Below are 47777 nucleotides of genomic sequence, written 5' to 3' on the forward strand. Positions count from 1 at the left end.
CGCAGGGGAGAACCTTTTGTTCGCCCGCGCGCAAGAACCACCCCGCAGCAAGCTGCGAGGAATTCTCTTCGATTAAAAACCGGACCGAGGCCTGAGTTGTCCGGGGCTTTGCAAGTCACGCGCACTAGATCACGTATGATAATCCGCGTTGATTCTGATATAGTTGCAGGTCATGTCGCAGGTCCAGAACCTGCAGCACTCGCCTCCCATCCCGAGTTCGATTTCGATCAGCACTTCATCGCCGGCAAGCTTTGCGGCCAGGTCGGCGTCTGGCGTATCCGACGGCTCTCCGGCGCTGAACGCCGCCAGCCCGTCGAACCGGACCGTTAGCCGCTCGGGGTTAACCTCCACGCCGCTGTAGCCCACTGCGCTGACAATCCGCCCCCAGTTGGGGTCCTGCCCGTAGAGCGCGGTTTTGACCAGCGGGCTGTTGGCCACCGCACGGGCCACCCGGGCCGCGTCCTCGAAACTGGCCGCGCCGCTGACCGAGATTTCGACAAGCTTCGTGGCGCCTTCGCCATCGGCGGCGATTTTTTTTGCCAGCAGAACCGCGATTCTCTCAAACGCAGTGCAAAACAACTCGAATCCCGGGCTGTCTTCGTCCTCGATCTTCGCTGCGCCGGAGGCGCCGTTGGCCAGCACGAACACGCTGTCGTTGGGGCTGCGGTCTCCATCGACACTGATCATGTTGAACGAGCGCCCTGTGACCCGGCGCAAAGCCTCGGCCAGCGCCGGGGGGCTGATCGCCGCGTCGGTGGTGAAAAACGCGAGCATGGTCGCCATGTCCGGATGGATCATACCCGAACCCTTGGCCGCCCCCCCGATAGTGACCGGGAAATCCTCGAGCTGGAAAGCCAGCGACAGATGCTTTGCCACCGTGTCCGTGGTCATGATCGCAGCAGCGAACGATTCCTCCGCCCCGCTGTCGATTGTGCTCCCAAGCTCCTGCAAGCCGCTGGCGAGCTTGTCCATTGGAAGCTGCTCGCCGATAATCCCGGTGGACATCACGAGAGCCCTGGATGGCTCAATAGCGAACGTTTGCTCCGCGAGCTGCGCGGTCCGGCGCGCGTTGTCCATCCCCCGGCTGCCGGTGCAGGCGTTGGCGTTGCCGCTGTTGACAACCACGGCCCGGATATTTTCTGCTTCGGCTGCGAGCACTTCCCTGCAGTACAGTACGGGGGCGGCCTGCAAGCGGTTGGTGGTAAACACGCCGGCGGCGGCGCAGGGCCTGTCCGCCAGGATCACGCCGAGATCGGGAAGATTGCCGGCCTTGATTCCGCAGGCTGTCCCGGAAGCGCGGAAAGCGGGCACCGAATCGACCGAGCCGCTTTGATCGATTTCCAGATTCATGGCTTGCTCCCGTCCCTCTTTTCCGCGTTTTTCAGCACCCCGGCAAACACATCGATGAACGTATCGATCTGTTTGAGCGAGATCACCAGCGGCGGCACAGCCCTGATAACCCGTGCGCCCGCCGGGCAGACCAGCACGCCGCGCTCGCGGAAGTCCCCGATCAGGGGCGCGGCGTTTATGTTCAGCTCCAGCCCGGCCATCAGGCCCAGCCCGCGGGCGGCGACCACCAGCGAGGGGAACTGCTTTTTCAGCTTTTCCAGCCCGCGCAGCAGATGGTCGCCTTTTTGCTGAACGGCCTTGAGGAACGAGGGTTTTTTCAGTTTTTTGAGTACCTCGATCGCAGCGGCGCTGACCACCAGCCCGCCGCCGAACGTGGTTGCGTGGTCGCCCTTCTCGATTGCCGAGGCCGCTTTGCGGTTGACCAGCACCGCGCCCATCGGCAGACCGCCGGCCAGGGGCTTGGCCAGGGCCAGGATATCCGGCGCCACGCCCGAGTGCTCGTAGGCGAACAGCTTGCCGGTGCGCCCCAGTCCGCACTGGACCTCGTCGAAGATGAGCAGCACGTTGCGGCGGCGGCAGATTTTGGCCAGTTGACGGAGAAAGTTCGCCCCGGCTGGATTCACTCCGCCCTCGCCCTGGACCGGCTCCACGATCACCGCGCAGGTGTCGAGGCCGATCTTGGACTCGGCATCACCGGCATCGCCGAAGCGGGCGAAGCTGGCGCCCGGCACCAGCGGCTCGAACGGTAGGCGGTATTTTTTGCGGTCGGTCAGGGCCAGCGCGCCGAACGTGCGGCCGTGGAACGAGCCGGTGAACGCCACGAACCCGCTGCACCGGCCGCCGATATTTTTCTGGGCCCAGCGGCGGGCGATTTTCATCGCTCCCTCGACAGCTTCCGCCCCGCTGTTGCAGAAAAACACCTTATCGGCGAACGAGCCGGTCACGAGCATTTTGGCCAGCTTGACATGGGGTGCGGTGTAGTAGAGGTTCGAGCAGTGGATCAGTTTCCCGCTCTGCCCGGCGATAGCGCGGATAAGGTCCTTGTCTCCGTAGCCCAGTGCATTGACCGCGATTCCGCTGACCATGTCGAGGTAGCGTTTACCGTCGGTATCGTACAGATAACAGCCCTTGCCGTGGTCCAGTACAAACGGGGGGCGGGCATAGGTGCCGAGAATATATTTTTCCTCGTCGCTGATAACCTGCTGTGCCTTGTCCACCGGGTTGGTCTCCACGCGAGCTTCGGAAAACGGGACAGCCGGCGCCCTGTGGTGCCGGTCTGCGGGGGCGAAGCAACAAGATACAAAACACTCTGCCGGGATGCAAGCCGCAGCAGCGGCTGGACTGGCTCAAACGACAAGTCTAAAAGCGTTGAAATAGTACTTCGGTTGGTCAATCTTTTTTTAGCACTCGTTCAAGGCGAGAAACAACCCCCGCCCCCGATTCATCGGGGGCACCCCCTTTATTAAAGGGGAATTGAACGTGCCCGCCTTTGGACTGCCTGACGGTCCTGGCGATGGAGCTTTCAGTCCCCCTCAGCAAAAGGGGGAAACAGGGGGTTGTGCAGTTTCACCCTGATTCTAATTTCAGGTATAGTTCAACTCACTCCAAAGCGAACAGGTCCGTCCCTTCCGTGGCGTGCAGGCCGCGGAACTTCTTCAGCAACCTGGCGGTGACCGGTCCCGGTTTGCCGTCGCCGATAGTGCGAGAATCGAGACTGATCACCGGGATCAGCTCCGCGCCCGTGCCGGTGAGGAAACACTCGTCGGCGGTGTAGATATCGTGAAGCGTCAGCGTTCCCTCGACAGCCGGTATCCCCAGCTTGGCGGCCAGCTCCAGCACCACGCGCCGGGTCACGCCGTTCAGGATCGGGAAATGCGTGGCGGGGGTGAGCAGCCCGCCGTTTTTGACCACAAAAATATTGTCGGCCGTGCACTCGGCCACATTGCCGTCGGCATCGAGCATCAGGGCCTCGGCAACACCGGCGTCGGCGGCCTCCATCTTGGCCATGATACTGTTGAGGTAGTTCAGGCTTTTGGCGCGCTGGTTGAGCATGTCCGGCCTGATCCGCCGGGTGGAGGCCGTGACAAGCGGAATCCCCTGCTCGTAGAGCTGCTGGTTGTAGAGCTGGATTTTGTCGACGATTACGATCAGGGAACTTTTGTTGCACTTGCGGGGGTCGATCCCCAGATCACCGGTTCCCCGGGTGACCACCAGCCGGATATAGGCGTCGCGGAAACCGTTGGCGCGCACGGTATCCTCAACCACGCGGTCCATCTCTTCGCGTCCCACCGGCATCTCGAGCCTCAGCGCCCCGGCGCTCTCGAACAGGCGGTCGATATGCTCCCTGAAGCGGAAAATTCGTCCGGAGTAGACTCTGATCCCCTCGAAGATTCCGTCGCCGTAGAGCAGGCCATGGTCGAACACGCTGATCTTCGCCTGGCTTTTAGGGTAAAGCTCACCGTCGATATAAACCTTAGGTTCCATAATGCACTGGTCCGTTGCGTTAGCCGTGAAAATTTAAACTGCGGAAATGCACCCCACCGCCGGACCGGCAACCGGCGGGGGCGCGGAGTTAAAATCACCTTTCAGTTACGCTCAGCCCTTGGCGGGCCCCCGCGACTGGAGCAGCTTGTAGGTGACACTGTCGGTCAACGCCTGCCAGCTGGCCTCGACAATGTTATACGAGACCCCGACCGTGCCCCACTTATTCTGCCCGTCGCCCGACTCGATCAGCACGCGAACCATCGAACCGGTACCGCTGCCCATCGGCAGCACGCGCACCTTGTAGTCCAGCAGCTCGACCTCGGCAAGTTCGCCATAGAACTTCTCGAGGGCCTTACGCAGGGCGTGGTCGATTGCGTTGACCGGCCCGTTGCCGTGGGCGGCGGTGTGCTCGGTCTGGCCGTCGACCTTGACCACGATTGTCGCTTCCGAGCTCGGGACTTCGCTGACCGCGCGCTTCTCATCGATAACGCGGAAGCTCACCAGGTCGAAAAACCGGGGCAGCACTCCCTGGGCGCGCTTGATCAGCAACTCGAAACTGGCCTCGGCGCCCTCGTACTGGAACCCCTCGCTTTCCAGGGTCTTCAGTTTCTCCAGAATCTCGATAACTACCGGGTCCTTGCTGTCGATATCGATCCCCATTTCCTGGGCCTTGTAGAGGATGTTGCTGCGGCCGGAGAGGTCGCTGACCAGCACCCGGCGATGGTTGCCGACCAGCTCGGGGTCGATATGCTCGTAGGTCTCGGGGTTACGCATCACCGCGGAGACGTGCATGCCGCCCTTGTGGGCGAACGCGCTCTCGCCGACAAACGCCTGGCGCTTGTTGTTGGGCAGATTGGCCAGCTCGTTGACAAACCGCGACAGCTCGCGGAGCTTTTTCAGGTTTTTGTGCGGAACCGCGTCCAGCCCCATCTTGAGCATCAGGTCCGGGATAACCGAGACCAGGTTGGCGTTGCCGCAGCGCTCGCCATAGCCGTTGATCGTCCCCTGGACATGGGTCGCTCCGGCCTCGATCGCGGCCAGGGTGTTGGCTACGGCCAGTTCGCTGTCATTATGGGTGTGGATCCCCACCGGCACATCGACCGCCTGCACGACCTCGGCGACCACTTTAGTGATGAACGAGGGCAGACTGCCGCCGTTGGTATCGCAGAGCACCACCCGCTCCGCGCCGGCCTCGACCGCGGCCTTGACCGTCTTGAGCGTGTATTCCGGGTTGGCCCGGTAGCCGTCGAACATGTGCTCGGCGTCGTAGATCACAAACCGGTCGTGCTTTTTGAGGAACTCCAGGGACTCGGAGATCGCCCGCAGGTTCTCATCCAGGTCGGTGCGCAGGGCATCGCGCACGTGGAGGTCCCAGCTTTTGCCCACGACAGTCACCACCTCGGTTTCAGCGCTGAGCAGGCTGTTGATTATCGCATCGCCCTCCACCTGTCCGCCCACCCGGCGGGTCATCCCGAATGCGCAGGGTTTGGCATTCTTGAGCGGCTTCTTTTTCACTTCCTCGAAAAACAGGGCGTCCTTGGGATTGGATCCCGGATAGCCGCCCTCGATGTAGTGAAACCCCAGCTCATCGAGCAGATAGGCGATCCGCATTTTGTCCTCGAGGGTGAAGGCGATGTCCTCGGCCTGGGCGCCGTCCCTCAAAGTGGTATCGTAAACCTCGATTACTGACATCGGTTACACTCCTATTTGTTCATCCAGCTCATCATCTTGCGCAGCTTGGTGCCCACCTTTTCAACAAGGTGTTCGGCGTCCATGCGCTTGAGAGCGTTGTATACCGGGCGGTTTACCTGATTTTCCTGCAGCCACCGGCGGGCGAACACACCGCTCTGGATCTCCCACAGGACCTGTTTCATTTCCTTGCGCACGTCCTCGTTGATAATCCTGCGGCCGACTGTCAGGTCGCCGTACTCGGCGGTATCGGAGATCGAGTCGCGCATGTTGGCGATTCCGCCCTCGTAGATCAGGTCGACAATCAGCTTGACCTCGTGCAGGCACTCGAAATAGGCGATCTCGGGCTGGTAGCCGGCCTCCACCAGTGTATCGAAGCCGGCGCGGATCAGCTCGGTCAGGCCGCCGCAGAGCACCACCTGCTCGCCGAACAGGTCGGTTTCGGTCTCTTCGGCGAACGTGGTCTCCAGCACTCCGCTCCGTCCGGCGCCGATCCCGCTGGCGTAAGCCAGGGCAAGTTCCCTGGCCTTGCCGGAGGCATCCTGGGCGATCGCGATCAGCGCGGGCACGCCCCCGCCTTCCTTGAAGACACGGCGAACCAGGTGTCCCGGCCCCTTGGGCGCGACCATAAACACGTCGACGCCTTTGGGAGGCACGATCTGGCCGAAATGGATGTTGAAGCCGTGGCTGAAGACCAGCGCCTTGCCCTCGGTCATGTGGCCGGCGATCTCGGAGTTGTAGATCTGCGCCTGGATCTGATCGGGCAGCAGAATCTGGATCACATCGGCGGCCCTGGCGGCTTCGGCTGCCGTAACCGGATCGAACCCGTCGGCCTTGGCCATCTTGTAGTTCCGGGTGCCCTTCAGCTCGCTGACAATCACGTCGAAGCCGCTGTCACGCAGGTTCTGCGCCTGAGCGTGCCCCTGGCTGCCGTAACCGATAACCGCGATCTTGCGCTTTTTGAGAACCGCGGGCTTGGCGTCCTTATCGTAGTACATCTTCATCCATCACCTCCGGTAGTACTTTGAAGTTATCGAGAAAAACACTTTATGAATTTCAGCTTCAACCCGACGGCGGCCCGCCACGGAGCTGCGCGGGACCAATCCAATCCGTATAAAATAAACGCCGGCGGCCTGATTGTGAACAACCTGTCAGGAATTCAGGCCGTAATCCTGGATGACGACCAGTCCGGGCTCTTGCCGGTGTACTCACGCTTGATCGCGGTCGTGCCGGTGCGGGCCATTTCACTGATCCCGAACGGCTGCAGCATGTCGATACAGGCCTCCACCTTCTTGTGCCCGCCGGTGACCTCGATAGTGAGCGTCCGGGGCGAAATGTCAACGATCTTGGCCTGGAAAATTTCAACGATCTGGATAATGGAACTGCGAGTTGACGCGGTGCAGCTGAGTTTGATCAGCGCCAGTTCGCGGTTGACATACTCAGCGAACGTGAGGTCGGTGACCTTGATCACGTTGATCAGCCGGTTGAGCTGCTTGATGATCTGCTCGATCACCATGTCGTCGCCGGAGGTCATGATCGTCATCCGGCTCAGTTCGGGGTTTTCGGTTTTACCCACGCAGATGCTGTCCAGGTTGTAGCCTTTGCCGCTGAAAAGGTTGGAGATCCTGGCCAGCACGCCGAACTTGTTCTCCACCAGCAGCGAAATCGTATGTTGCATTTTTTCTTCTCCTGAGTGCCAGTTGGAATAGCCAACCAACCGAAAATTCATTCATCCCCGCCTCGCCCATCGGGCGGGCTCGCGGGTCCGCCCCTACCGGGGTCGGCTGAAAAGAGCTACTCGATGATATCGGTCGCCATCTTACCCGGCGGAATCATCGGGAACACGTTCTCGTGACGGTCGATGCGGAAATCGATAAAGACCGGCGTCTTCCTGACTTTGACCGCGGCCTGGAGCGCCGGCACGACTTCCTCCCGTTTGGTCACCCGCATCCCTTTGGCGCCGTAGGCTTCAACCAGCCTGACAAAGTCCGGGTTGGTGTACTCCAGGCAGGTATGGCTGTAGCGCTTGCCGAAAAACAGCTCCTGCCACTGGCGGACCATGCCGAGAAATCCGTTGTTCAGGATGCAGACTATCACCTCCAGCCGCTGGCTGACCGCCGTGGCCACTTCCTGGCTGGTCATCTGGAACCCGCCATCGCCCACCACCGAAACCACCCGGGTCCCGGGCCGGGCCAGCGCCGCGCCGATAGCGGCCGGAAAGCCGAAACCCATCGTGCCCAGGCCGCCGGAGGTGATATGCGTGCGCGGCTTGATAAACTTGTAGTGCAGGGCAGTCCACATCTGGTTCTGGCCGACATCGGAGGTGACCACCGTGTCGTCGCCGCACACCTCGTGGATTTTTTCGATCACGTACTGGGGCTTGACACCTTCGCTCTCCTTGTACTTGAGCGGGTGCGTTTCTTTCCAGTGCTCGATCAGCTTCATCCATTCGGCGGTATCCGAGGGTTTGACCATCGGCAGTATTTTCTGCATCACGTTCCTGCAGTCGCCGACAATCGGGTAATCGACCTTGATATTTTTACTGATCGAGGCCGGGTCCACGTCCACGTGGATATGTTCCGCCTTGGGAGCGAACGCATCCAGCTTACCAGTCACCCGGTCGTCGTAGCGGCTGCCGACAGCGATCACCAGATCAGCCTCGTTAACAGCCATGTTCGCATACCACGTGCCGTGCATGCCCAGCATGCCCAGGCTCAGCGGATCGTTTTCGGGGAACGAGCCAAGCCCGAGCAGGGTGGTGGTCACGGGGATTTTGGCCTTGCGGGCGATCTCGGTAAGCTCGGCAGCCGCGTTGCTGAGCAGCGTGCCGCCGCCCACGTAGAAAACCGGCCGCCTGGCCTGGGCCATCACCTCGGCGGCTTTCTTGATCTGCTGCACATGGCCGTGGCGGGTAGGCTTGTAGCCCGGGATATCGACTTGATCGGGATACTCGAACTTGCACTCCGAGAGCAGCACGTCCTTGGGCATGTCGATCAGCACCGGCCCCGGACGGCCCGTGGTGGCGATAAAAAACGCCTCCTTGATAGTGGGCGCCAGGTCCTCCACCCTGTTGATCAGGTAGCTGTGCTTGGTAATCGGGCGGGTGATTCCGATGATGTCCACTTCCTGGAATGCGTCGTTGCCGATAGCAGTGGTGGCCACCTGGCCGGTGAAATGCACCACGGGGATCGAGTCCATGAACGAGGTGGCGATTCCGGTGACCAGGTTGGTGGCCGCCGGTCCCGAGGTAACCAGGCACACGCCGGGCTTTCCGCTCGCCCGTGCGTACCCGTCGGCCATGTGCTGGGCTCCCTGCTCGTGGCGGCAGAGCACCAGCTTGGGATTGGCGACATTATAGATTTTGTCGAACACGGGGATCACCACTCCGCCGGGATACCCGAACACGAAATCGACACCCTCTTCGATCAGACTGCAGATCATGACCTCGGAGCCGGTCAGCACCTTTTTAGCAAGCAGTGGATTCAACTCGGCCTTCCGCTTCGGTTTCTGCTTCCTCTCCCTGACTCTCGGCATGAACACCCCCGTAAGTTTTACCTGGCTGACCGCCCGGACAAGTTCGTCCGGATCGATACCGGCTGTTCCAGTAATTTTCAAATCAGCGGCGGCCGCCCCACGCCGGGCGGAAACAGCCGTCAACGCAAAATGATCCGAACCCCTGCCGGCCCGGTTCCCTTTGGCACAATCGGAATCTTGATCTTTCGGTAATCTTCTTGGTGCAGGGGACCGGGCTTGGATTGTCAGTGGGCCAGAATCAGGCCCAACAAGCCTACCCCTACGATGGGAAGGATAATCAAGCTGCCCAGAAATACCAGAGAGTCAGCCACCATACCTGAACGCACAACTGCCACGGTCCTGGCGGATCCACGGCGGTAAGCGTTTCCGGCATAAGCGGCCATCTTCCGGTACTTCCTTCCTGGGCTGAGTATTCTTGCAGCGTTTTAGGTACGAATGCGTCAGTATAAAGGTCTCTGAGACCGTTGTCAAGCTCGTTGTTGCTTTTTATCGGCATCCGCGCCGGATTGCTGCAGGTTTTGTCCGGAAGGAACCTGTCCCGGATGCTCCGACCGGTTCCGCGCGCGTCAGCAGTTATCGAGGTAAACCATTGCCGTACAAGCAACAGGGGTTTTATTCCGGCTCACTGCGATCCTGAAAGATATTGACCTCCCGTGTGCGATCATTTATATTTTCCGCGGCATTTGAATCATTATAACGCCTGGTCAACCTGCGGGCGAAAAATTGTTTTTCCGTATTTCTCCTAATTTAGCTTTGCCAGAATCATGCCAAGACAAAAAAAGCAAAGCAAGAAAACGGTACTGGTTATCGAGGACGGCCGGACCTTCCAGGGTACGTCGTTCGGCGCCGAGGGCGAGGCTTTGGGTGAGGTGGTGTTCAACACCAGCATGACCGGTTACCAGGAAATCCTCTGCGATCCCTCCTATAACGGCCAGCTTGTCACCATGACCTATCCTCATATCGGCAACACGGGAATCAACCCCACCGATATCGAGAGCGGCAAGGTGCAGGTGGGCGGCTTCATCGTCCGTGAATGCACACGGCACCACAGCAACTGGCGCACCACCTCCAGTCTCGATGATTACCTCAGCGATGCCGGGGTAGTGGGGATCGACGGGATCGACACCCGGGCGCTGACCCTGCATATCAGGGAAAAGGGTGCGATGAAAGGGATTATCTCGACTGTTGATTTCAACTACGAGACCCTGATGAACAAGCTCTACAAATACCCCGGCCTGGTGGGTCAGGACCTGGTGAAAAACGTCACCACCGAAAAAAGCTACCTCTGGACCGCGGGCGCCGAGGTGGAAGACATTTTCGCCTACTACGAATACACAGTCGGACGGGCCGGGGAGATGCTGGAGCAGCATGAAAAATCAGTGGATGATGCTTTCTACGTGGTGGCGATCGACTGCGGTATCAAGTACAATATCCTGCGGATGCTCTCCTTTTTCGGCTGCAAGGTGATTGTGGTTCCGGCCAGCTATACCTCGTCCCAGATCATGAGCCTCAACCCGGACGGGCTGTTTATCTCCAACGGACCCGGCGATCCGGAGGGTGTGCCCTACTTGATCGAAACCATTCGCGAGCTGATGGACCGCCAACCGGACCTGCCTGTTTTCGGCATCTGCCTGGGCCAGCAGCTGCTGGCACTGGCTTATGGCGGTAAAACCTACAAGCTCAAGTTCGGACACCGGGGCGCCAACCATCCGGTCAAGGACCTCGCCAGCGGCAAAATCGAGATCACGACCCAGAACCACGGGTTCTGCGTCACCGGGAGCCAGGACGAGGATGGCCTCTGGAAACTCGACGACTGTCCTGAGCTCGAAGTGACGCATGTCAATCTCAACGATATGACTATCGAGGGCTTCCGCCACCGGACAAATCCGGTGTTCAGCGTTCAGTACCATCCGGAGGCCAGCGCCGGCCCGCACGACAGTTGGTACTTGTTCCAGCGTTTTATCGACAATATCGCAGCCCGAAAACGGCAGCTCGAGCAAGCCGAGGCAACTCCGGCGTAACTAATTTTCCCGACATTTTTCCTCTTGACAGGAGTCTGGTGGCCATGACCACAAACAAGAAGTGGCTGCTCGGAATTATTATCGCTTTTTTCGTGCTCGTCGGCGCAGTGGGCGTGATAACCGTCCTGATCGTAAGCCTGGGCGGCGAGGAAATGACGTTTACCGGCGGGTTCGGCGACCGGGTGGGTGTCATCGAGGTTAGCGGAGTTATCGAGAACAGCCGGGAAACGGTGAGCCAGATCAGGAAGATGGCCGAGGATAAGCGTGTCAAGGCGGTCGTGGTCCGGGTGGAGTCCCCCGGCGGCGCGGTGGCGCCCAGCCAGGAAATCTATCAGGCCCTGAACAAGCTTCGTACCCAGGACAGTATACCGGTTATCGTCTCGATGGGGACCGTGGCGGCCAGCGGAGGCTATTATATCGCCTGCGCCGCAGATTCCGTGCTGGCGATGCCCGGCACGCTGACCGGCTCGATCGGCGTGATTCTCCAGTTCCCCGACCTCCAGGAAGTGTTCCGCAAGGTGGGAATCGGCATGAAGACGATCAAGAGCGGAGAGCACAAGGATCTGGGATCCCCGTTCCGTGATATGAGCGACAGCGAAAGGGAAATCCTGCAGGAGATGGTGGACGATGTCTACGACCAGTTCGTCGAAGTGGTGGCCGAGGGACGGGGGCTGGACGAGGACAGTGTGCGCGCTGTGGCCGACGGCCGGATATTCAGCGGAAGGCAGGCGCTGGAGCTCGGTCTGGTCGACCGCACCGGCAGCTACCGCGACGCCCTGACTGTCGCCGGGCGGATGTGCGGGCTGGGCGATGATCCGAAAACGATCAAACTTAAAAAAGCGAAACCGTCGCTTTTCGACATCCTGACCGAAATCGCCGCCAAGCTCGGCGACCCGGCGGGACAGATCAATGCATTGAGCAGCCCCCGGCTGCTGTATCTGTTCCGGTAACCCGGCTGAAGCAGGATTAACCGGAACGGCCGTGCATTTGCGCGGATCGATCCGGATCAAACCGGCTTATTTCATTTGACCGAAGTGGAAGAGGAGAAGTTTCAATGTCGATGATCGCTGATTTACAGGCCAGGGAGATACTCGACTCCCGCGGCAACCCGACAATCGAGGTGGAAGTTATCCTGGACGATGATTCATTCGGTCGGGCTGCCGTTCCCAGCGGCGCCTCCACCGGTGAGTTCGAAGCCGTGGAACTGCGCGACGGTGACAAGGACCGCTACCTGGGCAAGGGCGTACGCCAGGCCGTGGAAAATGTCAACGAAACTATCGCTCCGAACGTGATCGGCATGGACGCCACCAACCAGGCCGTGCTGGATGCAGCGCTGATCGAGCTGGACGGAACCGAAAACAAGAGCAAGCTGGGCGCCAACGCCCTGCTGGGTGTCAGTATCGCAAGTGCCAAGGCGGCGGCCGCCTACTGCACTCTGCCGCTCTACCAGTATCTTGGCGGGGTCAACGGCCGGGTGCTGCCGGTGCCGATGATGAATATCCTCAACGGCGGCAGCCATGCGGCCAACAATGTGGACTTCCAGGAATTCATGGTCATGCCCACCGGAGCCGAGAGTTTTTCCGATGCGCTGCGGACCGGAGCAGAGATTTTCCACACGCTCAAGAATGTGCTCGGGGCCAGGGGCTACAACACCGGCGTGGGCGACGAGGGCGGGTTCGCTCCGGACCTCAAGAGCAACGACGAGGCGGTGGAACTTATCCTGGAAGCTATCGAAAAAGCAGGCTATAAAGCTCCCGATGACGTTCAGATCGCCCTGGACCCGGCAACCAGCGAGTTCTACGAGGACGGTAAGTACGTGTTCAGCAAGAGCGACGGGTCGAAGAAGAGCAGCGAGGAAATGGTCGCGTTCTGGGCCGACTGGGTAGCCAAGTACCCGATCGCCTCGCTCGAGGACGGGCTGGCCGAGGAGGATTGGGAAGGCTGGAAACTGCTGACCACAGAACTTGGCGGCAAGGTACAGCTGGTGGGCGACGACCTGTTCGTCACCGACACCAGGCGCCTGGCCCGCGGGATCAAGACCGGCTGCGCCAATTCGATCCTGATCAAGCTGAACCAGATCGGCACGCTGACCGAGACCCTGGATGCGATCCAGATGGCCAAGCAGGCAGGCTACACCAACGTGATCAGCCACCGCAGCGGCGAAACCGAGGACACCACTATCGCCGACCTGGCCGTGGCGGTCAACGCCGGGCAGATCAAAACAGGCTCGGTCAGCCGCACCGACAGGATCTGCAAGTACAACCAGCTGCTGCGGATCGAGGAAGAACTGGGCGATGCGGCCACTTTCTGGGGCAAGTCTGCGTTTTACAACATGGGCTAAGAGTTCAAAGCAGCCGGACCGACCGGCGGCGGACAGAAAAATTACCCGGCCGGCCTTTACTTTTTTCCCAGGGACTATCGTGTGGAGAAACCGTCCCAAGCTGTTGGTCCTGTCACTGTCCTGCTGCCTGTTGCTGGCGGTGCTGATCGGCGGCGATTATAATATCGCTTCGATCTGGGGCCTCTACAGGCAGAAACAGGAACTGGCGCGTGAGGTCGACAGCCTGCGCGTGGAAAACCAGCTTCTCACCGACCAGATCAAACGCCTGGAGAATGATCCCCGGGCAATAGAGAAAGTGGCCCGCGAGGAGTTCGGCATGGCGCGCAAGGGGGAGTCGGTCTACAGGGTTCTGCCGGAAAGCGCTGACAGCTCGGCGGATACGTTAAAAACGGGCAAACCGTGAGTTGGCCTGAAATTATCCAAAAGCCTTGACATAACTTACTATTTTTGGTATTGTTCATTGCAGTTGCTCCTGTTAACGACATTGTCGCGGGGTGGAGCAGTCTGGTAGCTCGTTGGGCTCATAACCCAAAGGTCGAAGGTTCAAATCCTTCCCCCGCTACCATATTCAGGGGATTTACCGTTCCGGCGGTGAATCCCCCTTTTTTTCAGGCCGGGGGAGTGCGAAATCGGGCTTATTAAACAGCAAAATTGTGCAGTTTTGAGACAGTTGATTAAAGTTATTTTTAAAGTGGCCGTTATAACTACTTGTAGGGATTAAGTTCCGGGCTTTGGCACGATATTTGATATAAAACGCATATCGTGGCAGCCGCCGGCGGAAAGCCTGTCCGCCGCAGATTTGGAACCTAACTGAAACCAGCAGGGAAAATGGGTAAATCGATCTACAGAGCCAGAACCACATATTTTCTGGTCACTACCAACGGCAACCTGCGCAAGATCAGTCCCGCACTGGTCGGGATTGCAGTTGCGCTGTTATTGTCCGCGGTCGTATTGCTGGCCGGCAAATGCGTTACGTACAACCGGCAGTTGAACACGGAACGGAGCCTGATCCAGTCGGAATTGACCAGGATGGAATTCCGTCACGAGCAGATTGAGCAAAACCTTGCCGTCTGCGAAGAGAATAAGCAGAAAATAGCCAGTCTGTTGAATTTCAACACTGAGGCGGAGAGTTCGTCAGATGAAGAATAAGATGTATTTGATGATCTTCTATGCTAACGGCCGTTCGCGGAATATCGGGCTTGACCTGATACGAACCGCGAAAACCGGCGTGGGACTGATAGTCCTGTGCCTGGTCGTATTCGCCGGGGTGATAGCCTGTAATTTCTACCGGCTTAGCGATGTCAGGAGCCGTTATTCGGTGGCGATACAGGAAAAGTCGGCCGAAGAAACCGAGATCAAGAGCCAACTCGTGGCCCTGGAGAATTTCGAGGAAAAGATATCCTTTTTCCTCGGCGGCATGCTTGATGACGGACAGAATGGTAATGTCGGCGGCGCGATGGGCGGCGGCGAGGAAATGGACGTAGTCGTGGAGAACGACCTCGAATCGGCCAGCGAAAGCTCCACCCTGCGCTTCGAGAGCCGCAACTACGATTCCCAGACTCCCGACCAGCGTGTCGACCGGCTGAAAGTCCGCCTGGCCGAACTGGCCGCTCTGGCGCTGGTCGAAAAGAAACGCCTCGACTACACGCCCTCGATCATGCCTTCCCCCGGTTACATGACCAGCCGTTTCGGCTGGCGGCGCAGCCCCTTCACCGGCCAGCGGCATTTCCACCGCGGTATCGATGTGGTCAACAAGCTCGGTACTCCGATCAAGGCCACCGCCAGCGGCGAGGTGGTCTTTTCCGGCAAAAAAGAATTCTGGGGCAATGCGGTCTGGATTGCCCACCGCGACGGGATTATCTCCAAGTACGGACATATGAACGAGCTGGACGTGGTCAGAGGAGAGCAGGTCAGCCGCGGGCAGATGATCGGCAAGATCGGCAAGAGCGGCAGGACAACGGGGCCCCACCTGCACTACCAGATCGAGATCGGCCACAAGGCTGTCGACCCGATGCAGTTCGTGATTGAAGAGACTTACAACTGAACGCCTCAGCGTCATAATTTACTCAAAAAGCCTTCTCCTGTTGGAGAAGGCTTTTTTTCTTTACGATTTTCTGCTGGTCTGCTACAACCCGAACAGCCGGGCGATATCGTTGGCCGTCGCCAGGATCATCAATGCGAACACGAGCAGCATGCCCACCTGGATCATCCTCATCCTCTGCTTCACCGACAGCGGCTTGCCGAAACGGACGACCTCGATCATCAGAAACAGCAGGTGTCCCCCGTCAAGCACCGGGATCGGCAGCAGGTTCAGAATCGCCAGGTTGATACTGAGGATAGCCATGAACGCCCACAGCCGTCCGCTGCGGGCCCACTCGCCGGCCATCTGGCCGATCAGCACCGGACCTCCCAGGGTATCTTTCGCCGTGCTGAGCGAAATCTTCCGCGATACCAGGCCGGTGAGCAGGTTGGCTAAACTGCGGGTGATCATCACAGTGACCCGCACGGTATGCGCGGCCCCTTCCACCAGCGACTCACCCAGTGACATTTCAACCCGCTGCATCGGCCGCTCGATCCCGATCAGGCCAACCTCGCGCAGTTCCCCGCCGGCTACAGGGATCGTACCAGTCCCGGGAGTTATGTTGTAACTCAAACGCTTGCCCTCGCGCAGCACCTCGATTTCCAGTTCCCGTCCCGCGCTGACATGGATTATCCGGGTCAAGTCCAGCCAGCTTTCAATCGGCTGGCCCTCTATCGAAACGATCAGGTCGCCCGGCTCCAGCCCGGCCTCGCGGGCCGGCTTGCCCGGCACCAGTCCGCCGATTTCCGACGGTGTGAAAGGAACGAGCGCGCTGACAACCAGCCGCCTGGTCGAATCCGTGGGTGTGGAGAGCGCCACGCGGTATGTTTGGCGGCTTTCCTTGTGGCTGAGCTGCAGGACCGTGCTGTCGCCGGCCCCTGTCATCACGTTTTCGAGAATATCCTCCCAGTTCTCCACCTGTTTCCCGTTGACGGCCAACACCTCGGAACGGTTCTCGATCCGGCTGAGTCCCGGTATGGACTCATCGCTCCGGGCGATTTCGATAACTGTTCCGCCGATTGTGTCCGCGCCCTGAAAAAAGAAAATCCCCTGGTAGAGAACCACCGCCAGCAGGAAATTGGCCAGCGGACCGGCGAAAATCACCGCGAAACGCTGGAGCACGCTCTTATTTTCGAAATACCGTTGCGAGTCGGTGGTCACCGCATCCTCGTCAACCTCCCCCTCGATACCCTCGGCCGGGTCGTCGCCGGCCATTTTCACATAACCCCCGAACGGAATCCAGCACAGGGCGTACTCGGTTTCGCCCCATTTTCTGGCCCAGAACGGTTTGCCCAGCCCGATGGAGAACCTGAGCACCTGGACGTCAACCATCTTCGCCGCCAGGAAATGGCCGAGTTCGTGGACGAAAATCAGCACGCCCAATACAAATACCGCCACTACGATCGTATATACCATTGCCAGTGCCTGCCCCTGTTAAATTGCTCCCAGTCCGGCTTCATCATTCGCACTCACCCGCACGACGCCGCGCCCAGCGGTCCGCCTCGCAAATATCCTCCAGCGATGGGTCCGGGCTGGAGGGCGTATCGGCAAGTGTCCGCTCGATCACCCGCGGAATACCCATAAAGCCGATCCTGTCGCGGCTGAACAGGTCGACAGCGACTTCATTTGCCGCGTTGAACACCGCCGGCGCCACTCCGCCTGTCCGGCCGGCCTGATAGGCCAGTTCCAGGCAGGGGAAATTTTCGTTGTCGACCCTTTCGAACTCCAGGCTGGCCAGATCGGCGAAATCCGGAATATCGATTTCGTTGCTCAGGCGCTCCGGGTACGACAGCGCGTACTGGATCGGAATCCGCATGTCAGGCACGCCCAGGTGCGCCATCACCGCCCCGTCGCCGAACACGGCCATGCCATGCACGATCGACTGCGGGTGGACGATCACGTCAATCTGGTCATACCCCAGCGCAAACAGATAGTGCGCTTCGATAACTTCCAGCCCCTTGTTGGCCAGCGTGGCCGAATCCACCGTGATCTTGGGACCCATTGCCCAGGTGGGATGCTTGAGGCTGTCGAGGTAGCGCACGCTCTCCAGCCGCTCGCGACCCAGGCCGCGGAACGGGCCGCCGCTGGCTGTAATTACAACCCGCTCCAGTCCACCGCCCTCCTTGTGGCCCTCGATCAACTGGAAGAGCGCGCTGTGCTCGCTGTCGATCGGGATAATTTCCGCTCCCGGAGTTTCTTGGGCCAGTTTCATCAAATGTTCGCCAGCCATCACCAGCGATTCCTTGTTGGCCAGAGCGAGCCGTTTACCGGCGCGCAGGGCCGCTACCGAGGGGCCCAGGCCGGCCGAGCCGACCATCGCGTTGACCACGATATCGACCTCGGGATGGGTCGCCAGCTCCTCCAGCGCCGCAGTACCGGTTTTACAGGTAATCCCGTTGAGGGATGCTTTGTCCAGCCGGACCGCGTAATCCGGATCGCCCAGGCAGATCAACCCGGCTCCGCATTCGCGGGCGGCGTCGAGCAATTTCTCCGCACTGCGCCTGGCAGCCAGGCCCAGGACCTCGTAACGGTTGCCCTGCTCGGCTACAACCGACAGGCAGCTCCGCCCTATCGAACCGGTTGCGCCGAGAATTGAGATTGTTTTGGCCATATCAACTCACCCGAACAGGATTTGAAACAGCAGGGTCAACGGCAGAACCAGCAGGAAACTGTCGAATCTATCCAGTAATCCGCCGTGACCCGGCAGTATCGATGAGGAGTCCTTGACTCCGATATCGCGCTTGAACACGCTTTCCACAAGATCGCCCAGCGGAGCGATAATCGAGGCGGCGAGGCCGTAGGCCAGAGCGGTCGCGGTGCCGAACAAACCCATCACTTCCGAACCGACTCCCCAGCTCAGGGCCAGGGCAAACAAAGTCCCGCCCAGCGCTCCCTCCCAGGTTTTACCCGGACTCAGCCGCGGCCAGAGCTTGTGCCTGCCGACCAGACGGCCCACGACGTAACCGCCGGTATCCACGGTCCAGGTAACGAGGTAAGCCAGCAGCAGCCAGTCCACACCACCCGGTGCAGCCCGCAGTGGAACCTGCAGGGAAAACAAACCGCCGATATAAATAATCCCGAACCCCGTTATCGAGGTGCGGGCGATAAAACCGTCTGTCTCACTCCCGCTGAGCAGTCCCCCAACCGCAACAACCGCCGGCGCCGCCAGCACAGCCAGCGGGAAAACCCACAAAACGCCGCAGGATGCGCCGCCGAAAGCAGCCACGGGCAAAAGCAGCGCCATAGCCACTCCGATACGCGTAAACGCACGGGGGTATTTATGCGCGGCGAGCGAATAAAATTCCCCGCACGTCAGCGATGCCTGGGCCGCCACCAGCAGCAGCAGTGGCCATGATCCGAGCCTGATCAGCAGATAGATCGCCGGAATCCCGATCAGGCCGACCGCGATACGCTGCAGGAGGTTCAACTGATCGGCTCCCGCATATGTTCAACTGATTTCACAATCCACGTAACCGCTATTGTCATCATTTCACACGGTGCTCTTGACCATTCCGAACCTGCGCTCCCGTTTCTGGTAGTCGAGAACTGCCTGGTAAAGGTCGGGTTTGCGGAAATCAGGCCAGAGCACGGAGGTAATGTAAATTTCGGTATAGGCAATCTGCCAGAGCAGGAAATTACTTACCCTGAATTCACCGCTCGTGCGGATCAGCAGATCGGGGTCCGGGAGATCTCGGGTGTAAAGGCTGCGGGCCACTGTCTCCTCGTCGATTTCTCCCGGATCGAGAGACCCGGCGGCCACCCGGCGGCTGATCTCCCGCACCGCGTCGACAATCTCGCTGCGGCTGCTGTAGCTGATCGCCAGATTGAGCACCATCGAGCTGCAATCGGCCGTGTACTCCATCGCCTCGACCAGGGCTCCCCTGACCGCGGGCGCCACTTTTTCCATGCGCCCCAGGCACTGGAGACGGATATCGTTTTCCTTGAGATTTTCACGTTCCCGCTCGATATAATGTCTCAGCAGGCGCATCAGCACCTTGATCTCCGCTGCGGGCCGCTTCCAGTTTTCCTCGCTGAAGGCGTAGAGCGTCAGCGCCGCGCAGCCGATCTCGCGGCAGCCCTCGACCACGTCTCGTACGGCGTGCATCCCGTGCTGGTGACCGAAAACACGGGGCTTGCCTCTCTCCTGCGCCCAGCGACCATTACCGTCCATGATAATTGCCACGTGGTGCGGAATATTGCCGCCGGCGATCACCCGTTCTTTCAGACTTAGTTCGCTCATAAAACCCTTGATGCTGAATTTTCCGGGACAGTCAATATAAGTTATCACCAAATCTAAATTTTGGCAACAGAGCAAGGCCTGTTTCATCCCGGAGATAAAATAAAATCCCCGCCGTCATCTCCAGCGGGGATTGATCTATTTGTTTGCACCCAAAAGTGTTAGAGAAAGACATCTCCGTGCTCAGACTTCCATGATTTCCTCTTCCTTGTGCTTGAGCCCTTTGTCCAGCTTCCTGATATAACTGTCCGTGAGTTCCTGGACCTTATCCATATCGGTGTGCATCTGGTCCTCGCTCACCTCGCTGTCCTTCTGAGCCTGCTTGAGGCTGTCATTAGCTTCCTTGCGGGCGTGGCGGACGCTAACCCGTCCCTGCTCGGAGATCTTGTGGGCCATCTTGACCATTTCTTTGCGCCGCTCTTCGTTGAGAGCCGGGATCGGAATTCTGATCACCTGGCCGTCGTTCGACGGGGTCAGGCCGATATCCGAGGTCTGGATCGCTTTCATGATCGGACCCACCTGAGTCTTGTCCCAGGGCTGAACCAGCAACAGGCGGGGTTCCGGGGCGCTGACAGTGCCAAGCTGGTTGAGCGGCATTTTGGAGCCGTAGGCATCGACCTGCAGATGTTCGATCAGGGCCGGGGAGGCCTTGCCGGTGCGGATACCGGCGAACTCGTGACGGATACCCTCCAGGGCGCTCTTCATCTTCTCTTCAACTTCCTCGAGCAATTTTTCGTTCATTTTTCATCCTCCACGATTGTTCCGATGTGTTCGCCCGCCACTATCTTCGGCAGCGCCCCTTTCCTGCCCATGTTAAAGACCTGGATCGGGAGGTGATTGTCCATGCACAGCGAGATAGCCGTGGTGTCCATCACCCTGATTTCTTTCTGGAGAACCTCGAGATAGGTCAGGCGGGGAATGAATTCGGCGGTTTTGTCCTTAACCGGATCGGCGGTGTAGATACCGTCAACCTTGGTCCCTTTCAGGATCACCTGGCTCTCGGTTTCGATCGCCCGCAGCACGGCCGCGGTATCGGTCGAGAAATACGGGTTGCCCGTACCGCCGGCGAAAATCACGACCCGTTTCTTTTCCAGATGCCTGATCGCCCGGCGGCGGATGTAGGGTTCGGCGAGCTGCTCCATCCGGATCGCGGTCATCACCCTGGTGGCGACTCCGCGGGATTCCAGCAGATTCTGCACGGCCAGAGCGTTGATCACTGTGGCCAGCATCCCCATGTAGTCGGCGGATACCCGCTCGATCCCCTGCTCGGAGGCCATCGTGCCGCGGATGATATTGCCGCCGCCGATAACCAGGCCCAGTTCGACTCCGTTGGACTGCAACTGTTCAATATCTGTAATCAGGGTATCGAGACTGCCGGGGGCCAACTGCTGGCTGTCGGAGGAAAGGGATTCCCCGCTCAACTTCAGCAGCACTCTGCTGTACTTTAGTCCGGCCATCAGAGATCAGGGGGATGGGAGAAAGTTACCGGCGGGCGCCCGCAGAACCTGCTTACGCCCTCCATTAAGACGCGTGGTCAATCCGGTTACTCGCCAAGCTGGAAACGGGCGAACCGGCGCACCTGGACGTTCTCGCCAAGCTTGGCGGCTGCTTCCCGAATCAAGGTTCCGATCATCGTATCGGGATTCTTGACGAACGGCTGCTCCAGCAGGCAGACCTCCTGAAAATACTTGTTCATACGGCCTTCGACAATCTTTTCGACCACATTTTCAGGTTTGCCGCTGGCAAGCGCCTGTTCCTGATAAATCGTCTTTTCCTTCTCGATTAGATCGGGATCGATTTCCTCCCGGCTGATTGCGTCGGGATTGGAAGCCGCGATATGCATGGCAATGTTCTTGGCCAGGTCCTTGAAGTCATCGGTCAGGGCCACGAAATCCGTCTCGCAGTTTATCTCCACCAGCACGCCGATCTTACCGCCCATGTGGATATATGAATGGACCACGCCCTCCCGGGCTTCCCGGTCCTGGCGCTTGGCGGCCTTCATCGCACCTTTTTTGCGCAGAATCCCGGTAGCTTTTTCCTGGTCGCCGCCTGCCTCTTCCAGCGCGCGCTTGCAGTCCATCATGCCAGCGCCGGATGCTTTACGCAGAGCCTGTACGGCGGCCGCACTGATTGCCATACTAACACCTCATCCCCAATAGCATTGTCGAAACGATAAACGAATTGAGTCCGCCACCCCGTCTTCACCCCACACTGCGAAAGCGCTTAGTCGGCTTTCTTGTCCGCCGCCTTTTTCTTGGACGCGGAAGCGGACGAACTCTTGGCGGTACTCTTCTTTGCAGCGATCTTACCCTTACTCTCTGTCTTCTTTTGAGCCTGAGCTTTCTCAGCGCCGGATTTCCTGGCGGCGGCACTCTTCCTGGCTGCCGCAGTCTTCCCGGCCGGAGCGCTCTTCTGCTTCGTATCGGCGGCTTTTTTCTCCGCGGCCGGTTTATCCCTGGCGGCGGCTTCCTTAGGCTTGGGAGCTGCTTTAGCCTTACCGCTCTTTTCGGACGGCCTGGCCGAGGATTCCTTGCTGGCCGATGCGCTCCTGGCGGAGTCGGCCTTCTGCGGCCCGGCCGATACAGCTGCCGGCGCCGGCGCTCCGCCCTCGCCCACAGTCCTCTTCTTGCGGCTGCGGCGACGCGGACGGGACCTGCGGCCCTGCTCTCCCGCTGCGGCGCGGGCTTCGAACGGACCCCTCTGCTCCGCTTCCTGCTTCTCCGCTTCCCTGACCGCGGCTTTCTGATCGAACTCTGACTTACCGTCCATCACCGCATCGGCGATAGCCTCGGTGATAACCTTTACCGAACGGATCGCGTCATCGTTACCGGCCACGGGGAAGGCGATCTTCTCCGGGTCGGCGTTGGTATCGATCAGGGCGATCAACGGGATACCGAGCTTATTGGCCTCAGCCACCGCGATTTTCTCTTTCTGGGCATCCACAACGAACATCGCGCTGGGGATATCGGCCAGCAGCTTGATTCCTTCCAGGGTCTTTTTCAGCTTTTCCAGCTCGCGTTCCAGCGACAGGGCTTCTTTCTTGGCTCTCACCTCGAATTCGCCCTCGTCACGCATCCTCTCCAGTTCGCGCAGACGGCGGATATTCTTCTTGATCGTCTGGAAATTGGTCATCATGCCGCCGAGCCAGCGCTCGTTGACGTAATACATGCCACAGCGTTCAGCCTCGTCGCGGATGATGTCCTTGAGCTGCTTTTTGGTGCCCACGAACAGGATATTCCCGCCCTGCGAGGCGATATCGCGGACCTTTTCGGCGGCCTGTTTGAGATGGTTGAGCGTTTTTTTCAGGTCGATGATATGAATGCCGTTGCGCTCGGCGAAGATGAATTTTTTCATCTTCGGGTTCCAGCGCCTGGTCTGGTGACCGAAATGTACTCCTGATTCCAACAGATCCTGGATAGTCGGAAATGTCATCAACTCTCCTTCGGGGGATTGCCTCCCACGGTGTTTAACTGCAAATACATGCGTTGCAACCGCCCCCGGCGGTTAAGCAATATTGAATTACAAGATCTACCGATTCGCCGGTATTAACGCTTCGAGAACTGGAAGCGTTTGCGAGCCTTGGGCTGTCCGTACTTCTTGCGCTCGACCATCCTCGGGTCGCGGGTCAACAGGCCCTCTTTGCGCAGCGCGGACCTGTGAGCCTCGTCAAGCTCAACCAGGGCGCGGGCCAGGCCCAGACGGATAGCTCCCGCCTGCCCGCTGACTCCGCCGCCTGAAACGTTAACCCGGATTTTATACTGACCCACGGTTTCGGTAGCGGCCAGGGGCTGCTCGACCAACTGGACATGGGTCGGACGCACGAAATAATCGCTCAGACTGCGGCCGTTGATTACCCACTCTCCCTTGCCGGGGCTGACAAATACCCTGGCTACACTGCTCTTGCGCCTTCCGACCGTCTTGACCACATTGCTATCCTTGTCCAAACTGACTGACCTCCATTAATTAATCAACCGGTACCGGACCGCTCGCCCGCAAACCCGGGCAGCCGGAGCGGACGAGTTTGTTCAGATCTCCATCGCCTGCGGCTGCTGCGACTGATGGGGATGGTCTGAACCCGCATATACTTTCAACTTTTTGAGCTGGCTGCGGCCGAGACGGTTATGCGGGAGCATTCCTTTGACCGCTTTCATAATCACGCGCTCGGGGTGCGCCTGCAGCATCTTGTCCAGCCGGACTGTCTTTGCTCCGCCGGGGTAGCCGCTGTGCCGGAAGTAGTGCTTCTGCTCCATTTTTCTGCCGGTAAGGCGAATTTTTTCGGCGTTGACCACAATCACGAAATCGCCGGTATCCAGGTGGGGAGCGAAGTACGGTTTGTGCTTGCCCCTGAGCACCCGGGAGATTTCGGTGGCCAGCCTGCCGAGCACCTTGCCGCTGGCGTCGACCACATACCACTTTTTTTCGATATCTGTCGGTTTAACCGAGAATGTCTGCATTAATCCCACCCGGAGTACTGTTTGCCGCCGTTAACGTTAAAATTTATTACAGTTGAAAAAGGCGTGCGGCAGTACCTGAATTATGCCGCGCGCCACCCGACTTGCCGTAAAACAGATCAGATAAACTAACAGGCTGTAAATCTATTGTCAATAGATTTTTATTTGGTTTTCACTCGCCAACGCCCCGGCGGCGCGGGATCCTGGTCCATTTTTCGAAAAGTGACAGGGAAACGGACAACCTGAGTACATCCTCGACAGGATAGGCCGGATTATCCACTTCGCGGTTGATGAATTCCAGCGCCACATCGATCAGCCCGTTGTTGCGCCCGAAATAGCTGCCGCAGCCCACGCTTATCACCCGTTCGCTGACCGCGGCCCCATCGAGACGGTATCCCAGCGTGGTCTTGCTGTAGCCGGCCCGGAGAGGAAACGAGCGGTACCAGGGAGTATTCTCGCCGCGACCGGGCAGAAACTCAGCGCCCAGGCACCAGCGCCACTGATCGTCGGCGGTAACCGGGTCATTGAGCGGCAGGTCGGACTCGCTCCAGCCCTCGTACTCGAGATCGGCGCCGAGCACAATGCGCGCGCCAACCCGCTGGGAAATCCCCATCCGCCAGCTCATCGGAAAATCCAGCCCCGTCGACTGCGTAACGACAATTCCGCTGTTAAGGTTGCCGTCGCGGTAGATCAGCTCACGGTCCCTGTCGCCGCGGGTGGACGCGGTATACGAAAAGCCGAGGTTTGTCCAGCCGAAAGAGGTGAACAAGCCCACGGTTGGCCTCAGATAGGAGTACTTGTCGTTGAACGCGTCGCGGCTGTCGACATAGGCCTTGTCCTGGAAGAACAGGCTGCGCGTGCGCTCGGCCTTGCCGAACATCCAGTCGATACCCAGGCCCAGCGCCACGTGGTCGCCCAGGCTGCGGGCGATAGAAAACCGGCTGATATACAGGCCGCCCTCCGACTGCACGTGCCGCGCCATCCGGTTTTCGATAAACGGCACGGAAACCGTGTCGGTGTATTCCCAGTTCAGATCGCGCCACTGGTATATTCCCCAGCCTACCACGAACTTGAAGTAGGACGGGAAAATGGCGCGCAGCCCGAGAAAATTGTTCGTGCGCAGGTCGTACCGGCTGGTCCCGTCATCCAGGCTCGTGTAGTCCTGGGCCATGCCGCCGCTGAATCCCGAGCGCCAGAAATTGACCGTCCGGGCCGGGTTGGTGAACGAGAAATCCTCGCCCCTGATCGCGGTGCTCACTCCGCCCATTCCCCTGCTGCGGGCATCGGAGGAAGAGACCGGCAACCCCAGGTGTGGCGCGGCGAACCGCGATTCGGCCCGCAGGATCGGTGAACCAAGCAGAGTGAGCAGTAACAATGTCAGGAGACAGCGCATATCAGATTCCGGTCGATTTCAATTATGGTTTCGCGTCCGCCGGCGCGTCGGTGTAAATCAGCTCCAGCACCGGACGGTATCTCTCCTCGGGCCAGTCCGGCGGATAGAACTGCATGAATCCGCCCACGTTGACACCGGTATTGCTGCCCAGCACCAGATAGTAATCCGTGCCGGTACTGTCCAGCACCAGCACCCGCTGGACTCCGAGAGTCACATCCAGGGCCAGGCTGTCCGTGTCGAAACCGACACCCTGGCTGGCGGAAACGGCGGTCAGCTCCTGCTCCACGAATTCCTTTCCATCGGTGGCGAATACGATCACCTGGAACGTGTCGACATAGGCCGCCTCGTACACCGAAATATGCAGGTGCGCCTTGTTGATCGTGGCGTCGGCGGGCAGCTGGGACAGGTCGTACTTGAGGAATACCTGGCTGGACGGCTCCTCGCCGACTGTCAGCATGTCCGGATTCAGAGAACCGGTGAAGCTGGTGATCGTGGCATCCCCCTTGGCCCGCCGCTCTAAGGCTGCGTTGGTCGTGCTGCCGCTGATCCGGTAGACAATGTCGATCTGGCTGGCCACAGGTGAATCGGGGTTTAGCTCGCGACCGATCATGCTGAACCATGCGTCCTGATCGGCGGGCACCAGTGCCAGTGGGAGAACGGTCTGCCCGGACTGAACGAACTCGTCCAGGGCCAGCGAATCCAGCCTGATCACCATCGTATCCACCAAGGCCGAAACCAGTTCGGTACCAGCGAACCGGGAACTGCCCAGCAGTGCGCCGGGAGAGTAATCGCCGCCCGGAGTGGCCCACGGCTGGCCGTCGGCCGACTGGTTCCAGGTGACCTCGAGCTCCTCGAAATCCCGGTCGAGCTGGTAGACGTTAATATCGAGCGGAACGCCCGGGTTGTAGTTCTCATAGCTGACGATAAACAGACGGAGGGTGGCGGAGACCACCTGCGCGTTCGAGGGCAATGGCACCAGGAAACTGAGCAGGCAGTGGATGCGGAATTTGTCGCGGTTCCCCACATAGATGCGCCCCTGCGCTCCGCGGTTCAGCGGTTCGGACGCCAGCGCGGCCGCCTCGAGCGGCTGATTGAGAACCAGCTGCTGCGGCAGTGTCCCCAGCGACCCGTCGGGAACCAGCAGAGTACCGCCGCCGCTGACGGTCTCCTCGCTGCAAGAACCGACCAGCAGTGCGATAAAAACGGCAAGCACAAACGGTACGATTTTAGATCCGCTCAAAGTATCAGCTTCCCTCATCCCGAATGCCGGCGGGCCGGCGCAACTAAAAACTTCCTCCGCAAAGAACCGCGCTGGGAGGAAGGTGCACCCAACCGCAAAGTGCGAGAATTATGAAATATAATACAAGAGGCTCTTAGGGCCAAAGGATTTAATCCCGCGCAATCCGGGATCCTCATCTGGTGAGTAGTACTGCGTCAGCGGCAGGATAGTTCCATCGGGGCTCAGCGCTGCGGGCGGAGTTCTAGAAGCGTGTTTTTTCAACACGCTTCTATTCCACCGAAAAGCCCGCGAAACCAAGAAACGCAATCGACATCAACCCGGCGCAGATCAGGGCTATCGGGACGCCTTCGAGGACTTTCGGCACGCGGGCCAGCTCCAGGCGCTCGCGGACCCCGGCCATCAGCACCAGGGCCAGGGTAAAGCCGATACCGGCCGAGAAACCCTGCACCAGCGCCTCGACCAGCGACAGCTCGTCGTCGATATTGAGCACGGCCACGCCGAGAATCGCGCAGTTGGTGGTGATCAGCGGCAGGAATATACCCAGGGCCTGGTAGAGCGCCGGCGCGGTTTTCTCCATCGCCATCTCCACGAACTGAACGAGGCTGGCGATTACGAGGATAAACACGATCGTGCGCAGGTAAGTGATCCCGTGGGCGGAAAGCACCAGGTGGTACAACGGCCAGGTTACCAGGCTGGCGATCGTCATCACGAAAATCACGGCCATGCCCATGCCGAACGCGCTGCTGATATTGCGGCTGACGCCCATGAACGGGCAGAGGCCGAGGAACCGGGAGAGGACGAAATTGTTGATGAAAACCGTGGCGATAACGATTGTGAACAGGCTGTCAAACATCAGTCTGATCTCCTGTAACGTTCGATCATGTTGAACCCGGCCAGCAGCAGCCCGTAGGCGATAAATCCGCCCGGCGGCAGGATGAACAGCAGCACGGGACGGAAGCCCTCGGGAGTGACCGGTATGCCGCCAAGCGCCCCGCTGCCCAGAATCTCGCGCACGCCGCCGAGGACCATCAGCGCTATCGTGAACCCGATTCCCATCCCGAGAGCGTCGAGAATCGAGTGGCCGATTCCGTTCCTGCTGGCGAACGCCTCGCTGCGTCCCAGGATAATGCAGTTGACCACGATCAACGGGATAAAGATGCCCAGGGCCCTGTGAAGCTCGGGAGTGTAACCGTGCATCAGCAGGTCCACCACGGTGACGAAACTGGCGATTATGACGATAAAGGCCGGAATCCTGATCTTGCCGGGTATCGCCTTGCGGAAAATCGAGACCACCAGGTTGGAACCCAACAGGACAAACAAGGTCGCCAGCCCCATGCCCAGGCCGTTGACCAGCGAGGTGGTGACCGCCAGGGCGGGACACAGCCCGAGCAGCAGCCGGAACAGCGGCACTTCTTCCCAAAGTCCGCGGATGAATACTTTCCAGGCTGACAAAACCGTACCCTCCTGCGAAGATCTAGTTGATTACCTGATCCAGTTTACGGACAGTTTCGCGCACGCTCTGGCTGACCGCCCGCGAACTGATCGTGGCCCCGGTGATCGCCTCGATTCCGTCGGGACCGCCGCCGCGCACCAGTTGAAGGGCCGTTTCCTTTTTGCCGCGGAACTGGTCCTGGAACCAGGGCTCGTCCTCTCCCCGGCGCACTTCCTCGATCCGGGTGCCCAGACCGGGAGTCTCCAGCTGGCTGGCCACCTTGATTCCGGTGATCGTAAGCTCCCCGTCCACGCCCACCATCGTGCGGATCGTGCTGGAATACCCCTTGCCCAGCGCCAGGGCTACATAGCCCACCGGCTCGCCGCCGGTCGAATCTCCGGGGTAGCCGCGGTAGTAGATAAACCCGTCGGAGGTAGTATCCGGCTCGAAGACGGTCGCGGCCGGCAGGGCCGTCTTCATGGCGTTCAGCTCGCGCAGGCGCTCCACCTCTGCAATCCTGTCGCGAGTCATCAGGTAGACCCTGCTCAAAGCGCCAGCGGCCACAACAGTGATCAGCGTCAGCGAACCGGCCAGTTTAAGAATATCCCACACCTCAACTGCCTCCGTAAATCTTCGGTCTGGTGTACGAGTCAATCAGCGGCGTGGCGGTGTTCATCAGCAGGATAGCGTAGCTTACACCCTCCGGGTAACCGCCCTTGATTCTGATAAGCATTGTCAGCACGCCGCAGCCGAGTGCGAAGATCCACTTGCCCTTGCGGGTCACCGGCGTGGTGACCATGTCCGTGGCCATGAAAAACGCCCCCAGGATCAGCCCGCCGCTGAACACGTGAACGGCCGCGTTACCGGTAAAATAGCCCTCGGGGCCGGCGAAAACCCAGGCCAGCACGGCCACAGAACCGATATAGCCCAGCGGCACCCGCCAGTCGATATAACCCCTGATCAGCAGATAGATCGCACCGATCAGCAGCAGCGCCACGCTCGTCTCGCCGATAACGCCCCCTACCCTGCCCCAGAACAGACTGAGCACGTAATCCAGCCCCTGCATCTGCTCCAGGGCGCCGCGCACCGCTTCGAGCTGCGCCCGGGTGGCCTCTTCCGGCTTGTCGAGCAGCGGAGATATCACGTTCTTGATAAACTGCAACGGTGTCGACTGGCTGATCGAGTCCAGCTGAAGGCCACTGAGCGTACCGTCGCGGGGAGCGGGGAAATCGGTACTGGAAATCATGCTCGTCGGCCAGCTCGCCAGCAGGAACGCCCGGGCGGCCAGCGCGGGGTTCCAGATATTGTAACCCAGCCCGCCGAAGAGCTCCTTGACCACCACTATCGCGAACGCGCTGCCCACGATCGCCATCCACCACGGCACGTTGGCCGGCAGGTTGAACGCCAGCAGTACTCCGGTAACTGCGGCGGAAAAATCGTTGATCTTGACCGGTACGCCGCGAACTTTCTGGCACAGGGCCTCGACCCCAACCGCGCTGCCGGCCGCCAGGGCGATCAGCATCGCGGCGTGCAAACCGAAAAAGTAGACCGCACCGGCCGCGGCGGGCACCAGCGACAGCACCACCGCGACCATAATCCGGGGAATCGATTCAGCGGTATAGATATGCGGAGAACTGGATACTTTGAGATTGATTTCTGCCATCGCGGTTACTTTTTGTCCTTTTTCTGCTTGTCTTCGCTCATAACCGTGTACTTGCCGAACCTGATCAACTGGACCAGGTTACGGCCCGCCGGGCAGGTGTAGCTGCAGGAGCCGCATTCGATACAGTCCATGACGTGGTACTCGCGGCACTTGTCCCAGCGCTCGTTCTCGGCGAACAGAGCCAGTTCGCAAGGCACCAGCCGCACCGGACAGGTGTCCACGCAGCGGCCGCAGCGGATACAGGGTTCGTGCACCGGCACCGGCACCGGGTGCTCCATCAGGACCAGGCCGTTGGTGCCTTTCAGCACGGGGACATCCAGCCCCGGCAGCGCCAGACCCATCAGCGGGCCGCCCATGATCACCTTGCCGAGATTCTCCGGGATTTCCCCCTCTACCTGGGTCAGGACCTCCTCCACCGGAGTGCCGATCCGCACGAGGTAGTTGCCGGGATTGCCGGACGCGCCGGCGACTGTCACTACCTTGTCCAGCAGCGGGCGGCCCTTGGTGACCGCATCGAAAACCGACAGGATCGTGCTCACATTCTGGATCAAGCAGCCCACATCCATCGGCAGTCCGCCGCTGGGCACGTGACGGCCGGTGAGCGCCTCCACGAGCTGTTTCTCGCCGCCCTGGGGGTACTTGGTCCGCAGCGGGGCCACCGCTATGTCCTGTTCGCCGGCGAGCAGGGAGTCGAGCTTTTCGAGCGCCGCAGGCTTGTTATCCTCGACAGCCACCAGCGTGCGCTCGCAGCCCAGAATTTTGATCAGGATTTTTATACCCTCGATCAGCTCCCCGGCCCGCTCCATCATCTGACGGTAGTCCGCGTTGAGGAACGGCTCGCACTCGGCACCGTTGACCAGGAACGTGTCGATAGTCTTGTCCGCAGGAGGGGACAGCTTGACATGGGTCGGGAACGCCGCGCCGCCGAGACCGACGATCCCCGCCTCCCGGATCAGCTTTTTCAGCTCATCGGAGTCCAGGCCCCGCCAGTCGCGTTCGCACAGCACGCCATCGGCCCACGTGTCCTCGCCGTCGCTTTCGATTACGACCGCTTCCATCGCCAGGCCGGCCGGGTGCATGTAGCTGCCCACGTCCTTGACCGTGCCGCTGAGGGTGGCGTGCAGCGGCACGCTGACGAAGCCGGTGGCCCTGGCCACGATATCGCCGAGGCTGACCTCGTCGCCCTTGGCGACAACACACTCCAGCGGCGCGCCGATGTGCTGCTGCAGCGGCAGGATCACCCGCGAGGGCAGTTGCAGCGTTTCGATCTGTTTGTCTCTGGTGGCTTCCTTGGAATCCGGGGGATGGACTCCGCCCGGAAAAGTGGCTTGCTTGAGCATCAGGTACGATTTCTTCCCTTTATCGTTAATCAGCGTCATCGCCGGCGGGGTCCAGCTCTTTGATCCGTTTCTCGAATTCGCTGACCGCCTCGAACCTGTAGTAGACCGACGCGAACCGGACATACGCAACCGGGTCGAGCGCCTTGAGATTCCTGATCACAAATTCGCCCAGCCTGCTGCTGGGGACTTCGCTGGTGTTGAGCTTGTCGATCTGTTTCTCCACAGCCAGCACCAGACTGTCGATTTCATCCATCCGGACCGGGCGTTTCTTGCAGGCGGTGATCAGTCCCATCTTGAGTTTTTCCCGGTTATAAGGTTCCCGCCGCCCATCGTTCTTGATCACCATCAGCGGGATTTTTTCGATATACTCGTAAGTGGTGAAACGCCGCTTGCAGTCCTCGCACTCCCTCCGGCGGCGGATCAGCGATCCGTCCTTGACCGAGCGCGAATCCACCACCCGGCTGTCCGAATTATTGCAAAAGGGGCATTTCATATCAAGCTACTGGTTCAATCTGGCGCGGGCCAGTTCGGCGGCGTTAGATTCGGGAAACTTCTGGATCACGTGCTGAAAGTACGTTTCTCCCCGCGGGACGTCGCCGAGCTTGATCAGGCTGTCGCCGATCTTGAAGAGCGCGTCAGGGGTAAGCTGCGAGTCGGGATACCTGTCGACAATCGACTTATAGCTGGATATCGCTTCCTCAACTTTATTCAGGGCCTGATAGCAATTGCCCATGTACAGGTACGCCTGCGGAGCCAGCGGCATGTCGGGGTAGCGCTGGATGAAGTCCGAGAAACCCTCGATCGCCAACTGGTAGTTGGACGAAGTAAAATCCTTGTACGCAAGATCGTACAGCTCCCGCGGGCCGGGCCCCTGCTGCTTCTGAGTCTCCTGCTGCGCGGCTCCCGGGGTCTGTTCGGGGGTTATCATGGTCCTGCCTGATAAACGGCTGATTCGGCTTTCTGTATCATTCAATCTCTGTTCGGTCACCGAAAGCCGCTCGGAAAGCTGCCGGACATCGGCCTCGAAACCTGCGCTGAAACGGTCCAGACTTTCCACGCGCTGGCGGATCAGGCTGTCGAGCGCGGTAAGCTGATGCTGCAGCTGGCGCTGATCCTGCTTGATACTGAAAACCTCGGAGCGCAGCAGCTGGATCTGCTCCGCACCCGCGCCGCCGCACCCTCCCGCGGCCAGGGCCGCGACTAAGAGCGCTCCGGTCACAAGCGTACGGATTGCACGCGCACTGAGTGCGTAATAATAGTTCTCGAACATGATATTCTTTGATTGCATTGGTCTCCAGCCCCCTCTAACGCAATTTGGGCGCCGGCGAGCAGGCGCCCAAAGAGGCTGAATCGGGTTGACCGGCGGAGTGCGGGTGTTATTCTCCGCGGCCCGGTTGGGGATAAGCTTCGGCGGCCGCCTCCGAGGTGGGGACGGCCGCCTTGGCTCGAATATCGTCTTACTGAGGCTAAGCCTTAATTGGCCATGAACTCATCGCGCCTGTTCTTGGACCAGGCGGCTTCGTTATGGCCTTCCATCGCGGGCTTTTCCTCGCCCCAGCTCTTGGTATCAATCCTGCTGCCGCTGATCCCGGCGTCCATGATAAACTTCTTGGCCGCATTGGCCCTGCGCTCACCGAGGGCCAGGTTGTAAGCCGCAGTACCGCGCTCGTCGCAGTGCCCGCTGATCGTGATTCTGATCTCGGAGAACTCTTTCATCTTCTCGACGACGCCGTAGAGGACGGAGCGGTATTCGTCCCTGATAGCACTCTTGTCATAATCGAAATAGATCGTGCCCTGGTTGACTTCGCTCTTGGCGCGGGCCAGAGCCTCGGCGTGCATGCGAGCTTTGATAGCCGAGCTGTCCACCTTGACCTCGGGCTTCTTCTCGACAACCGGAGGCGGAGGCGGGGGCGGGGGCGGAGCTTCTTTTTTATGGCACCCGATCGCCATGGAAAGAAAAATGGCCGCCAATGGGAGAACGAGATACTTCTTATTCACAGAAACACCCCCGGATCTGAGGTTATCGCTGAAAGACTGAAGCGAAATTGTCAAGAATGAGTATTCGGAGTTTCAAATTCGCAGGCCAGAAACGCCAAAACAGCCGTTATTCGTACGTATGATTATACAATAATATCGGGCTATGTCAAGATAAAAAAGGATTTAATCCACGACCCGCGCGCTATCAGTGAAACCCCCGTTTTCCCCCTTGTTATCGGTTCGGCGCCGAAAGAAATCACCTGTCGAGATACGGTGACCAGCTGGCCTCCTTGCCCGGGGTCCACGAGGAGTGCAGCGGCCGCTGGGAGTTGCCGTCCCAGTCCATCGTGTAAATCTCGAACCGCCCTCTGCCGCCGCGGCGATTGCTGGTGAAAACGATATGCAGTCCGTCCGGGCTCCAGGTGGCGTCGCGGTTCTCGCCCTGGGTCGTGAGCTGGATGAAATTGTCGCCGTTGGTATCAATGATCGCTATCTGGAATATACCGTTGATCTCGCTGGTGACAAGGATTTTATCCCCATAGGGCAGCGGCCGCCAGCGTGGCGTAGTGTTGCGGCTCTCGAACGTCAGCCGGCGCACGTTGAGCCCGTCGGCGCCCATCAGGTAGATATGCGGGTTGCCGGCCCGGGTGCTGTTGAACGCCAGTTCCTCGCCGTTGGGGCTCCAGGTCGGGTCAAAATCATCGGCGTAGCTGAACGTCAGCCGGTTGGGCCTGGTTTCGCCGGGACGGAGGAAATAGATCTCCTGGTTGCCGCTGACCCCGCTCGAGAACGCCAGGAAGCCGTTGCGCTCGCACCAGTTGGCCACCATGTCCACCCCGATGGCCGCGTGCAGCAGATTAACCTCGCCCCCGGCAAGGTTAACAACGTAAAGGTCGGGATCGGTCACTATGTTTTTGAACGCGGTAAACGCCAGCCGCACCCCGTCGGGGCTCCACGACGGGAGCTTGACAATCGTGTTCTCGTTGGTGATTCGCGATGCGTTATAGCCGTCGTAGTCGGAGGTGTAGATTTCGGTGACATTATCCGGGTGGTCGCGGACGAAAGCGATCCGGGTGCTGGCCACTCCGCGCTCTCCGGTGACATTCAGCACCACGTCGTCGCTGATCCGGTGGGCCGCCAGCCGCCGGTTGGCGAAATCGACCGTGTAGTTCTTGAGAAACACCAGGTCCCCGAGTCCCAGGTCGTAGACCCTGATCTCGACCACCGGCCGACCGCCCAGCTCGAAAAAAGTACCCGCCACCAGGTACTCGGCCCCAGTGGCCCTCCAGCCGCGAAAATCCACCGCGCCCTTGGCGCTGGCCAGCGCGGCGATAGTCAGCTCATCGAAACTGTTGTTGACCAGCTCGAAACGCAGACTGAAATCCAGATCGGAGATGACGATCTCGCGGATACGGCGCACCGCCTCCTGGCTGTCGGCCAGAGCGGCGCTGGCGGCGGGCATGGCGGCCACAGCCACTTTGTAGCGGTGGATCCGGCTGGTGGTGATCCGCATGTAGATCTCGCCCTCGGGCAGGGAAGACGAGGACGGGGGAGCCTGTGCCAGCAGGGAAGCAGCCAGGGAAGCAAAAATCAAGAGCAGAAAAGAAAAAAAAATGTGCCTGTTTATCAAACCGATTCCACTCATTAGCTCTCGAATTCAATGTGAAGTGTCAGCCTTGATTCCTTGTAGTCGGGAGGCAATTGTGGAAAACTACTTGAATTAATCACAGCACGGAGTGCTGCACGGTCAAATGCCGGCTCACCGCTGGATTTCTCTACACGCGCATCAGTCACTTGTCCGTTGCGCTGGATACAAAAGTAAATTGTGCCTAACGCTTCACCAGAGTAAGGATTACGCCAATTCCGCTCTATCTTGTCCTTCACCAGCCGCAAGTACCACAAGAACTCGAACTGCTCGTCGCTGCGCATCCCGCTCAGGTTCTGGTCGGGCCGCTTCTGCTGGATAACTCTCCGTTCGGTCTGCTGAGCTTTGGGCTGGGCCTCTTTCTGCTTGGGCTTGAGCTTCTTTTTCTGCTCCGGCGGCGGCGGGATTGTCTCCACGTCCACTTCCGGGACAGTTTCCTCCACCGGCGCGGCCTGCACCTGGGGCATGCTGACCAACTGCACCCGGTAGACCTGCGGCACGGCGAAAGTAATCGCCCGTTCCCAGCCGTAATAATAGAGGAACAGCAGCAGACCCACGTGGGTGACTATCGAGATGGTAAACGCTTTACGCATCGGCCGCACCCGCGGCTAAGTATTCATTCAACCCGCTCCAACAGGGCTAATCAGCGAGGATGAAATCTCCCTCGGTCCCCCTTTTTCAAAGGGGGAAGCCCAACCACATCCCCCCGCGGGCGAACACGAGGTTCGCCCCGAGGGGAAATTTCCTAATCGGTTGCACTAATCCCCTCTGCCAAGAGGGGTGACCCGCTTTGCCGGGGGACGGGGTGTGTAACCCGGTCAAACACGAGGCCGCCCCTAGCGGCGTTCCCGCACCAGTCCGGTCACGCTGGGCTCGGCGACCATCCCGATCGACTCGAAACCGGCCGCACGGATCATGCCCAGCGCCATGATCACCTTGCGGTAGGCGATATCTTCGTCGGCGCGGATATAGACCGACTTGGACTTGAGATTGGTGTAGTACTCGGCCAGCTTGTCGGCCAGCTGCTCCTCGCTGACCGGCTCATCGTCGAGAAAAATCCCCTTGTCCTTGCTGATCGTGAGCACCAGGCCCGTGAACGTAAAACTCTGAGCGGTCTGGGTCTTGGGCAGCTCCACCTCGATTCCGCCCTGGAACAGGGGGGTGGAGATCATGAAGATGATCAGCAGGGTGAGAGTGACATCCACCAGGCTGGTGACATTGATCTCGCCCATCAGGTCGTCGTCGTATTCTTTCGCGAATCTGGGCATGGCTTCCTGAATGTCCGGCTTATACGTTTAACCGACTGCGAATTAATTTCTTACGCGCTCAACTTTATTAAACCTGCACCGGCTAAAGGTTCAGGCTGCTCTTGTAGATAATCCCGGCCAGCTCCAGGGAAAAATTATTGCACTTGTCCATGATCCGGTGGGCCTTGCTGGAGAGGACATTGTAGCCCACCACCGCCGGAATCGCCACGGCCAGGCCGACCACGGTGGTAATCAGCGCATCGGCGATACCGGGGGCGACCACGGTGATATCGGCGCTGCCCTTGGCCGCGATATCCAGGAACGCCTCCATGATCCCCCAGACCGTGCCCAGCAGGCCCAGGAACGGGCTGATCGAACTCACGATCGCCAGGAACACGAGGTAGCTGCGCAGGCTGGCGCCCTGCTCGGCCACCGTGCGCTCCATCGCCATCAGCAGCGAGTCGCGCATCATCACCGTGGGATCGAGCTTCGCGCGCTTATCCTCGTTCTTGGCCAGGATCCGGCGCAACTGGCGCACCTCCTGCACCGCGGTGCCAACCAGCGCGCCCACGGGGCTGTGGACCATGCCCTTGCCGGCCTCGTGGATCTGGTCCAGGTCGCGCGCGGCGCGGAAACGGCCCAGGAAACTGTCCACCTCTTTCTCGGCCCTGTACAGGTCGATAAACCTGCGGCCCATCACCATCCAGCTCAGCACCGAGAGCAGTCCCAGCACGATCAGGATAAACTGGGCTTCCGGGCTGGCATAGATCAGCGTGGAGATTAAATCACGACCCAATAGGTCCTCCCTCGTCTGGCGGTCAATCCATCAAAGTTTGACGATTTTCGTGTCTTTCAGCCCGCGCGCGCCGAACGCATTGCGGGTGTCGACCACTAATCCGGCGTTATCCAGGATCATCGGGTAGTCGAAATCGCTGTGGTCGGTGGTAAGCACCACGCAGTCGGCCTCGCTCACCAGCTCCGGGGTAAGCTCCTGGCTCTTGAGGGCGACTTCGTTTAGATGGAACTCCTGGACGAACGGGTCGTGGAAGCTCACAGCGGCGCCCTTGACCTGCAGCAGACGGGCCACATCCAGGGCCGGCGACTCGCGGATGTCATCGATATCCTTCTTGTAGGCCACGCCCAGCAGCAGGATTTTACTGCCTTTCACGCTGCGCTCCGCCTCGTTCAGCGCATCGGCCACCTTGCGCGCCACATAGGCGGGCATGCTTGAATTGATCTCGCCGGCCAGTTCGATAAAGCGGGCGTAATAGTTGAGGCTCTTCAGCTTCCAGCTCAGGTAGTGCGGATCGATCGGGATGCAGTGGCCGCCCAGGCCGGGGCCGGGACGGAACGGCATATAGCCGAACGGCTTGGTGGCGGCGGCCTCGATCACTTCCCAGACGTCGATCCCCAGTACGTCGCACATCAGCGCCACTTCGTTGACCAGCCCGATATTGACCGCGCGGAACGTGTTCTCCAGCAGCTTGACCATCTCCGCCGCATCCGTGCTCGATACGCCGACCACCTGCTCGACGATAGCGCTGTAATAGGCTTCGGCGTATTTGAGGCACTCCGGCGTACAGGCGCCGATAACTTTCGGCGTGTTCTTGATCGTATAGACCTTGTTGCCCGGATCGACCCGCTCGGGGCTGAAAGCGAGGAAAAAATCCTCGCCCACCTTCAACCCGGTCTCCTCCAGCATCGGCCGGATCAGCTCCTCGGTGCTGCCGGGATAGGTTGTGCTCTCTAGTACGATCAACTGGCCCTTGCGCAGGTGCTTGCGGATTTGCCCGGCGGCGGCCAGGATAAAGCTCACGTCCGGGTTCTTGGTCTTGTTCAGCGGCGTCGGCACGCAGATCGACATCAGGTCCGCGCTGGCGAGCACGTCAAACTCGGTTGTCGCTTTCAACAGCCCCTTCTTGACCAGCGGACTGACATCCGCCGGGTCGATATCGGGGATATGGCTGCCGCCGTGGTTGATAACGTTGACCTTGTTCCGGTTCAGGTCGATCCCGGTGACGCTGAACCCGGCGGAGGCGAATTCCATCGCCAGGGGGAAACCAACATACCCCATGCCGATAATCGAAATCTCGGCCTTGCGCGATTCTACTTTCTGTATTAAATCCAAGGTCCACCTCGACAGTGGTCTGATGTCTGAAATGACGCGTGGAAACAGCGGCTGACAGGTAATAATATTAGCTTGAAAATTTATACCCGGAAACTGGGCAAGTCAATTAAAAATTCGGCAGTTGCACCGAATGCAAGTCTCGGCGCACAAAACTGTTGCACCGGATTGAACTATTGTATATATTGACTTTTCCTTATTGGAAACATCATGGAGGAATAATGGCTAAAGTATGCGGTGTGTGCGGGAAAAAGCCGGTGTCCGGCAACAACGTGTCACACGCCAATAACAAGACCAAACGCCGTTTCCTGCCCAACCTGCAGAAAATCCGCGTCCATGTAGACGGGACCAACCAGCGGATGTACGTCTGCACGCGCTGCATCAAGAGCGGCAGGGTGGCCAAGGCCAAAGTGGCCTGAACGGGCAGGTCCGGCGGTGGGCCCGGCTGCGTCAGAAGACCGTGCCCGCGAGAGCGACTCACGACCGGTCAAGCAACGGCTCGCATTCAAGCACCTTCCACGGGTGGGCGGATACGGGCTTTTCTCTATGATGCAGATAATTCTCCCGAGCCAGCCCCTCTCCGGCCAGGCAGTCCAGCAGACGGACGTTATCGAGCGCGGAGCGTTCAAGGGCCGGGGCCAGTTCCCTGCCACCCAGCGACAACACCGCCTGGGCGGCAGTCTCGGCCGGCGACTGCCAGCTCAATTCAACGCCGGGCGCCAGTTCCCCAACCCTTCTTTTAAGTTCCCGGAATATCTTTTTCACTTCGGCCTGGCGCACCATCGAGCGGTCCTGCCACGCAGTCTGCGGCTTTGGCACGAACGGATTGACACTGGCTTTCAGCTTGAGACCGGAGCCTGCCGGGGCAGCGAGTTCGCCAAGCTGGGAGGCCAGCAGCTCCCTGTCGTTTGCGGTTTCGTCCGGCAGCCCGATCATGTAGTACAGCTTCATCCCGCTGAAGCCCGCTTCCGCCGACCAGCGCACCAGCTCCACCAGCCTGCCGGGGTCGTAAGCCTTGCCGATCGCTTTGAGCAAGCCGGGGCTGGCTGTCTCGGGAGCGAGCGTGATACTGCTCACCCCGCAGCGAACGAGCAGTTCCAGCATCTCACGGTCCAGCGATCCGATCCTGAGACTGCTCACGCTCGCGCGAAGTCCCCGCCGGGCAATGATTTCCAACAGTTCTCCCAGTCCGGGATGGTCGCACAAATTAGCGCCCACCAGACCCACGCTGCGCGCCGAGGACGGGATATCCTCGAGCAGGGAGACCACGCTGTCCACATCCGCGCAGCGGTACGGGTCGTTGATTCGGCAGACCATGCAGAACCTGCAACGCCAGCGGCATCCCCTGGCGATCTCCACCATGAACATCGAACGGAAATGCGCCAGGCCGCTCACCACCGTACTATGAACCGGTTCTCCGTTCAAAGGGGATATTACGCGGGGCACCTGCGCCGGGACGTCATCTGCCGAAGGAGAGGGAGGATCGCCCGGACGGCAGTCGTAGCGCGAGGGGACGTAAAACCCCGGCAGACGGGCCAGTTCGTCCAGGAACTCGTCGCGCGATCCGCCCGAGCCCAGCGTGCCGTGCCAGAGTTCAGTGAACCGCGGAATAAGGCTCTCGGCGTCGCCGATCCCGCAGACATCCACGAACGGGGCCACGGGCTCCGGGTTGGCCGTTATCACCGGGCCGCCGCAAAAAACCACGGGGTCGCCATCAGAGCGCTCCACTGTCCGCAGGGGCACACCCGCCGCGTTCAGAGCGCTCACCAGCCAGATCATCTCCTGTTCGTAGGATATCGACGAGGCGAGGACATGGAACGCGGACAAGGGCCGTCCGCCCTCCAGGGAGATCCAGTTGCCGGCCAGCTCGAACAACCGCTCGCAGCGGGCGCCTTCGGCAAGGTTGAATTTCCGGTAGGCGTTCTGAAACCCCAGGCTGCCGGTGATTATCTCGTAGGGCGAGAGTCCCAACAGACCCACTTCCAGGGCGCAGTGACCGGTCTTGACCAATGTGCCCTGCTCGCTGGCGAGAAGCTTGTCACGCAGTTTTTCAGTCTGCCTGGCCCAGGCCATTAACCATTCCGGCGCTGAATTAAGTACACAGGGGAAGACAGCCCTAGAGACAGCTGCCGGGGTTATAGATAACAGAAAAAGGCCTTCGCGGGAAGGCCTTCTGCTGAGAAGATATCGAGCTGTGTTCCGGCTGGTTTGAGGGGCCGGTCAATGGCGCGAAATACGGTCGCGCTCGGGAAGGCTGGGCTTGACTTTGGTTTTTCCGCCGAAAATCCTGCCGCCCAGCAGAAACGAGTCGACCAGGTTGAGGGCGAAAATGCCGAATGCGGCGTCGATCATGTAGCCGCCGACCTTGTAGCGGGTCTGCCCCAGGTCTACCCGGTCCTGAAAGACCTCGCGGCTAATCGCCATCGAGGCTTCATCGTAAGACGTCTGCCCCTTACCGCGCAACAGCCATCCGCCCACCAGCAGGCCCGCAGTGGCGCCGAGGATTGTATACCCGGTCCACTTCTGGCGGGTCTCACCGGTCTGGATCATTTTCCAGCCGGGTACGATCTTGCCGATAAACGCGCTTTCTTTTACTTCCTGCTCCTGACGGAAGCGCTCGATAGCCGCAGTTTCAATATCAGCCAGACGCTGAATTTCAAGCCGCTGTTCTTCCAGGTCGGCCTCGCTGAGCCTGACGAGGTTCTCCGCTTTCGCCAGTTCGGGATTCATCTGAAGCGCTTTCGCGGCGGCCACTCGCGCCTTTTCATACGCATGGTTGTCGTAATAGGACAGGCTGATCTGGTATTGGATGTCGACATTGTTCGGCTGGTTCTGCAGCACGATCTGATAGTTTTCGATGGCCTGATCGTATAATTTCATTTCGCGGTAAACATCGCCCAATCCCTGACGGGCCATGCTGTTGCCGTAATCCAGCCCAACGGCCGCCCAGAATTCCTGCTCCGCCTCGGTCCAGAGATTCATCGCCATGTATTGCTTGCCGCGGGCTACGTGCTCGGCAGCCAGGTAAAGGTTCTCAACCGTCTGGCCGCCATAGTCGAACTGGGCGCCGGCGCCCTGCGGAACCAGCAGGGACAGGCACAGCACGGCACAGGCTGTCAGCTTGGCGTACAATTAATCACCCTCCTTCCATGCTGAGCATGAGCAGGACATTAATCTTGCTCAGCAAGTCTGTCAGGTAGCTGTCGGAACCCGGATCCAGCATGGCTGCGGGATCCGCGATCACGGCAGCGGAATCGTATTCGCCGATATTGAAAAACGCCTCGGCCAGCACGGCGTTCAAATCGTCCGAGTTAATCGAGCTCCTGTGCTGGAACACGTAGAGCGAATCGATAGCAAGCGCGCTCTGGACATTGCTGCGGACCAGCGTAAAATTCGGCGGGCTGACCTCGCGGTAGCTCAAGCCCAGTCCGGCGAACACATCCGCGCTGTCCGCACCGCTGGACGGCGTCTTGCTCATGGCGGTGTTAAAATGGCTGATCGACCGATCGACCGAATCCTGCATGGCCAGGCTCCAGGCCAGTCCGATATAGGCCTCGGGCCACAGACGGCGGCTGTCCAGATCGAGCGCATTACGGAAATCGATAGTAGCCAGGCCGAAATTGCCCTCGGAAAACCTGTCCCACCCCCGGTTAATTTCGCTATCGTATGCCGGGCGGGGGTCGTATTCTGGCGCCGACGGTGTGCTGCAAGCTCCCGTGATCAGCACCACTGCGGCCAGCATAGTCAACAGGCTTTTCATACAGCCAGCTCTCCCGCGCGTTAGCGGTTTAACGTAACAGCACCATTTTTCTCATAATCACCGCGCCCGGGGCGCTCATGCGGTAGAAATAAACTCCGCTCGGCACGTCACGCCCGCCGTCTGTCTTGCCGGACCATTGCACCGAATGGCTGCCGGGCTGGACCGTTCCGCTCACCAGCGTGCTGACCACCTGGCCCCTCAGGTTGTACACCTTGAGGGAGAACCCCTCCACCGGCTCGTCACCGGGCACCGTGAATGAGATAAAGGTGCTTGGATTGAACGGGTTTGGGCTGTTCTGCGCCAGGCTGAAACTGGAGGCCCTGGGTAACCGGGAACTGCCGGGACCGAAGGCCAGCAGTGCGTAAGTACCATCACGGTCGACCGCCGCGCTGAACGTACCGGTTGCCGGATCGTAGATCGTAGGCAGCGGCTGCCATCCCCGCTCTTCCAGGCGGCAGACAGCCATCCGCCCCGGGTCCTCGACACCCTTGCCATCGATCACCACCCGTGCGCCCGTCCCGATCGCGCCCTCGAGCAGGGTGAACGTATAGCTGAGCACCTCGACCATGCTTCTCAAGTCCCCGCCGAGACTGCCGGCAAGCTCGCTCACCGCCTCTTTCAACCGGTCATCCCCGACAGGCTGATTGGTGCTGGCCAGCAGGCGGACGCCATCATCGGCGGCCGAAGCCGGCAGTTCGAGCCACGCCGAGCGGTCGGGTGTAAGAGCGCGCACCGCGAGCCGGGTAGAGGCCAGGCTGGACGAATAGGTTTTGCTGTACTCGCCCAGGGCGCCCGCCAGGTTGCGTCCCGAAATTGTGAGCAGGAACGAGGACCGGGTGGTATAATGAGCGCGGTAGATATTATTGGTCCCGACCTGGATAGCCGCCACCTGCTGGTTGTTGAAGGCGACAGTCGGGTTGGTCAACAACTGCTCGCTGGAGATGATATAGGCGGTAACGTGACCGGCGAACACCGGATTACGGTTGATCAGCACGAAAAACTCCGGCCCCGATCCCTGGTGTGTCGTCAGCAGCATGAAGTCATGGGTCTGATTGCTGCTTACCGGGTAACCCGACTTGCCGCGTACGAAGACTTTCCAGAAATAGCGCGTGTTGTCGTTAATCGGACTGACTGTCAGGGTGGTATCGGTCAGGTTATCCTGGGAAGCCACCAGGCTGCTCATGCTGAACTGGTCGTCCAGCGAGAGCAGGAAGTCATAGACCAGCGTATCGGTGCTGTCCTGCGAAGTGCTCGCGTTCCAGACGAATGAAACCGTGGTCGTGTTGACCGTATCACCGTCGCCCGGGGCCTGCAGGTCGAAGCCCGACGGCAGGTCCGCCCCGTTGGGATCGAAACTGCGGCTGAAGAGCATGGTGTTTTTGCGCTGCTCCTCTGCGATATACAGATCGACCCGGTTGTCGTTGTTGAAATCGGCGACGGAGGCGTGACGGGAATTGCTGCTCCAGGTGGGCATCAGTCCCACGTAGGCATCCTCGAAGTTTCCGAGTTGGTCGTTGACCAGCAGCCGGTTAGCCTGACCGAAGTTAAGATAGTAGAGGTCGAGAAAACCGTCGGCGTTAGCGTCGAAAAAACGCACGCCGTAGGTCTCGTCGCTCTCGGCCGGCAGGCGGCCGGTGTTGTCGCGGGTAAATTCACCGAAGCCGCTGTTGAGGTATAATTCGTTCATCGTAAAATCGCTTTGGGCCACCACCAGGTCCAGATCGCCGTCGCTGTCCACGTCGGCCAGATCTCCGCCGCGGGCGTTGGCCGAAGTGCCGCTGGAGAGGGCATGGTACCTAAGGATACCGTTGCCCTCGTTGCGCATGTAGTAATGCTCGCTCGCTCGGTTGATAACCACCACGTCGGGCCGGTTGTCGTTGTTAACATCCCCCACGATTGCCCAGATGCTCTGGAGCGCCGGTTCATTGGACAGCCTGGTGGCGGAAACGTCGGTGAACACGCCCCTGCCGTCGTTAAAGAGCAGCCGGTTCTGCTCGCCACCCTGACGGCTGTTGGCAACGTAGAGGTCCATGTCCCCGTCCCCGTCGAAATCAGCGGTGACGATACAGCTCGTGCCCCAGTCGTCCTCGGGCATGAACGTATTTCCGTCGGAATCGGCGAACTCGAAGGTCATGTCCTCGAACCGGCCGCGGGTATTGTTGATATACAGCCTGTTCTGGCCGTTGTCCGTGGCGAAAATCAGGTCCAGGTAGTCATCGGCGTTAACGTCGGCCACGGCCACATGCGTCGTGTTGTCGCGCGACTGGACCCCCAGTACGGACGCGGTCTGGTCGGCGAAACCGATCACCTTGTTATAGATATACGCGTTGTTGATTTCACCGTAGTTGGCCACCACCACGTCCAGGTACCCGTCCTCGTTGAAATCGGCCACGACGCTGGCGCGGCTGGGCAAGGCTGCCAGGCTGCCGAGCTGGTCGGTCGTATCGACGAACGTGACCTCGCCCAACGAGCCCGGGCTGACCACATCGTAGCTGAAAGAAGCGTTTAAATACGGGGCGCGCCGTCTGTCTCTTTCCACGTTACCCAGCGAGTCGGTAACCTGGACAAAATATTCGATCCTGCTGCCGGCCGAGCGCGGAGGAATTTCCGTCCAGTAGTGGGCGCCGTAGTTCTGCATCTTAAGGTCGAAAAACGTGTCGCTGTTGCTGATATTCCTGTATTTCACCACTACCGAGTTGATCTTGACATTACTGTGAATCCAGCTTTCTATTTTTACGGGCAATATCGTGTTGGTCGTGGTCAGGGCATCCGTGGTCAGGGTGATGCCCAGCTCAGGGACGATATTAATGTCGCTAAGCACATCGAACGTATACGGAGCCACAAACTGGCTGGAGTGAACGCTGTCCGGCCTGGAGGCCACGTGGCCCGCCGTATCGGTGGCGACTATGATATAGCCGACAGCCGTATTGAACGGCTGGCCCGGTATCCCGGCGGTATATTCATCGTTCGTGTTCGGAACGTTGACCATCCGCACGGTATCTTCATAGCTGCCCGCCTGGGTGGAGTAGAGCAGGTCGGTGCTGAACCAGAAGTTGTCGACCACTTTCGCGTTAATCTGATACGGACCGTTAACGTCCTGCGTATTGGGATACTCGGTTGTGAAATAGAAGAACGGCGCCACTGTGTCGCGGGCGATATCGGCGTTCAACTCCGGTATGAATTCAGCGCTGGCAAGCGAGTCGAGCGCCACGTGGTCCAGTGTATCCGGACTGGTGACATTGATCGCGCTGATAGTTTTGATTTCGGCGACATTAGAATACACCAGGCCCCAGACCTGGCCGTTGCGGTCGGTTGGAGTCTGCGGCTGGAAGTATGAAATACCGCGATCAGGCGTAGCTCTCAGCTCGATTTCGACGTTGGGGATCGGCACGTTGTCGGCATCGAGCACGGTCACGGTCACCACCGAAGCGCTGCGGCCGTTATTGAGCACCGGACCCGTGGCCCTGATATAACCGTTTCGCGCCTGGTTCCGCTGATCCGCGACCTCGTAGGGACCGAGTACCTGGAACTCGTTCACATCGTTGGCCTGGAAAGTCAGCAGAACGCTGTCTCTCACCTCTCCCTGGTCCTGGCTGAGAATCTCGAGAAACAGCATGGTCTGGCCGGCGAAGTAAGGAGCGTTAGACCCGTCGAAGCGCCGGTAGTTACCCATGTTCATGACAAATTTGCCGTCGGCGTTGGTCAGCACGGCGTATAACATCGTGCTGTCAATGAGCGTACCGGTCTCCAATACGCGGGTCCAGCGGTAGAACGAGCGGACAATCACGTTGCGCAGCGGCTCGCGGGTCTTGGCGTCCACGACAGTACCCTGGAGGTTACCGCCGAGGCTGGGAAAGGGCGGCAGCCTGGTCAGGACCGAATCGTAACCCAGGATGCTGCCGGCGCCCTCGGCTTCATCGGAGCGCACCTTGTAGTAATAGGTCGAGTCGATAGCCAGCTGAGTAACCTGGACGAAATGGATCTGGCTCGGAGGCTGAAGGGTATCTCTCCTGACCTGGGTCAGCGCCCCGGGTTCCAGACCGAGCAGCAATTCGTTATCGTTGGTCGGCTGGTTGGTGCGCCAGGTCACCACGAAGTTGTTGCCGCCGTAGTTGGACAGCCTGACGTCGTAAACCTGCAGTTCATCATCCTGCTGAGCCGCTGTCTGGCCCGGCAGGGCCAGTAACAGCCAGAGCAGGGCGGGCAGCAGAACTTTGATTTTATTCATGCAAGACTCCAGCATCATACGATTCCCCGGGGGGCGAAGATTACCGGCTTCTCAACTGCTTGAATTACTCGACGGGCTCAGTTTCCTGAGCAGGGCCAGCAGATCGAAAATATCGACTTTCCCGTTGCCGTCGACATCCGAGGCGGCGTTGCCCTCGACTTTGCCACCGATAACTTTCAGGAGATCGAGCACGTCGAAAATGTTCAGCGCACCGTTACCGTCCACGTCGCCGGGCACCGAGGCGTTGGGGTCGATCACCTGGATCGATATTGTTCCCAGATCGGTTTGCCCGAAACCTAGCTGGTTGGTACTGTCTGCAACATTGGTCCAGTAGTTGGGAACCAGTTCCAAGATAATCCGGTCGGCACCGTATTTTTTAAATAGGCCAGTACCGGAAGCATTGTACATTATCCCGGCATCACCGATCCAGACACCGTCATCGTCGCTCAATACTACCTTTGGAAGCGAAGTTCCATCAAACTCGTTTTGCAGCCAGTATCGAACCAGACATCTCTTAATCGGGTTACCCCAACTGTCTTGGAGTTCTCCCCAGACAGTTTTCGGTGCATCAGCCTGACTGTCATCGAGCGTCGTAAACTTGAAGTTTTCGCCGTCGCTGTCCCAAATATTATCGTTCGAAATCACACGAAAACCGTACTCGGTATCAATCTGCAAGCCGATAATCTGTACCAGGTGCGTATACGATTCTCCAATATAACCGGCACTCACGAAATAGGTGCTATCGGGAGCGATGACTTCGATTTTATTGTCCCGGGTTTTCTGATCGGTCGTCCAACTGACAAAAGCTGTCGCTACACTCAGATCGGTTACTCTCATATTGTTCATCTGCACCGGTTCCTGCTGGGCAAGCGAGAACGCAGGCATAGCGATCAGTGCCGCCACAAGGAGGAAAACGAACTTTCGCAGCATCACTCGCACCCCGTTTTTATGTTCAGAATTTCGTAAATGATTTACTGGTTTGTTGTATGCAATATATATACCATAAAATACCTGTGTTTGATCCATTTGCGACTGCTTAATTTATAATTTTGCGGACGTGCATCCCGCACCATGTTTTACCTAGCCTAACACCCGTATTGCCAGCCGTTCAGTTTGAATCAAACCCTGGAGCAGAGTTGCCAGGCGACGGCAAAATCTTCCCCCTCCCCGCACATAAAGAAAAGGGCTTCCCACCGAGTGGCGGGAAGCCCTTTTTACGCAATGCAAGACTTCAGGCTAATCCCCCATTATCCAGCCAGGATCATTTAAGAATGACCATCTTGCGCGTTGCGTTGAACTGCGGGGTAGTCAGCCTGTAGAAGTAGACTCCGCTCGAAACTCGCCGTCCGGTGCGGTCTGTGCCGTTCCACTGGACAGTATAATCGCCCGGCTCCAGGGAGCTGTTAACCAGCTCGGCCACTTCCCGGCCGCGGAGGTTGAACACCACCAGCCTGGCCTTGACCGCCTGCACGCCCTCGGGTACGCTGAACTTGATCGTGGTCGAGGGGTTGAACGGGTTAGGGTAGTTCTGCGCCAGGCA

The 47777-nt window shown here is 59.3% G+C and carries 45 protein-coding genes and 1 tRNA gene (1 of these 46 running past the window's edge); 8 read left to right on the plus strand and 38 right to left on the minus strand.

Features of this window, described 5'->3' with window-relative positions; all coding sequences use genetic code 11:
* Positions 1-129: 129 nt before the first annotated feature.
* The 7 genes from argJ to ilvB all read right to left on the minus strand — a co-directional run bounded on the left by argJ (position 130) and on the right by ilvB (position 9057).
* Entirely contained in the window at positions 130-1350 is a 1221-nt protein-coding gene (argJ, locus tag FVQ81_09210) for a bifunctional glutamate N-acetyltransferase/amino-acid acetyltransferase ArgJ (protein MBW7996725.1), read from the minus strand.
* On the minus strand, positions 1347-2567 hold the full coding sequence (locus FVQ81_09215) for an aspartate aminotransferase family protein (GenBank protein ID MBW7996726.1): 1221 nt from the start codon (positions 2565-2567) through the stop codon (positions 1347-1349). The genes argJ and FVQ81_09215 overlap by 4 nt, the downstream gene beginning before the upstream one ends.
* A gap of 382 nt (positions 2568-2949) precedes the next feature.
* On the minus strand, positions 2950-3834 hold the full coding sequence (ilvE, locus tag FVQ81_09220; protein MBW7996727.1) for a branched-chain-amino-acid transaminase: 885 nt from the start codon (positions 3832-3834) through the stop codon (positions 2950-2952).
* A 111-nt stretch (positions 3835-3945) separates the two neighbouring features.
* Entirely contained in the window at positions 3946-5526 is a 1581-nt protein-coding gene (locus FVQ81_09225; GenBank protein MBW7996728.1) for a citramalate synthase, read from the minus strand.
* Positions 5527-5537: 11 nt separating this feature from the next.
* A complete protein-coding gene (gene ilvC, locus FVQ81_09230) occupies positions 5538-6527 on the minus strand; it encodes a ketol-acid reductoisomerase (GenBank protein ID MBW7996729.1) in 990 nt (329 codons plus the stop codon).
* A 155-nt stretch (positions 6528-6682) separates the two neighbouring features.
* A complete protein-coding gene (ilvN, locus tag FVQ81_09235; GenBank protein ID MBW7996730.1) occupies positions 6683-7201 on the minus strand; it encodes an acetolactate synthase small subunit in 519 nt (172 codons plus the stop codon).
* A 116-nt stretch (positions 7202-7317) separates the two neighbouring features.
* Complete coding sequence (gene ilvB / locus FVQ81_09240) at positions 7318-9057, minus strand: biosynthetic-type acetolactate synthase large subunit (protein ID MBW7996731.1); 1740 nt, start codon at positions 9055-9057, stop codon at positions 7318-7320.
* A 764-nt stretch (positions 9058-9821) separates the two neighbouring features.
* Between ilvB and carA the strand changes: the two genes are divergently transcribed.
* From carA to FVQ81_09275, 7 genes are all read left to right on the plus strand, one after another.
* Positions 9822-11078 (plus strand): glutamine-hydrolyzing carbamoyl-phosphate synthase small subunit, encoded by a 1257-nt coding sequence (gene carA / locus FVQ81_09245; GenBank protein ID MBW7996732.1) that lies wholly within the window; start codon positions 9822-9824, stop codon positions 11076-11078.
* A gap of 44 nt (positions 11079-11122) precedes the next feature.
* Positions 11123-12028, plus strand: a complete 906-nt coding sequence (gene sppA / locus FVQ81_09250) for a signal peptide peptidase SppA (GenBank protein MBW7996733.1) — start codon at positions 11123-11125, stop codon at positions 12026-12028.
* A 104-nt stretch (positions 12029-12132) separates the two neighbouring features.
* A complete protein-coding gene (locus FVQ81_09255; protein MBW7996734.1) occupies positions 12133-13419 on the plus strand; it encodes a phosphopyruvate hydratase in 1287 nt (428 codons plus the stop codon).
* Positions 13373-13822 carry a septum formation initiator family protein gene (locus tag FVQ81_09260; GenBank protein ID MBW7996735.1) on the plus strand — a complete coding sequence of 150 codons (450 nt, stop codon included), beginning with the start codon at positions 13373-13375 and terminating at the stop codon, positions 13820-13822. Before FVQ81_09255 ends, FVQ81_09260 begins: the two co-directional genes overlap by 47 nt.
* 85 nt (positions 13823-13907) lie before the next feature.
* A tRNA-Met gene (locus FVQ81_09265) sits at positions 13908-13984 on the plus strand.
* Between the two features lie 263 nt (positions 13985-14247).
* On the plus strand, positions 14248-14568 hold the full coding sequence (locus FVQ81_09270) for a hypothetical protein (protein MBW7996736.1): 321 nt from the start codon (positions 14248-14250) through the stop codon (positions 14566-14568).
* The gene (locus tag FVQ81_09275; GenBank protein MBW7996737.1) at positions 14558-15463 is read left to right on the plus strand and encodes a M23 family metallopeptidase; all 906 of its coding nucleotides are present in this window, start codon (positions 14558-14560) and stop codon (positions 15461-15463) included. The genes FVQ81_09270 and FVQ81_09275 overlap by 11 nt, the downstream gene beginning before the upstream one ends.
* A gap of 81 nt (positions 15464-15544) precedes the next feature.
* On the opposite strand, the gene rseP is transcribed toward FVQ81_09275, so the two are convergent.
* From rseP to FVQ81_09400, 25 genes are all read right to left on the minus strand, one after another.
* Positions 15545-16915: an RIP metalloprotease RseP gene (rseP, locus tag FVQ81_09280; protein MBW7996738.1), complete on the minus strand. Its 1371-nt coding sequence runs from the start codon at positions 16913-16915 to the stop codon at positions 15545-15547.
* A 43-nt stretch (positions 16916-16958) separates the two neighbouring features.
* Positions 16959-18110 carry a 1-deoxy-D-xylulose-5-phosphate reductoisomerase gene (locus tag FVQ81_09285; protein MBW7996739.1) on the minus strand — a complete coding sequence of 384 codons (1152 nt, stop codon included), beginning with the start codon at positions 18108-18110 and terminating at the stop codon, positions 16959-16961.
* Positions 18111-18116: 6 nt separating this feature from the next.
* On the minus strand, positions 18117-18926 hold the full coding sequence (locus FVQ81_09290; protein ID MBW7996740.1) for a hypothetical protein: 810 nt from the start codon (positions 18924-18926) through the stop codon (positions 18117-18119).
* 63 nt (positions 18927-18989) lie between these two features.
* Positions 18990-19739, minus strand: a complete 750-nt coding sequence (locus FVQ81_09295) for an isoprenyl transferase (protein ID MBW7996741.1) — start codon at positions 19737-19739, stop codon at positions 18990-18992.
* Positions 19740-19919: 180 nt separating this feature from the next.
* Entirely contained in the window at positions 19920-20477 is a 558-nt protein-coding gene (locus FVQ81_09300) for a ribosome recycling factor (protein ID MBW7996742.1), read from the minus strand.
* Positions 20474-21193, minus strand: coding sequence for a UMP kinase (locus FVQ81_09305; protein MBW7996743.1), 720 nt, complete (start codon positions 21191-21193; stop codon positions 20474-20476). The genes FVQ81_09300 and FVQ81_09305 overlap by 4 nt, the downstream gene beginning before the upstream one ends.
* An 86-nt stretch (positions 21194-21279) precedes the next feature.
* Positions 21280-21873: a translation elongation factor Ts gene (gene tsf, locus FVQ81_09310; GenBank protein ID MBW7996744.1), complete on the minus strand. Its 594-nt coding sequence runs from the start codon at positions 21871-21873 to the stop codon at positions 21280-21282.
* A gap of 86 nt (positions 21874-21959) precedes the next feature.
* Positions 21960-23168: a 30S ribosomal protein S2 gene (rpsB, locus tag FVQ81_09315; GenBank protein MBW7996745.1), complete on the minus strand. Its 1209-nt coding sequence runs from the start codon at positions 23166-23168 to the stop codon at positions 21960-21962.
* A gap of 113 nt (positions 23169-23281) precedes the next feature.
* Entirely contained in the window at positions 23282-23680 is a 399-nt protein-coding gene (gene rpsI / locus FVQ81_09320; GenBank protein MBW7996746.1) for a 30S ribosomal protein S9, read from the minus strand.
* A gap of 81 nt (positions 23681-23761) precedes the next feature.
* Positions 23762-24190, minus strand: coding sequence for a 50S ribosomal protein L13 (gene rplM / locus FVQ81_09325; GenBank protein MBW7996747.1), 429 nt, complete (start codon positions 24188-24190; stop codon positions 23762-23764).
* 169 nt (positions 24191-24359) lie between these two features.
* Positions 24360-25580, minus strand: a complete 1221-nt coding sequence (locus FVQ81_09330) for a hypothetical protein (protein MBW7996748.1) — start codon at positions 25578-25580, stop codon at positions 24360-24362.
* 22 nt (positions 25581-25602) lie between these two features.
* The gene (locus FVQ81_09335) at positions 25603-26820 is read right to left on the minus strand and encodes a DNRLRE domain-containing protein (protein ID MBW7996749.1); all 1218 of its coding nucleotides are present in this window, start codon (positions 26818-26820) and stop codon (positions 25603-25605) included.
* A gap of 268 nt (positions 26821-27088) precedes the next feature.
* A complete protein-coding gene (gene rsxA / locus FVQ81_09340; protein MBW7996750.1) occupies positions 27089-27673 on the minus strand; it encodes an electron transport complex subunit RsxA in 585 nt (194 codons plus the stop codon).
* A complete protein-coding gene (locus FVQ81_09345) occupies positions 27673-28272 on the minus strand; it encodes an electron transport complex subunit E (GenBank protein MBW7996751.1) in 600 nt (199 codons plus the stop codon). Before FVQ81_09345 ends, rsxA begins: the two co-directional genes overlap by 1 nt.
* A gap of 22 nt (positions 28273-28294) precedes the next feature.
* On the minus strand, positions 28295-28864 hold the full coding sequence (locus FVQ81_09350; GenBank protein MBW7996752.1) for an FMN-binding protein: 570 nt from the start codon (positions 28862-28864) through the stop codon (positions 28295-28297).
* A 1-nt stretch (position 28865) separates the two neighbouring features.
* Positions 28866-29915 (minus strand): RnfABCDGE type electron transport complex subunit D, encoded by a 1050-nt coding sequence (locus tag FVQ81_09355; protein MBW7996753.1) that lies wholly within the window; start codon positions 29913-29915, stop codon positions 28866-28868.
* A 5-nt stretch (positions 29916-29920) separates the two neighbouring features.
* Positions 29921-31255 (minus strand): electron transport complex subunit RsxC, encoded by a 1335-nt coding sequence (rsxC, locus tag FVQ81_09360; GenBank protein ID MBW7996754.1) that lies wholly within the window; start codon positions 31253-31255, stop codon positions 29921-29923.
* 25 nt (positions 31256-31280) lie between these two features.
* Complete coding sequence (gene nrdR, locus FVQ81_09365; GenBank protein ID MBW7996755.1) at positions 31281-31748, minus strand: transcriptional repressor NrdR; 468 nt, start codon at positions 31746-31748, stop codon at positions 31281-31283.
* 6 nt (positions 31749-31754) lie between these two features.
* Positions 31755-32543 (minus strand): tol-pal system protein YbgF, encoded by a 789-nt coding sequence (ybgF, locus tag FVQ81_09370; protein MBW7996756.1) that lies wholly within the window; start codon positions 32541-32543, stop codon positions 31755-31757.
* A 185-nt stretch (positions 32544-32728) separates the two neighbouring features.
* The gene (locus FVQ81_09375) at positions 32729-33253 is read right to left on the minus strand and encodes an OmpA family protein (GenBank protein ID MBW7996757.1); all 525 of its coding nucleotides are present in this window, start codon (positions 33251-33253) and stop codon (positions 32729-32731) included.
* A gap of 235 nt (positions 33254-33488) precedes the next feature.
* The gene (locus FVQ81_09380) at positions 33489-34877 is read right to left on the minus strand and encodes a hypothetical protein (GenBank protein MBW7996758.1); all 1389 of its coding nucleotides are present in this window, start codon (positions 34875-34877) and stop codon (positions 33489-33491) included.
* On the minus strand, positions 34877-35470 hold the full coding sequence (locus FVQ81_09385; GenBank protein MBW7996759.1) for a TonB C-terminal domain-containing protein: 594 nt from the start codon (positions 35468-35470) through the stop codon (positions 34877-34879). Before FVQ81_09385 ends, FVQ81_09380 begins: the two co-directional genes overlap by 1 nt.
* Before the next feature lie 243 nt (positions 35471-35713).
* Positions 35714-36145 (minus strand): biopolymer transporter ExbD, encoded by a 432-nt coding sequence (locus FVQ81_09390; GenBank protein ID MBW7996760.1) that lies wholly within the window; start codon positions 36143-36145, stop codon positions 35714-35716.
* Between the two features lie 82 nt (positions 36146-36227).
* Positions 36228-36920, minus strand: a complete 693-nt coding sequence (locus FVQ81_09395; protein ID MBW7996761.1) for a hypothetical protein — start codon at positions 36918-36920, stop codon at positions 36228-36230.
* A gap of 30 nt (positions 36921-36950) precedes the next feature.
* Positions 36951-38198, minus strand: a complete 1248-nt coding sequence (locus tag FVQ81_09400) for a nucleotide sugar dehydrogenase (protein ID MBW7996762.1) — start codon at positions 38196-38198, stop codon at positions 36951-36953.
* 272 nt (positions 38199-38470) lie between these two features.
* Between FVQ81_09400 and rpmB the strand changes: the two genes are divergently transcribed.
* The gene (gene rpmB / locus FVQ81_09405; protein MBW7996763.1) at positions 38471-38668 is read left to right on the plus strand and encodes a 50S ribosomal protein L28; all 198 of its coding nucleotides are present in this window, start codon (positions 38471-38473) and stop codon (positions 38666-38668) included.
* A 58-nt stretch (positions 38669-38726) separates the two neighbouring features.
* On the opposite strand, the gene FVQ81_09410 is transcribed toward rpmB, so the two are convergent.
* The 6 genes from FVQ81_09410 to FVQ81_09435 all read right to left on the minus strand — a co-directional run.
* Positions 38727-40322, minus strand: coding sequence for a radical SAM protein (locus FVQ81_09410; GenBank protein MBW7996764.1), 1596 nt, complete (start codon positions 40320-40322; stop codon positions 38727-38729).
* 147 nt (positions 40323-40469) lie between these two features.
* The gene (locus FVQ81_09415; protein MBW7996765.1) at positions 40470-41381 is read right to left on the minus strand and encodes a tetratricopeptide repeat protein; all 912 of its coding nucleotides are present in this window, start codon (positions 41379-41381) and stop codon (positions 40470-40472) included.
* 4 nt (positions 41382-41385) lie between these two features.
* Positions 41386-42009, minus strand: coding sequence for a hypothetical protein (locus FVQ81_09420; protein MBW7996766.1), 624 nt, complete (start codon positions 42007-42009; stop codon positions 41386-41388).
* A 28-nt stretch (positions 42010-42037) separates the two neighbouring features.
* Positions 42038-46255, minus strand: a complete 4218-nt coding sequence (locus FVQ81_09425) for a T9SS type A sorting domain-containing protein (protein MBW7996767.1) — start codon at positions 46253-46255, stop codon at positions 42038-42040.
* Between the two features lie 33 nt (positions 46256-46288).
* Entirely contained in the window at positions 46289-47263 is a 975-nt protein-coding gene (locus tag FVQ81_09430) for a hypothetical protein (GenBank protein MBW7996768.1), read from the minus strand.
* Positions 47264-47498: 235 nt separating this feature from the next.
* A protein-coding gene (locus FVQ81_09435; protein ID MBW7996769.1) for a T9SS type A sorting domain-containing protein crosses the window boundary here: on the minus strand, positions 47499-47777 show its end. It continues 4245 nt past the right edge of the window; 279 of the gene's 4524 nt are visible here — the last part of the coding sequence; its start codon lies off the right edge, out of view — the gene reads right to left on this strand; the stop codon is at positions 47499-47501.

The sequence above is a fragment of the Candidatus Glassbacteria bacterium genome, assembly GCA_019456185.1.
Taxonomy (GTDB): domain Bacteria; phylum Gemmatimonadota; class Glassbacteria; order GWA2-58-10; family GWA2-58-10; genus JAJRTS01.

Bases quoted from the DNA above. Each gene is read 5' to 3' on its own strand.
- rsxA (MBW7996750.1), bottom strand. From the start codon at position 27,673: ATGTTTGACAGCCTGTTCACAATCGTTATCGCCACGGTTTTCATCAAC.
- argJ (MBW7996725.1), bottom strand. From the start codon at position 1,350: ATGAATCTGGAAATCGATCAAAGCGGCTCGGTCGATTCGGTGCCCGCT.
- rpsB (MBW7996745.1), bottom strand. From the start codon at position 23,168: ATGACATTTCCGACTATCCAGGATCTGTTGGAATCAGGAGTACATTTC.
- FVQ81_09225 (MBW7996728.1), bottom strand. From the start codon at position 5,526: ATGTCAGTAATCGAGGTTTACGATACCACTTTGAGGGACGGCGCCCAG.
- FVQ81_09285 (MBW7996739.1), bottom strand. From the start codon at position 18,110: ATGGCCAAAACAATCTCAATTCTCGGCGCAACCGGTTCGATAGGGCGG.
- FVQ81_09385 (MBW7996759.1), bottom strand. From the start codon at position 35,470: ATGCGTAAAGCGTTTACCATCTCGATAGTCACCCACGTGGGTCTGCTG.
- ilvC (MBW7996729.1), bottom strand. From the start codon at position 6,527: ATGAAGATGTACTACGATAAGGACGCCAAGCCCGCGGTTCTCAAAAAG.
- FVQ81_09275 (MBW7996737.1), top strand. From the start codon at position 14,558: ATGAAGAATAAGATGTATTTGATGATCTTCTATGCTAACGGCCGTTCG.
- FVQ81_09330 (MBW7996748.1), bottom strand. From the start codon at position 25,580: ATGCGCTGTCTCCTGACATTGTTACTGCTCACTCTGCTTGGTTCACCG.
- FVQ81_09430 (MBW7996768.1), bottom strand. From the start codon at position 47,263: ATGGATCAAACACAGGTATTTTATGGTATATATATTGCATACAACAAA.
- FVQ81_09255 (MBW7996734.1), top strand. From the start codon at position 12,133: ATGTCGATGATCGCTGATTTACAGGCCAGGGAGATACTCGACTCCCGC.
- ilvB (MBW7996731.1), bottom strand. From the start codon at position 9,057: ATGCCGAGAGTCAGGGAGAGGAAGCAGAAACCGAAGCGGAAGGCCGAG.
- FVQ81_09410 (MBW7996764.1), bottom strand. From the start codon at position 40,322: ATGGCCTGGGCCAGGCAGACTGAAAAACTGCGTGACAAGCTTCTCGCC.
- FVQ81_09420 (MBW7996766.1), bottom strand. From the start codon at position 42,009: ATGAAAAGCCTGTTGACTATGCTGGCCGCAGTGGTGCTGATCACGGGA.
- FVQ81_09305 (MBW7996743.1), bottom strand. From the start codon at position 21,193: ATGGCCGGACTAAAGTACAGCAGAGTGCTGCTGAAGTTGAGCGGGGAA.
- FVQ81_09270 (MBW7996736.1), top strand. From the start codon at position 14,248: ATGGGTAAATCGATCTACAGAGCCAGAACCACATATTTTCTGGTCACT.
- FVQ81_09400 (MBW7996762.1), bottom strand. From the start codon at position 38,198: ATGGGGTATGTTGGTTTCCCCCTGGCGATGGAATTCGCCTCCGCCGGG.
- rplM (MBW7996747.1), bottom strand. From the start codon at position 24,190: ATGCAGACATTCTCGGTTAAACCGACAGATATCGAAAAAAAGTGGTAT.
- FVQ81_09425 (MBW7996767.1), bottom strand. From the start codon at position 46,255: ATGATGCTGGAGTCTTGCATGAATAAAATCAAAGTTCTGCTGCCCGCC.
- rseP (MBW7996738.1), bottom strand. From the start codon at position 16,915: ATGGTATATACGATCGTAGTGGCGGTATTTGTATTGGGCGTGCTGATT.
- FVQ81_09355 (MBW7996753.1), bottom strand. From the start codon at position 29,915: ATGGCAGAAATCAATCTCAAAGTATCCAGTTCTCCGCATATCTATACC.
- FVQ81_09260 (MBW7996735.1), top strand. From the start codon at position 13,373: ATGCGGCCACTTTCTGGGGCAAGTCTGCGTTTTACAACATGGGCTAAG.
- FVQ81_09380 (MBW7996758.1), bottom strand. From the start codon at position 34,877: ATGAGTGGAATCGGTTTGATAAACAGGCACATTTTTTTTTCTTTTCTG.
- ilvN (MBW7996730.1), bottom strand. From the start codon at position 7,201: ATGCAACATACGATTTCGCTGCTGGTGGAGAACAAGTTCGGCGTGCTG.
- sppA (MBW7996733.1), top strand. From the start codon at position 11,123: ATGACCACAAACAAGAAGTGGCTGCTCGGAATTATTATCGCTTTTTTC.
- carA (MBW7996732.1), top strand. From the start codon at position 9,822: ATGCCAAGACAAAAAAAGCAAAGCAAGAAAACGGTACTGGTTATCGAG.
- tsf (MBW7996744.1), bottom strand. From the start codon at position 21,873: ATGGCAATCAGTGCGGCCGCCGTACAGGCTCTGCGTAAAGCATCCGGC.
- ilvE (MBW7996727.1), bottom strand. From the start codon at position 3,834: ATGGAACCTAAGGTTTATATCGACGGTGAGCTTTACCCTAAAAGCCAG.
- FVQ81_09300 (MBW7996742.1), bottom strand. From the start codon at position 20,477: ATGAACGAAAAATTGCTCGAGGAAGTTGAAGAGAAGATGAAGAGCGCC.
- nrdR (MBW7996755.1), bottom strand. From the start codon at position 31,748: ATGAAATGCCCCTTTTGCAATAATTCGGACAGCCGGGTGGTGGATTCG.
- ybgF (MBW7996756.1), bottom strand. From the start codon at position 32,543: ATGCAATCAAAGAATATCATGTTCGAGAACTATTATTACGCACTCAGT.
- rsxC (MBW7996754.1), bottom strand. From the start codon at position 31,255: ATGCTCAAGCAAGCCACTTTTCCGGGCGGAGTCCATCCCCCGGATTCC.
- FVQ81_09390 (MBW7996760.1), bottom strand. From the start codon at position 36,145: ATGCCCAGATTCGCGAAAGAATACGACGACGACCTGATGGGCGAGATC.
- rpmB (MBW7996763.1), top strand. From the start codon at position 38,471: ATGGCTAAAGTATGCGGTGTGTGCGGGAAAAAGCCGGTGTCCGGCAAC.
- FVQ81_09295 (MBW7996741.1), bottom strand. From the start codon at position 19,739: ATGAGCGAACTAAGTCTGAAAGAACGGGTGATCGCCGGCGGCAATATT.